Source organism: Deinococcus sp. KSM4-11, assembly GCF_004801415.1.
Classification (GTDB): domain Bacteria; phylum Deinococcota; class Deinococci; order Deinococcales; family Deinococcaceae; genus Deinococcus.
Genome location: NZ_SSNX01000010.1, coordinates 57,672 through 115,342, shown reverse-complemented (window position 1 = coordinate 115,342; position 57,671 = coordinate 57,672). Strand labels below are relative to the sequence as shown.

Below are 57,671 nucleotides of genomic sequence, written 5' to 3'. Positions count from 1 at the left end.
CCAGCGTCATGTAGAGGTCGGGACTGGACGTGATCGCCGCGTCGATCTTGTGCAGGCCGGTCAGGTGCTCGAGTTTGCGCTGCAGGGTGATGTTGAGCTGCTGGATCTGCCGCTCCGCTTCCCGGCGCCCAGAGATGTCGTGCGCGATCTTCGACACGCCCACGACGGTACCCTCACTGTCGAAGATCGGCGCGATGCTCAGCTGCACGGGGATACCACGCCCCTCCCGCGACAGCCGGGTGGTCTCAATCGACGGCGAGTATTCGCCCTGGGCCGCGCGGGCCAGGAGGGCGCGTTGTTCCTCCGCCAGTTCCAGGGGCACGATCGCGGTGATGCGCTGCCCGATCATCTCGGTGGCCGCATAGCCGTACATGCGCTCGGCGCCGCCGTTCCACGACTGGATGATGCTGTCGAGCGAGAGGCCAATGATGGCGTCTGGGCTGGCCTGGACGATGGCCGCCAGGAAGGCTTGGGCCTCATCTGCTGCCCGTCGGGCGGTGATGTCGCGCGCGACGCCGTAGACCACGCCATCGAGCAACTGCACGGAACTCCACTCCAACCACACCAGTGAGCCGTCACGGTGGACGTAGCGGTTCTGAAAGATGCCGTTCTCTCCAAGCGTGTCGGGATGAGTCACGACCTGCACTGTCCGGGGCCGGTCATCAGGGTGAACGAAATCAAGGTATGGCCGACCGGACATGACGTGTGGCGGGTAGCCCAGCAGCCGCTCCGATGCAGCACTGACTCCCAGGAAGCGGCCCTGCGCGTCCACGGAGACGATCATATCGGGGGACTGATCCAGGGTGCGCTGGAGTTCCGCGGCCGCGTGGCGGGCAGCCTGCTCGCTGGCCTCCAGCTGCCGCTGGGCGCGGCGTTCCTGGCTCACGTCGCGCACCATACTGAGCATGCACTCCTCACGCGCCAGCGTGATCGGCAAGATGGTGGTAACAGTGTCGCGCAGCTCCCCAGATTTCACCCGGAACACCATCTCGCGGTCGATCAACGCTCCACGTTGCTGTAGAACACTCACCAGTTCGGTGCGCTCGCCGGGCTCCGGCCACAATTGCAGGTCTGTGGAGGTGCGGCCGATCACCTCCTCCCGCGTGTACCCGCTGAGGTGCGAGAACGCGGGATTGACCTCGATGAACTGCCCGTCGCGGAGGCGGGTGACCGCAATGGCGAGCGGACTGGCCGCGAAGACCTTTGCGAAGCGCTCCTGGCTTTCCCGGGCTTCCTGCAGAGCATGGCGCTCAGCGGTGACGTCGCGCATCAGGACGGCCACGCCGTCATTGATGGCGTACGCCGTGGCCTCCAGATCCAGGTCGAGGAGATCGGAGTGCATGCTGATGTGCTCGGTCACGCCGGTCTCCAGCACCCGCGCCGCGGCCTGGCTGGTCGGGGTGAGGACGGCGTCCGGGCTGAGGACGGCCAACGGCTGACCGATGATCTCACTGGGCGGGTGCCCGAATCTGGCCGCCGCGGCTGCATTGGCATAGGTCACGGTTCGGTTCCGGTCGCACGAGATAAACGGGTCTGGCAGGTTGTTCAGGGTGGCCAGCAACCGCTGGCTCGCCTGTGAGGCCTCCCAGCGCGCCGCCTCCCGCGCCGTGACGTCGTGCTGGAACCCCATGACGTGCGTCACCTGCCCGTCCTCGTCGCGCAGGGCACTCAGGGTGACCTCGCACAGGAAGAGCGACCCGTCCTTGCGGTAGTTCCGCAGGATGGCGGTGACAGGCTGCCCGGTGGCGATGGCGTGGCGCAAGTCATGCCGGGCGGACTGATCACGATCTTCACCCTGCAGGAAGCGGCAGTTACGCCCGATGACCTCGGCGGCACTGTACCCGGTCAGGTGTTCAAAGGTTGGGTTGACGTAGATCAGGGGGACGTCGTCCTGACGGGCATCGGCGAGTACAGCACCACTGACGCTGGCATCCAGGACGCGGCTGAGAAGGGCCGCGTCCACTCCCTGCAGGGGTACGTTCACTATCGGGAGACCATGAAGCGATATTAATGCACCACTTACTATTCGACAATATAAAAAATCACCTTCTTAATACATCGCCCCTATTTTCTAAATGGCTGCCTGTTTGCTTTAGTCAGGGCAGCAGTTGTATCAAGGTGTTGACAATCGATTCGATCGATGTCTTGAAAATGTCTTCAAGCAGCACTCAAAACCGGGAATTTCACCCTAGAAGACCCCAGGCTGACCCAAGCGAAACGCAACGCTTCTCAACCCTGCACACGGCGGTGTCCGTCGCGTTCATCAGGGCCTGTCCGACCGGAGAGGTGGTGACGGCGAGGGTAGCACCCAAGCTCAACAACCATGGATACCGCATGGGGTCGGTGGTTCGGCTGGGGTCGATCATCTGCAGGATTTGCTGCTTCACCCGTCACGGTCAGCCTGCGCGAGTGCAGCACCCTGATCACCTACTGGTTCGACAGCACCGAATGCCACCGCACCTCCTACAGCTTCGAGGAAGCCCTGGTGGACGCCGCACAGTACATCGCCGAGGGCACGCCTATCCGGAAAACAAACCGCACCGGCCCCATGGTCTCCCGACTGGTAGAGGGCATCGGCGCCTGCCACATGACCTTCCAGGTGGACATCGATCCGCACGCCCTGCTGGATCCGGAACCCACCCCGCCCGCCCTGGCCCAGCTGGACACCGCCCGCGCTCGCCTGCAGACCGCCCAGTACGCCGGGAGCCGCGCGTGAACGGCGATGAAGTGCAACTGCACGTCCACCGGGACGAGGAAGGTCGGTATGAGGTGGACGCCGTGTACCGGGGCGAGCAGGTCGGATTGGGCATCAGCTGGTTCCGCGAGGACGCCCAAGCCCAGGCACTGGAAGAGCAGGTGTCCGCATGAGCGTCATCCTCGTGATCAAGCTGGACGGCCAGACCGTCAGCCTGGACAGCGGCGACCCGTTCACCAGTGCGCGGCACTTCGGCGGCGGCAGCATCGACCGCCTGCCGGATGCCTTCCACCTCCTCGAGCACGACGAGGTCTGGCACCTCGACGACTGGCACGGGCAACCGGTGAACCTCTCCGCCTCCCGGCTGATCGGCCTGCGGGACGACTACGAGCCCCTGCGCAGGACGGTCGTGCTCACGCCCCTGCCCGATGGCCAGGACTCCCGCGTGGAGCGTGCCCACCAGCGGCAGTTCTTCGGCATGCTGGACGCGGTCAACTCCGGGTTCTGCACGGCCCCCGAGGCGCAGAGCGGGATGCTGATCCATGTGAAGGACTCAGGCGCCGCCTGAGACTGGGAAGAGCGTTAACGTGCGCCCACACCCCATCAATCCTTGTGCCACAATTACGCCATGAACAAAACACCGGCCTTCCGTTTCGTGCCACTTACACCCATCAAGGTGAAGACCGGCAGGAATACCAGTCGCCTGAGCGAGTGGAACGCCGACAAGCTCGGCACATTCCTCCAGGCTAGGCTCACCAACGCCATGTCCCCGGCCCTTAGTGACGCTGATGTCCGGGTCGTCGTGACGCGGCGCCCAGACGTCCAGTTCGAGGGGTGGACGCCCGACAAGACGAGGTCAAACCCCTGCAGGAAATGATCGGCGAGGCGATGGGCGAGATCCTGGCAGACATCGATCCCGAAGACGACCTGCAGGCTTGACCGCGCTGCCAAGCACTGTTCTGAGCTCCAAGTGGTCGAATTCGTATCAAGGAGAGAACCCGTGAAACTACTGCTCACCTCCGGCGGCATCACCAACCCGAGCATCAAGGGCGCCCTGACCAGCCTGCTCGGCAAACCGATCACGGAGTCCACAGCCCTGTGTATTCCAACCGCGCAGTGGGGCCACCCGATGTGTGGGCCAGCCTCGATCCGGCGCTTCATCACCGACCAGACCCCAGCGACCATGAGCGGCCTGGGCTGGAAGTCGGTGGGCGTGCTCGAACTCACCGCGCTGCCGAGCCTCAGCCGGGAGCGGTGGGTGCCGTGGGTTCAGGACGCCGACGTCCTGCTGGTGGATGGGGGCGACGCCACGTTCCTGTGCCACTGGATGCAGGAATCCGGGCTGGCGGACCTCCTGCCATCGCTGTCCGAGACCGTGTGGGTGGGAGTGAGTGCCGGGAGCATGGTGATGACGCCGCGGATCGGTGAGGACTTTGTCCACTGGCCGTCGGCGCGGGATGACCGCACGCTGGGGGTGATTGACTTTTCGATCTTCCCGCACCTGGATCACGCGATGATGCCGGGGAATACCCTGCCGGCGGCGGAGCGGTGGGCAGCCGGGATGCCAGGGCCCTGCTATGTCATTGACGACCAGACGGCCATCCAGGTGGCGAACGGTACGGTTGAAGTGATCTCCGAAGGCCAGTGGACACAGTTGACCCCCGAGCGCTCAGTGGAGGTCAATGGCTGAAGTGGCGGATCGGGGCATCCCATCATGCTGTTCTCCCCTGAATGGGGTGCGTCCGGTTCACAGCTGAAGCTGGCGGGCTCCAGGTCAATCCGGCAGAGTCCACCCATCCTGGCAGTCCCAGATTCCTGGTATGGACGAAGCGCGCCCAGTGCTGCTGCTGCTGGTGCCCGCAGACTGGGATGTGGTGCCAGCCGCGCTCACTGAGCTGCGCCGGTGCCTGGGAGAGGACTACGGCGCGAGCCTGCTGCTGAGGATGAGCAGCGTCCCGCTCCGGTCTCCCATGCCGATGTACGTCGGATACTGGCCCAGGGATCTCCAGCGCTTCGCCCAACGGGATCTGCGGCCCCAGATCGCCGAAGCGTTCTCCTCGCTGGCCTGGATGGAACTGGACGAAGCGGGATAACCCTCTGGAGCGGTTCATGTCCACCCCATCCGAGAGGTAAACAGTGTAGGTGCGGGCGAGCGCGACGCTCGCCACGGGAGGGGCAATGGCACGCCAGACGGGACTGATGCTGTTGGTTATTGCGATGGTACTGGTCATTGTCGGCATGGATCTGCTGTTCTTTCGCGGTCAGTTCTGGGCGCGCCTGCTGGCCAACATAGGGACTGTGCTGGTCTTCCTCGCGTTCTACCTGCGATTCTGGACATAACGCGGCACGTGGCCTCGGGCGGAAGCAATCTTCCTGCGTCACCATGCGGCCATGAGCAAGACCGGCGTGGAGGTGGGTGGACGTGTGCGGACGCGCGGACGATAACCTCGGCCTGATCGGCTGGGAGACCCTGAACGACGTCTTCGGCCGTCAGGGCTGGGAGCTGGAGACCATGCGGCACGAGATCCGCCCCACCGACCCGCTCCGCATCGTGCGCCGGACTGGTGGACGCTTCGAGGCGGCGTTCGGCCGCTGGGGCCTGGTGCCGCACGGCATGGGGTTGGGCGAGGCCAGAAAGTTCGCGTCCTTCAACGCCCGGATCGAGACCGTGCACGAGAAGCCGATGTTCCGCACCGCGTTTCAGACCCAGCGCTACGTGATCCCGATCGCCAGGTTCTGGGAGTGACCCAGCAGCGCGGGTGTGAAGACCAAGGTTAGGATCGCCCGCCAGGATGCCAAGCCCCTCCTGGTCGCGGGCTTGTGGAACTGCGTCGAGACTCCGGATGGCCCACTGGAGTCCTGCACCATCGTCACGCGGCCGTCCACGCCGGATCTGGTCGACGTGCATGACCGGAGGCCGGCCCTGCAGCTCAGCAAGGATATCGACGTGTGGCTGGACGGTGCACCGCACGAGGCCCGCGGCGCGGCCCTGACCAGCTGGCAGCCGCGCATCCTGCAGGTGACCCCAGCCTGATGGGTCGTGTCTGGATACGGCGAGAGCGCCCAAAGGCGGCGCAACTCGAAACAGCACTCGAACCCTGAGGCGACACCCACCCGCTCTCAAGGGCTGTAACAACGCGGAAATGCAGTTTTGCTACACCAAGACAGGCCAGTCGGAAACGCACTGGTGAAGAACAATGAAGGTACGGTGTCCTATGCAACGACTTCGAATTCTGCTCGTCGATGACAATCCCGTTGAGATCGAGCTGGCTGAAGTTGCCTTCGCTGAGCACCAGGAGGTCGCACGGTTGGTGACGCGTACAAGCGCCCGTGCTGCTCTTGAGACGTTGTGCGACGTGTCAGTCGACATGCCAGACGTGGTGGTGCTGGATGTCAACATGCCCTTGATGTCCGGGCTGGAGCTCCTGCAGGTCATGAAGTCTGACCCGATGCTGCAGGACATTCCCGTCGTCATGCTCTCGACGTCTGCCAGCCCGATGGATGTCAAATTGGCCTATACCCTGCACGCCAGTTCATACCGGGTCAAAGCCCACAGCTTCCCCGAGTTTCTGAAGCAGGTGGATGACTTCCTGCACTACTGGTGCCGCTGCCAGCTCCCGCGTGAACGTCCCAGGGCAGCGGGTGGGCCACGCGCACCCGCCTGACTGAGCCGGCCAGGCCGCCTTCCATCGATGGGGCGCCCAGGCGAGCATCCTGGTCACGCTGCGCCAACGCCTGCGCGCAGGACGTGGCCTCGAAGCGTTCCACGTGGCCGCAAACAAAGGCAGACTCCATGTCCTCGATGATCAACACCTGCGAACGTTCATCCACCATGTCACTCACCAGCCAGATTTCACGGACGACATCACTCGGAAGACCTTCGTATTCCTGGTCACGCACCACATCCGGCCGTGGAGCGAGGCCCCGCCCCGTGAGTTGGTCGGACGCATCCGAGACGGCATCGAGCTGTTGCGGCACGGTTCAGGTTCCTCCTGACAGAACACCGCCCCACCCCGACATCGGCCGGGGCGGTATGGGTTCGAACCAATGAGGAACTCGACGCCTGCTCAGTCCGCGACCTGACGCGCGACTTTACACTGCTCCCAGTACCGCACGAAGGCCTCCACCTGGTTCTGGAAGGCATCGAGGCTGGCTTCCTTCACCAGGTAGGAACTCGCAAACAGTCGGTAGGCCAGTTCCGTATCCAGTGGGTTGGCCGACGTGGACAGCATGACCACAGGGATGGTCTGCAGGGCTGGATCACCTTTGATGGTCTGCAGCACCTCGAAGCCGCTCATCAGGGGCATGTGGATGTCCAGCAGTACGACGTCCGGACGCGCGTGCGCTGGGTCACGGAGGTACGTCAGCGTGGCCGCCCCGCTCCCCAGGGTGGTCAAGTGCGTATGCTCAGACTGTTCACTGAATGCGGCGTGCGCCAGTTCGAGATCAACTGGATTGTCATCGACCAGCAGCACCCGCAGGGAGGTGGGCTTCATTCGCCGATGATAGTGATCCTGATCCCCCCTGGAAACAGGGTTATGACAGCAGGCGATCCTCGATGATCCTGATCTGCTGGCCGAGAACGGTGATGACCTGATGAATGATATCTCCACTGCCGTGCTGGATGGCTGCGAGCAGGGCCGCCTCGGCCTCGATCCAGTCCGCCTGTAACTGTTCGAGAATAAGCTCCAGTTCATCCCGGTCGGTGGGGAGCGCAGATTGCCACTGCTCGAGCTCTGCGGCGTCCATGGCTCAGTGTAGGAAGCGGCCCAGCCGCCCTGACGTTCCATGAAGCAACGCTCCATCGTCCTGAGCAACGGAAATCCAGCTTGTCCCAGCATCAGCCATGGCGGTGATGGGTCAGAGCTGTCCGATAGTCCGGGAGCACGCCCCCACTGGCCTGATAATGACGAACATCCCCGCCCTGGCTGATGCTAGGGCGGGGTAGGTCATACGGTTTGGTTCAGTCGTAGTGGGTTTCGATGTTCAGCGTCTGATCCTGCGTGGGCGTCACCGTGAAGGTGTACTGCCCACTTGGGAAGCCGTAGAAATCCGTGTATCCAGTGTACTGGGTGGCTATGGCAAGGGGAGTGCCACTGGGATCCGTCGCCGTCACCGTCGCGTACCCATACACCTTGAAGTGCAGCATGCCCTGGTTGGCATCCGCATTCACCTTGAAGGTCAGCGGCACCCCGTTCATGACGTCAAATGCCTGGTAGTAGTTCCCGTAATCTTCCGGTGTAATTTCGATGGCGCTCTGCTTCTCCACCGTCACGCTCTGGGACAGCCGGGTTTCATTCCCGCTGCTGTCCTCCCCGATCACTGTCACGTCCGCCGTGCCCACGTTCGTCGCGCCCCACGGAGCCGTCCACGCGCCCGTTCCATCAGTGATGACTGGTGCCACGCCGGGGACCTGTTCCGCAGAATCGGTGCTCGCCACCAGGTTGCCGTCCACGTAGACCCGCAGGTTCTGCACCTGCACGTCGTCCGTCACCCTCCCGGTCAGCAGCGTTGCCTGGTTGGTATAGGCCGTGCCCACGGGTGCGAACGTCACGCTCGGCATCACTGTGTCGATCGTCATCATGTTCGTCTGGATGGTCTTGGCGAACGACAGGCTCACCGGCTGAACACTGGCGGTGTCCGTCGCGCCGTTGTACACCCAGGCGGAGAAGTTCGCCGTGACATTCAGTTCGGCATCGCTGGCGGTACCGCGCGCGGTCACGTTCACGCCGATCTTGCTGCCCGCACCGTTCAGCACGCCATCGGTGCTGTTGCCCAGGCTGTAGGTCACGGGGCCGATGTCGCTGGTGGGCACGGTCGCGCTGAGGCCCTGCACGGGCGCTGTCTTGAGGTTCAGACTCAGGTTGAAGGTGCTGTCCGTGTACAGTTCCGCAAGGTTCATCGCCGGGGCGAGCGCGCTTGAGGCTCCCTGGAAGACGGCGTGGGACTTGAGCCGGATCACGCTGCCGGTCGCGTCCACGGACGCCTGGTTTTCGGTGCTGGGCCCGTAGCCGAGCAGCACAGCACTGGTGGCGTCGTCCTTGACCTTCGTCTCGAAGGAGTAGGTGCCCTTGGGCAGCAGGAGGGTCTGCGTGAACTCGTTGGCCTGGCCCAGGGTGAGCGTGGTGGCGCCGTTCCCGGTGGGATCGAAGGTGGTGCCATTGAAGGCGACGATGTGCCCGGCGTTGTCACGGATGGTGACGTCGTAGTGGGCGTTGGGGACGTCGCTGGTAAAGCCCAGGGCGTGCATGCCCTGGGTTTGACGCAGGGTGGCGGCACTGAGGTTGACCTTGACGAGGGCGGCCTGGGGGTGGGGGGCGGTGGTCTGCTGGCAGGCGGCAAGCAGGGCGGTGAGGGCAGTGAGGGCGGCAACGCGTTTCAGGTGCTTGGGCATGACGGCTCCTTCCAGGCCACGTGGGTGGGCTGGGGGTTCTGACCTGGCATCAGACAGGATCAGCGAAGGGCGTTCACTGGCAGTGGTCTGCGCGGTGGGGGTCAGGGATGAACGGGTCAGTTCACGCTGGGACTATGGGCCGCTGTGCCTTACAGCGACCTCACAGATTTTTCGTGCCACACGTGGTCTGTACCACATCATGACCTGCCGGTCACCTTGAGGGTGGAGCGACGGCGGCAAGTGTAGGCATCAAAAAACCCCCGCTCCCGGCACAGGCCGAGGCAGGGGCAGGTCATTTAGGCCTGCGGCAGCGGCTGTGCACACGCCTGCGCGAGCACCTCCGTCCGCGCGGCCGCCGCCGCAAAGATCGACTCGTTCTGATTCGGATCGATCCCCAGGCCCTCCGCAAAGACCGCCTGCACGTCCATCACGCCCAAAAACCCCAGAAAGGCCCGCAGGTGGCTCACCGAATGCTCCAGTACCTGACCGGAACCCTCACTCCACACGCTGCCCCGCGCCTCGAGAATGACCGCCCGCTTGCCGCTCGTCAGGCCGACCGGCCCCCGCACGGTGTGCTGGAAGGTCTTTCCCGCGATCGCCACCGCGTCCATATACGCCTTGACCATCGGCGGATAGCCGAAGTTCCACATCGGCACCGAGAACGCCACCAGGTCAGCCGCCAGGAACTGATCCACCAGGTCGCTCAGCCGCCCCACCTTGTGGGCCTCGTGGGGATCGAGTGTCTGCTGCTGCGCAAGCTTGCCCCAGCCCACCATGATGTCGGCATCGATCAGCGGGATGTGATCGGCATACAACCTGAGGCTCTCGAAGCGTGCGGTGGCATCGTCACGTTGATAGGCCTCCTGGAAACAGTGCCCGAGGCGCAGGGAGTAGGACTGCTCGAGGGGTTTGGGGTTGCCATTGACCATGAGCACGCGTGTCATAGCGCCTCCCGCAGTCAGGAGGGACAGCGTGCGGCCGCCATCCTGCCCACCACTCACTGCTCGGGGGATGACGGTTTCAACTGGAGTCCCGTGAGTGCTTTACCTTACTCCTGAAACAGACGGGCCGCGTGCACGGTTTGGCGCGCAGGCAGCCCACCACAGACGGCGACCTTGAACCCCTTCCGGCACAGGCCGAGGCGGTGTGCGCCACCCCCTGAAACCAGAGCCCTCGACTCCTGCAGTCGAATCGGGTTGCCGACGGCTGTGGCAAGGTGTTCGCTTTGAGGCTGCGCAGAAGCGTCAGAGAGGCAGGCGGCCTGAAGTTCAGGCCGCTGCCTGTACCACTGTGCGCCAGACTTCGAACGCCTGTTTCTGCTGGTAACGACGATGAAGAGTGGGAACGGTGCAGCGCGCCGGGTGGTGGAGATTTGTGATGCGGGCGTGTAGGTCGAGAAACCCCTGTGCCCGTCGCCGTGACCTGAACCCGCGTTGCTGGCGCTCGTGTCGGCGTGTGGAACGATGGGACTGCTCTACGCTCTGGATCCGGCAGTGCCTGCGATGTGATCACCACGAGTTGCCAAGGCGTCGTTCAAGGCGGCCGGCACCACCGCAGTTCGCTTGCCAGATGCTGGTGTGACAGTCCTGTGTCAGTTCGGGGCTATTTTCGGTATATGCCAGTTCTGTCGCCTATCTGGCTGCCTGTTCATCTGGTCAGCCGTCATCAGGAGCGTTTGCATGATACTTCTCGTTGAAGATGATCCGAACGATGTCTTTATTGCTACCCTGGCCTTCGAGGCGACCGGGCTCGACACGGAACTGGCAGTGACCCAGAATGGACATGACGCTCTGGACTTCCTGCAGCGCTCTGGTTCCTATGCCCAGCGGCCTGCTGGATCTCCCCAGCTGATTCTCCTTGACCTGAATATGCCCCGTATGAACGGCTTCGATCTGCTCAAGGCCGTGAAGCAGGATGAGCTTCTCGCTCCCATTCCCGTCGTGATCTTCACGACCTCAGATGCTAAGCGGGATCGGGCGCTCTGTGCCACGCTGGGTGCGGACGACTATCTCGTCAAACCCAATGATTTCCAGGATCTCATCACGTTGGTCACTGCACTCACCACCCGCTGGGTACAACCAAGTCACCTTGCCATGTAAGACACAATGACGTGTGGTTCATCAACTGTGACAGCGCCTGAATTCAGGTCAGGCCGTGGGCAAGCTTTCGCTTCCAAAAGCACATGACGACGCGTTCATGGGTGTCCTTCGCGGCGTGGTTGTCGCCTTAGTCTGCTGGCAACGTTGAGACAGGCCACGTGAAATGGAAGACGCTGCCCGTTCCGAGTTCCGAGTCCACCCACAGCCGGCCTCCTGCACGTTCCACGATCTTGGTACTGATGGCGAGCCCCAGTCCGCTTCCCTCAAAGTGCAGGGCAGTCTGCAGCCGCTCCAGCATTCCAAACACCTGGTCGGCGTATCTCTGGTCAAATCCCATTCCATTGTCTTCCACCACGAAATGCCAGACCTCGGCGTCGAGGGTGACGCGAACACTGATGACCGGGCGCCCCTCCTCGCGCCGGAACTTCAGCGCATTCCCAATCAGATTGCGCCACAACTGAGTGAATTCGAGTGGGTCGGCGTGAACGGTGGGGAGTGGGGCGACTGTGACGAGCGTCTCGGTGGCACCGATGAGGGCTGCGTATTCGTCGATGACCTCTGCCACGACCACGGCGGCATCAATCTGAACGTGGCGTTGTTCCGCCGCTCCGAGACGCGCGAACTCCAGCAGGTCGTGCACCAGCACGCGTTCACGCTTGAGGGCGTCCTGAATCACGCCGAGATACTGCTGACCCTGAACATCGAGCACATCGGAGTACCGCTGGCTCAGCAGGGACGCGTACATTCCAATGATCCGGAGCGGTTCTTGCAGGTCATGCGACGCCGCACGCGCGAAGCCTTCAAGGTCCCGGTTGGTGCTGAGGCGCTCATCGCGGGAACGGGCCATGAACGCTGCAATGTGGTTCAGGCTGCGGGCCAAGGCGACGCCCTCAGACAGTAATGGCTCGGGTACGGTTTCATCCAGGTGACCTTGGGCCAAGCGGCCTGCGGCCTGGGTCAGGTCGTTGAACATGCTTTCGAGATTTAGTTTCGCGATCTCATCGACAGTTTGCTCGACGACCATGCTCAGCGAGGCGACTGGTTCAGCGATCTGACGATCCTGGATGTCAAGGGCCGTGTGCACCGTCGCGCAAATCTGCTCAAGCTCCGCCTGGTGTTGAACTGACGTTGTGGTGTCCTGAGCCTCAGCAATTAACTGCTCAAGGTTTGCGAGCTGATCCCGGGCCGTGGCACTGATACCCTGCAGAACTTCCACGCTGATGTGCTCAACCGGTGTCACCCTGACTGCGTGGAGCGCTGCCGCCACCACGCCCTCGAGGTGGGCCACGGCGGCCAGTTGTCGGCGTGCCGTGCCCATCAGGGACTGCACCTCGGCTGGTGACCGTGTGGTGTCAGGCGATCGCAACGACGCCGCAACCTGCTGTAGGGCCATGCTGATGTCCCCCTGCCCTCGCCCGATCGTAATGATGCGTTCGAGAGCTGAACTCTGCTCAATACCCGCCTCATTGACATGACGCCGCGCCTCCCTCGCCCCGTCATGGTTGGCGGGCGTGGCTTGTTCAGTGAATACGGAAAGGAACGAGGGGTGGTCGGACATCGGGTGGAGTGTAAAGCGCCAGGGATCAAAGGTATGGTCTGACCTGAAAACAAGCAAAGCTGACTGGAGTGCGGTTGTGGGAAGTTGATGAGGAGGGTGACGCGGTGCTGAACGCTCACAAGCTCCCTGGCTGTCGGGCTCCCCTCGCTGTGATCGGATATGCCGTCTGGCTGGATCACCCCTTCACCCGGAGGTTCCGAGAGGCCGAAGACCTGCTGGAATGGGAACCTGCATCACGCGCAAATCCATCCGGACGTGGTGCATCACCTCTAGTGATCAGTTGACCCAGGGCTTGCGCCACCGGGAACCGGCTCCCCGATAAGATGCACGTGGAGTTGGGCGGCATCATTCACTGGTTGTGGCGGGCTGGCGACGATCACGGAGCCGTGCTGGACGTGTTCCTTTGGACGTACGGGACACCGAGGCGGCTACGTCTATTTCCTCGCGCCATCTTGGAACAGATGACGTTCCAGAGATCATTTATACCGACAACCTGTTGAGCTGTGGTACAGCCCAACGACAACTTGCCGTGCTCTAGAGTGTGGAGCGCGTCTCCACGGATCGAAGCAACAACCTCGTAGAGCAAGCACGCCGTTCAACTCGACAGCAGGAACGGCAGCAACGCGGGTTCAGGCGACGACTGGCCCATGGGTTTTTCGACGTGCCCGCTCGAGTTTCGAACCTTCACCACTACACCCGAACCGCTGTCCCTGCCTCCGTCAGGAGGCGCGGCCAAACCGCAGCGCTGCTGGTCTGGAGCGCGGCGATCCATTCAGGCCGCCTGCTGGGCTGCTGCGCCTCGCTGAGGTTAAGGTGCCAGAACTCAGCTCCCCGCCAGCCGTTCGACCTGTTCGCCGTGAAGTACGCGACTGGCCGATATTCCACAGGTACGTTCTGTCTTTGCGCACCGAGCATGTCGAGACTGACGAAGAAGGCCATTTCATCGCGTATGCACACATGACCCTGGTACTTATATGGATGCGAATCGCTCTCTTGATGCCCTTGCGTCTCAGGAAGCGAAACCACTCCCCGCCGATGAACTCCCGATCGGCGACCAGACCCTTCCAGCGGGTCGCTGGAAGAGCCTTCAGCAGCCTGGCCACCAGCTGAATCCGCTTGACCGTGCCGCTGTTGCCGTCGTGATCTAAGGCGATCCAGACGAGCGGCACCGTGTAGCCGTGCAGCACGACGCCCAGTACCAGGAGGTTCAGCGGTGTAGTCCCGCGCTCCCAGGTGGTGCGATCCATGCTGAGGAGCAATTTCCCTGGGGGCAGCAGGGCCAGCAGGAAGGCCAGAAACACGGATTCAGTCAGCTGTGGATCCCGGCAGCCCCGTTCCACCCGGCGTTTCTTCGCGTCGAGGGAGCTGACTCCGGGCAGGTGGGGGCAGAGCTCACTGTGGTTCACGCTTCGGGCTGTCACCATCGCGAGAATGATGTCCACGACACGCTGCAGCGTGTCGTGGCGCAGGAAGGGCACGCAGGCTTTGAAGTGGCGGGCGAGTTCAGTACGCTGGAGATCGGCGGGTTTTGGGATGGTCACACACCCAAAACACCGCCGTTTGTCCTGCCGGTTCGCGACCCGTCACACGTTCAGGAATGTCCCGTCCAGCACAGCCTCAACTCGAAGATGTCCGGTACTGAGGGCGTGGACGACCATACCGTGGAGTCGCGAACATTGCCGAGTTGCAGGCGGTGAAAGGCACCCCGGACACGCCGCAGGCCTGCGCGAGCCTGTGCTCCTGTGTTGGTGGCTCCAAGCTCACAGTGACCGCGCCGTTGGTCGCAAGCCGGGCCCTCGCCAGGACGGCGATGTGCCCCTGATCGACTGGGACGATGCCGGTCACCTGCGCTTGCGCGACAGCGTAGAGAACTGCCCGAATCTGCCGCAGGTCTTTGAAGTGTTTCGACGCGCCCCGTTGACCGGGCTCCAGGCGCAGGACATCACGCCATCCGAACTGGGTGATGCGCCCTCGCCCGGCTTTCACCTACCCGCGAATGAAACAGGACGAGAAGACTCCTTGGAAATGATCTTTAAATTATGAAGCCCGATAGCCGCGTACAGACGTATTGCAAGCGTAATAGTGCAGAACATTTTAAACGATTATCTGCTCAAGTGATTTGCAAACTGAACTTTCAGGGATATTGCAATGGAATTGAGTCGTATTTAAATAGCGGAAACGCTTTGGCATGTAGCGTACGCGCATAAATGCTTGGAACGTAATTTCGGATTAGGTAAAGAGTTTGGTAACAAAGTTGTTTATACTCTGCTCCGCCATTGAATCGTGCGTGAAGAGTTCATCTCCTGGGCACGGGCGGCCAAACAGGAAGCCCTGGCCCAGAATGCATCCCATTTCCTGGAGCACCCGCTGCTCTTCCGGGGTTTCAATGCCTTCCGCGATGGTTTGTAGTCGCAAGCTATTTGCGAGGCCGAGAATGGCCTCGACGATAGGGTAGCTTGGCAATGCGACCCCCAGTCCCCTGATAAAGGAGTGGTCGATTTTCAGGATGTTGATTGGCAGGCGTGCCAGGTAGCTCAGGCTCGAATAACCCGTGCCGAAATCATCGATCGACAGCGATACTCCCAGCTCACGCAACTGGTGCATCCGCTGCACAGCGTCTTCCGCGTTGCGCATCACCACCCGCTCAGTGAGCTCCAGTTCGAGTCGCTCGGCAGGAAACCCGCTCGCAGCGAGGCAGGCGGCAACCTTCTCCACGAAGTCTGCCCGTTCGAACTGAAGGGCTGAGACGTTCACGGCGATCCGAATAGATGGCCGTCCCTCATGCAGCCAGGCTGCACCCTGCATACACGCGGTCTGCAGCACCCAGTTCCCGATCGGGACGATCAGCCCCGTCTCTTCTGCCAGAGGAATGAAAGCCGCCGGGGAGACCAGACCGAGGTTCGGGTGATGCCAACGGAGCAGGGCTTCTGCGCCGACCAGGGCACCGTCCTCCAGTTGTACCTGCGGCTGATAATGGAGTTTCAGTTCATTCCGCTCGATTGCCTGCCGCAGGTCGGCAGCGAGCTGGAACCGTTCATATTCACGGCGATTCATCGCACTGCGAAAAACGGTAAACCCAGCCTTACTCCTCTTGCTGTCATACATCGCGAGATCAGCGCTGCGCATGAGGGTGGCGGCGTCATACCCCCCTTCGGGCATGATGCTGATGCCAATGGAAACACTGACATACACCTCCCGTTCAGTAATCAGAAAGGGGGCCGCCACCGCATCCAGAATCCGCTGAACGACGACCACGGCTTCGGCTTCACTGGTAAACGGAAGGATGACTGTGAACTCGTCTCCGCTGATGCGTGCGAGGATGTCCCCTCTGCGGGTCGTGTGTCTGAGGCGCTCCGCCAGCGCACGGAGGATCTGGTCTCCTGCGTGATGTCCGAGATGATCGTTGATACTCTTGAAGTCATCGACGTCCATGAACAAAAGCGCGATCTCTGACTGGTGCCCGACGGACATAACCTGGTCAAGTTCTTGCTCGAATGTGCGGCGGTTCATCAGTCCAGTCAACTGGTCGTATCGCGCTTGGTAAGCCAGCTCCTCTGCAAGGCGGTGGTGTTCGATCGCCACCGCTGCAAGGTGCCGGGCCTTCTCCAGTTCTTCGAACGCGTGAGGAGGAAATGGCCCTGGCGTTCTGGCATACAGCGCAAGTGTGCCCAGGGTTTCTCGGTCTCCGTTGATGATCGGGAGGGAGACACAGGCGCGCAGTTCATTCGGAAGCAGCACACTGCGGAGATCCGCACACAGTGGGTTGGTTGCAGTGTCCTCCACCACAACCACCTCACCACGCAGGACAGCGGCGGTGCAGGCACCATTGCCTTCGAGCACCTTGAGGCTGGCAATCGCCTCGTGCAGCGGCGCAGGAAAGCTGGGCGCTGCATACGGAGAGAGATGGTCATAATGCAGGAGAGAGATGGCGCAGACGTGCGCCGGGAGCTGCCGCTCTACCATCAGGGCTGTTTGCTGCAGGATCTCAGGAAGGGAGTGGCCCGCCACTGTCATCTCGAGAATGGTGTTCCGGTCACCCTGTGCCTGTTCTTCAATCTTTGTGGCATTGATGTTCTGAAAGAACACGTCCAAGCCTTTGGGATGGGGAGTAACGTTGACTTTGAACCAACAGTTGAGGGGTGGGTAGAACTCTTCAAATTGACCACTGCGCTGAGTGCCTCGTGCAGTATGGTAATACCTGTAGATATCGGTTTCTACAGCCTCCGGAAACATGTCCCATACGTTTTTACTCAACAATACTGAGGATGGGCACCCAAGGAGTTCCTCGGCTTTTGGATTCAAGTACGTAAAACACCATTGGCTATCCAAACTAAAAAAGGCCTCCTCGATATTGCTTAGAATTCGGGTAGTCTCCGAGGCCTTGTCCAGAATTTCATCCTGGGCAACACGCAAGGCGGTGATGTCACGCGAGGTAGAGAGGAGCTGTACAGGAACACCCTCAGTGTTCCTCACTGGTGTGACCACCACATCCCAGAACTTCTGGATTCCCTTTGTAGTCGGGCTGTAGCCCTGGAAGCGACCCAGGGCGCCCTGCAAAGCCGCGTTGATTGCCTGCCTGACCTGTTCCTGAGTCTCATCAGGCCAGAATCCTACCCAGTCCGCTCCACGCAACTGCTCAAAATCCTCAACTTCCATGAGCCGCTGTCCCCCCTCACTCATCCAGAGGAGCTCGCCCTGGAGGTTGAGGAGCTTAACGCAGTCCGGACTGCTTTCCAGCAAACCCCGAGAAAACTCCATGTTTTCCCGCAATTGTTCTTCAGCCTGCGTACGTTCGGTCACGTCCTCATGGACGACCAGAATGGCTGACCCCTCGTCGATGCGCGCGACTCGCAACTGGAACCAGCGTGCCTTGTGCGGAGCGTGGCAGGAGTACACCTGAACGTATTCCGTGGCCACCCCAGCGAGAACATGGCGAATGCCCTGCGCGGCTGCCTTGGCCTCTGGTGAGTCGGTCAAGTCACAGATGTGGAGGTAGTTGACTCCCACCGCGTATCGAGGCGTGGTGAGCCCGTTGGCATCAGCGAACTGTCGCCACGTAGCATTCACTTCCAGAATTTCCCCATGGCAATCGAGGATTGCAAGGGATGAAGGAAGAGCGTTTAAGGTGTGGAAATAAAAATCAGTAGGTCGGACATGAAGCGTAAATACCCCCAGAGCAGTGTCAAGCCCCTGAAGTGAGGATAGGTTGCTTCACGCAGCTTACTCCTTCTAAGTGACATACGTCTTCATTTAATGGGGGATGGCGAGTTACAGGTCGAATGGTATCGACCAAAAAACCCGGATCAATTCCATTACCGGGTTGCGGTTATGGCAAGTTGTTGGATTCAGGAAGACGGAGGAGCGTCAAAAGCGCATGCGGCCTGACCTCGCGCCAGAGCCTGACTGCCCGTTGCTGATGGTGACGACGGTGGGAAGCGGGAACGGTGCAGCAGTCACCTGCTGGAGTTCCTCAGGCAGCGTCCCAGCATAACGGCTCCACCGTCCCCACGCCCGCGCCCTGCGGCGCCGGCCCACACGCTGGCGCTCGAGGACGTGTCATTCACCTATCCGGGCGCGGGACGGGCGGTCTTCGAGCACCTGACCCTGTGGGCCGGGGAAACCACGGCGCTCGTCGGGGTGAACAGAGCGGGCAAGACCACCCTCGTCAAGGTTCGGCGTACGGGATGGACGGGGGCAGGCAGTTGTCAAACGTCGGTATGCAGGCTTCTACACGCGGTTCACTACAGCAGGGTGGAACTCAAGGGCCAGAGTTGCTTGCCTATGGGAGGAGTCGTGATCCGCACGCCAAGTGTGCCAGACCCTGCATTCTCACGTGGCCAGGTTTTCCGGGTTCAGGTCACCCCAACAGGGGCCGCCAAGCTGACCTGGCTACACTTCCGGGGTCGGCTTAATCCATTGTACTTTTCAGCGCCCCTCGTCTTTATGATTCAGGGAGCAGCTTGCGGGCGGGTATTTTTATTCGTAAGGTAGACCGTATCAGCACGGCCCTTCGGGATCTTGTCTGATAGAGGCTAAGAAACGCGGTCCTGTATACGGGCACCTGGGACGCGTTGAGCCAGTGGTGCGACCGGCTATCCGTCACGCTGCGATTCGTCGCAGTTCCCCTTTCTTCCTGACTGCTTCAAGCAGCGGCATCCAGCAGATGCCGAGGAGGCGCCGTGAATTCCATTGTCCGCAATGTTCAGGCCCTGGGCCTCGATCTGTCTCTTCAGATTCACTTTGACGGCAGCTGCGCCCGCGCGGCCGTCGCCTTTGAAGGCCGCGCTCCTCAAGGATCACAGCTTCACGCACAGAACTCATGTACGGACAGCGCCGTGCATGAGCTGATGTCCGAAGTTAACCACCTGGCCGAGCGGGTTTACCAGGAGTACCGCGCCGCACACCTGCAACACTGGACGGCGCAACTGGTCTCGCCTATTGGCGCCAACCTGCAGTTGAGCGTCTTCGACCACTGGCTGCTCGAGAAACTCATGACCCGTTGCCTCCACTTCCAGCTGGGCTGGACGCCACTGCCCGGCCATCAGGCCAGCTTCCGCTTCCTGTGCGACGACGGCCGGATCTGGGTACAGGTGATGTCCGAAAAGCGCCACCACAACAGTTGCACCAACGTTGTGGAGACCACCGATATTCACAGTCTCATGAACGCAGTGCGCGCCCTGCTCGACCAACTCGACATGGCCGCCCCGTCGGCAGAGGCGGCAGACTGACATGCGGATCCGCTCAATCGTCATATTGATGACATCAGGCAGCCTGCTTCTGTGTGCCTGCAGTAGCCTGCCCTCACACCCCGCCGATCCGCAGTCCACGCTGGTCGCAGCCAGCCTCGCGGCCACGTCTCCCACTGGGGCGCGGTTGGTTGATCATGCGGGCTTTACCACCGAGGGAGCGAAGTGGTGGGCTGACGGCGCCAAGTGGTGGGCTGACGGCGCCAAGTGGTGGGCTGACGGCGCCAAGTGGTGGGCCGACGGCGTCTTTCAGCCGATGCCGGCCAACTCGAAGCTGCTGCAGGCCGTAAAGATCGACGTGGCTCAGGCCCACGCACATCAGATGGGTAAGGGCGTGGTGGTGGCCGTGCTCGACTCCGGCATCGATGTGGAGCACCCGATGCTCAAAGGCGCGCTGTTGCCAGGAAGAGACTTCGTGGACAACGACCTTGATCCTTCGGAACAGGGCACGGACAGCGAACCCGCGTATGGGCACGGCACGGCGGTGGCTGGCGTTCTTCGGCAGGTCGCTCCAGGAGCAAAGATCCTGCCGGTACGGGTGCTGAGCCCCGACGGCTTCGGCGATGCAGATAACGTCGCCAGCGCGATCCGCTTCGCGGTCGATCAGGGCGCACAGATCATTCATCTGAGTATTGCCGCTTCGGTTTCCAATGAAGGCGTGCGGGCGGCGCTGCAACATGCTGTGTCACGGGGCGTGCTGGTGGTGGCCGCCTGCGGCAACGACGGCAGTGACCGACCCGAGTCGCCGGCCAATGCGTTGGACGGAAAGAACCCGCTCGGGCAGTACGGCGTCTCGGTCAGCGCCGTGAACACGGACGGCACCTTTCCCGGCTGGAGCACCCGTGGTGGTGAAGTCCTGGCACCGGGCGTGGCCGTGCAGAGTGCCTATCCGGGTGGCCGGACGGTTAATGCCAGTGGGTCTTCGTTTGCTGCGCCGCTGGTGACCGGTGCGCTGGCCCTGGCCCTCGCAGAAGGCAAGGACGCCCGCCGGCTGTCTGCTGAACTGAGCTCAGGCGCTATGCTGGACGCCTCCCGGCTGCTCCAGTAGGTTTTCTGCGCTGGGCACCTCAGATGGTGCGAAGGACTCCAGCGTGAACGATGCAGTACAACACCTCCAGGTGCTCCTCGAACAAGCGCGTCAGCTCCGGAATAGTGAGGATTCGCGGGCGGTACTGCTCTTTGAACAGGCTGTCGCGGCGGCCCGGAGCCTGGGAGCCTACCCGATCCTGGCTGACGCCCTGAACGCTCTGGCCGGCCTCGAACACGGACGCGGCGAGAGTCAGAGCGCCCTTGCCCACCTGGAGGAAGCCCTCTCGATTCGTCAGGCGCTGGGAGACCAGGGCGGTTGTGCGGGCGTGCTCTGTAATCTCGGCGCGGTACAACTCGATCTGGGCAGTTTCAACCTGGCGCTCGACCATCTGCTGCGCGCTGACCAGGTGGCCCAGCAGGCGGGGCCGGCCCGCGCCGCGGTGGTGGCCGCCAATCTGGCCAAATGTTACGACGCCCTCGAGTTGCCTGTTGAAGCGGATGCCCAGTATACGCGGGCGCTGACATTTGCAGGCCTCGCCGCTCAACCGTTCGGCGAGGCGACGGTGATGATCAACCACGCCGACCTGCAGCGGCGTCAAGGGCAATTCAGCGAAGCGCTGACCCTCTTGGCCGGCGCTCAGGCGCTGGCAGGCGACCATGGTGCTCTCGCGGCCAGCGCCTGGCACGGCCTGGGGCAAGTACAGCGTGATCAAGGTGACCTGGAATCGGCACTCAGGCATTTCCAGACCGCGCTAACGGCGGCGGAGGCGGATATCGATCTGGCGCTCCATGTCCGCTGCGATGCCAGCGAGGTTCTGCTCGACTTGCACCGAAGGGAAGAAGCGTGCGTGCTGCTCTCTGCGGCGCTTCCCGACGCCAGGGCCAGCCGCCGGGTTCGGGTGGAAGCTCGGATCCTGGCGCTTCAGGCGCGCGCCGAAGAGCAGGGCGGCAACCTCTCGCAGGCGCTGGCCACCCTCCGCCGGGCGCACGCGGCCGAATCGGAGGTGCTGCGCGCTGAAGCCGACCAACGTACCCGTGAAGTCGCGGCCAGGAGCGAATTGGAGCGCGACCGTCTATGGCTGAAGAACGAACAGGCCCGCTACGCCGCTGAACGCGAAGCCAAAGAACAACTCGAGCGCGAACAAGCCAGCCGCCTGCAGGAACTCGAACGGCTGGCACTCTACGACGCCCTGACGGGGCTCCCCAACCGCCTGCTGCTCTCTGAACGCGCGCGCATCGCCCTCAGAGAAGCGGCGGCCCACGGCAGCGGGCTGGCCGTGGGCGTGATGGATCTCAACAAATTCAAAGCCGTCAACGACACCTACGGTCATCACATCGGCGACCTGCTGCTCAAAGAGGTTGCCGCCCGGCTGCCGCTGGCCCTGTCGCCACACGATACGGTCGCGCGCACCGGCGGCGACGAATTCGTGCTCCTGCTGCAGGCCGATTCTGACGATTTGTTGAACCTGGCCCAGCAGATCGTGCGGATCTTCGACGAGCCTTTTTTCCTCAATGACGTCGAACTTCAGATGCGTCCCAGCATCGGATTCGCACGTTATCCCGACGACGCATCGAACCTGGACAGCCTCCTCGCCCAGGCAGACGAAGCCATGTACCGGGCCAAGGCGCGTGGCAGTACGCTGGAGGTTGGCGCAAGCAGCGGTGAGGTGGCGCCGGCCACCCTGGAAGCGGCGCTGCATGGTGCTCTCGCGGCTGGTGAGTTTCACCTCGTCTACCAGCCGCTTGAAGATCCCACTGGCCGTCGGCGCAGCGTGGAGGCGCTGGTCCGCTGGCGCAGCCGAACCTACGGCAATGTCACCCCAGATCACTTCATGCCGCTGGCGGAGCGCAGTGGGCTGAGCTTGCCGCTGAGCCACTGGACGCTCACCCAGGTCTGCATGGCGCTGGCCCAACTGCCGAGTCTCAGCGCGGCCATCAACCTGTCAGCCCGGCAACTCGCCGATCCGCAGTTGCCAGAGTTAATTCACCGAACAACAGCCGAGTTCGGTCTTGTCCCTTCCCGTCTGATGCTGGAAGTTCGCGAAGAAGTGGTGGCACGGACTCCAGAACGCGCCCGCAGCGCCCTACAAGCGCTCGGGGCCACTGGCGTGCGCCTGACCCTCGATGATTTTGGTGGAGGTCACGCCCACTTCGCGGGGCTGCAGACACTTCCCATCCACGCCGTCAAACTTGACCGGGCCCTGGTGCAGGGCCTGGAGCAAGGCCCTCGCGGCGCAGCACTGCTGGGGGCGGTGGCCCAACTGGCCCGCGCCCTTGACCTTGAGGTCATCGCCAAGGGCGTTGAAACCGATACCCAGAGAATTCAGTTGGGTGCTCTGGGCGTTGACGGCCTGCAGGGCTTTCTGGTCTCCCCCCCACTTGAACTTCAACACCTGTACAAATGGATTATGGATACTCCATAGGGTAATCGACTGGAACTGTGCATCCCAGCCTTCTCAGAAGGTGCATCGGGAGATAATGGCGCAGATACATCAGGGTCAGCAGCAGGCGGTGGGCAGCATCAAGCTTGGACTGTCGTCCCGCGCCAACCTGATGCCTCCGCCCCTCCTCTGGGAGGGACGTTCGGTGCGCGCACCCAGAGCGGTTCGAGGTGTTCGGCCAACAGGGTGAATTCCGCAGGGTTCAGGCCACAGAGTGACTCGAAGGAACGCGGCCGCTGGATGAGGCGCTGCAGTTGAAGCAGGACATCACTCTGTGCCAATCACCTCAACTGCGCAACGAGTCCTGGAACCAAGACCGCGCATACGGCGACCAAGCGCACGAATAAGACGTCCGGAGCGCGTAATGAAGGTGTCACGCGCTCTCTGGCCCAGCGCGGTCTCAACTGGCGCCGGTTTCCAGGGAAGAGCGGGCTGCAGGTAGGTGCAGGGGGCGACCGTACAGGTAGCCCTGCAGGAAGGTGCACCCAACGTCTCGCAGGGCCTGAGCCTGTTGAGTGGTCTCGACGCCCTCTGCAACCGTGGCCAGACCATAGGCTCTGGCAATAGTCACTACGCCGTGCATGACTGCTAGCGCATTCCGGCCGGCGCGGGTGGGTTCGCCGACCTCGGCGGTGAAGCTCCGGTCGATCTTCAGAATTTTGACGGGCAGATGGGCCAGCGCCGTCAGGCTGCTGTACCCCGTTCCGAAGTCGTCCAGTGCGGTGTGGATCCCCAGGTCGCTGAGCTGCTGAATGATTGAGGCGTAGCGCTCGGGCTCCAGCAGGCAACTCTCGGTCAGTTCCAGACACAGTTGGTGGGGCACAATCCGTGTCTCACGCACGACAGCCTCAATGTGGCTAACAAAATCGGGCTGCTGGAATTCCACGGCGCTGACATTCACCGATACCCGGCTGATCTGGCCGCGGCTGACCGCTTCTGCGGCAGCCCGCAGGACCCAGCGACCAATCGGTACGATGAGGCCCGACGCCTCGGCCAGCGGAATAAACGTCAGCGGACTGACCACCCCGGACGGACGCATCCAGCGCAGCAGCGCTTCGTGCCCCACGACGTGCAGAGTCCGGGCCTCGACCAGCGGCTGAAAGACCAGCCGAAGCTCGTCGCGCTCGATGGCGTGATGCAGCGCCGTCAACTGTTCGATCGCAATCGGGGTACGCTGATCGAGGTCGGTATTGAAGAAAGCGTACCCACCGCCGGCGCGTTTGACCCGGTACATGGCGGCGTCAGCCTGACTCAGCAGGGTGTCCGGTGTCTGGGTATTGTCCGGGTACAGACTCAGCCCAACGCTGCAGCGGATAAAGGTCTCCTGGCCGCCCAGACGGAACGGCGGATCGAACGCAGCCACGATCCGCCGGATCACGCTTTCGGCGTCTTCGGCTGAACGCACATCGGTCAGCAGGAGGGTGAACTCGTCGCCGCACATCCGGGCCGTCACATCGCTGGTGGCCGTCGCGTGTTTGAGCCGCTGCGACACCTGCTGCAGCAACTCGTCTCCCACCGCATGCCCAAGCGTGTCGTTGATCACTTTGAAGCGGTTGAGGTCGAGGAGCCCCACGACCACCTTCTCGCCCGAAGACTCAGCCCGCCGGCAGGCCTGGGTCAGCAGTTGCCGGAAATAGGCGCGGTTGGGCAGCCCCGTCAGCGTGTCATGCAGGGCCATGCTCCCAAGCTCCCGAACTGCCTGACGCAGGTTAAGTGCGTCCATGGTCATGGCGGCGAACGATTGCAGCAGGGCCTCCTGCTCAGCAGTGAACTCGCGCGGACGGTGGTCGAGTACGCAGAACGTTCCGAGCTTGTGTCCGTAGGGAGACAGCAGGGGCGCCCCAGCGTAGAAGCGCAGATGCGGATCCCCCGTGACGTTTGGGTACGCTTGGAGCCGCTGATCCTCGGTGGCGTCCGGAATAACCATCACACCGTCCTGGGCAATGGCCAGCGAGCAGAAGGAGATGGTTCTGGGGGTCTGGGCCTCGTTCATGCCGACCCTGGCCTTGAACCATTGTCGATCCTCATCCACGAAGGTCACCAGGGCCATGGGCATCTCGAAGAACTGTGAGGCCATGGTGACCAAGCGGTCGAATTGAGGCTCAGGCAGGCTGTCGAGGATGCTGTACGTGTACAGGGCCTCCAAGCGCCGCTGCTCCTCGCCAACGTCAACAATGCCGCGTCGACTTTTGATTCCGGAAAGTTCAGAGGAGTCCATAGCGGCACAATGGGCGCTGTCTCGTCACACATCTATGAATTCAAGATCATGGCTGAACATGTGCTCGGATCCACTCGTTTCCGAAGCGGCGACGCCCCTCGCCCTCATGGACAGGAGCAGGATCACCAGGTGATGGATCATGGAACTTACTGTTTCATACGACTTTTCCATCCGGTTACCCCTCTGAACGGAGGCAGACAGTGCTCAGGCGCCCTCGCCAGACTTCACGGATTGGTGATATCGCCTTCACTGCCTGGAACCAGTCAGATTTTTGTAAGAACAGAAACACAAGTATCTCCCCACTTCGTTCAGGGAACCGAACGGAGAGAAGCAATGAACCTCGTCCTGTAAGACCGGGCACCTCGGACGAGGGGAGCAAGTGGTGCGACCGACTTTTCGTCCTGCTGATAACCGTTACACAACGGTTTGCAGCCCTCATCCCCTGGAGCATTTGCTTCCAGACAGGAGTCCCTGATGCGTCACTTTAAGAGCTTTGCCCTGCTGTCCGCCCTGATGCTGTCCGGTGCTGCGTTTGCCGTTGATCCGGCAGACTCGACCGATGTTGCCATTACCAACGGTGCCTCTGACACCATCGTTGCCGCCCCTAGCGCAACGATGGCTGCTGGCGGGAAGACTGGCACGTCTTCTCTGTCCTGGACGACCGCGGCGGCTTCTCCTAATCCTCGCAAGATTGTGGCGAGCGTTGTGGGAAGCGACTTCAAGACGAACGTCATGTCGCTGAGCGTGGTGGCGGGGGCTATTGCTGCCGACGGTAGCTTGACTGGATCTGGCACCGCTGCTGATGCGCTGGTCTTGAGCCCCAGCAATCCGAGTGGCGATCTGATTACCGCCATTGACGCCTATGACGCCGGACACACTACCGTCAGTTACACCGCCTCTACCGCGGCTGCTGGCTTCGAAGACAGCACCATCACTGTTACATTCACCATCACTGCCGACGGCGTCTAAGCCTGATGAAGCATTGGAAGGGCAACCGACGTTGCCCTTCCAACGCTCTTTTTACTTCCGGAGGATCCATGCGCCACCGTACTTTCGTTCTCCTCGCGCTCCTGCCACTTCTGTCGGGCCCTGCTGTGGCCGCGACCGGGGTGGTGGGCCAGCTCCTCTACAGTCTGGGCGTCCGTCCGGGGCAGACCAGTCACCTCTCGATCACCCTCTCAAATACCGGCGCTCAGGCCGAAACCGTCGGGCTTAGCCTGGAAGACCTGCGGGTTACTCCGGCCAACACTGCCTTTCTGCCCGCAGGAACGCTGGACAGCAGCAACAGCAGCTGGATTACGCTCCCTGCCGCCGCGGTGACCGTCCCCGCGGGCAGCACCAAAACGCTCGACCTGAACATCAAGGTTCCAGCCGGAGCCACGGCCGGCAGCCACTGGAGCGCGTTGATTGTCCAGCCGCAGGGGGCCCCATCCGCCCCCAAAGCCGGGGTCAGCGTGAATACACGCTATGCCGTTCAGCTCATTACCACCGTCCCTGGGGGCGCTGCCAAGGTCAACTTTGCCAGGCCGCAACTGTCACGCAGCGGTGCCGATGTGAACCTGGGCGTCGATCTGCTGAATGACGGTACGGCGTCCATCGTTCCCGAGTTCCGTGCCGAGGTCTATGACGCGCAGGGCAAGCTTGTGGCGCAGGCGCAGGCCGGCAAGAAGCGGCTGTACCCGGGCGGCGGCGCGCACGTCGATTTCAAGCTGGGGGCACTGGCCGCCGCCAGGTACACCTTCGTGGTTCTGGCCAACGACGGCGTGAATCCGGTGATGGGTGCCCGCTACACCGTCAACGTCGGGAACTGACATGCGGGCTGCGGTGCTGACCCTGAGCCTGCTGCTCTCCAGCGCCGCGGGCATCCAGGTCGTCACACCCTCCGGGGAGCAGGCGATCCGAGCCGGTCAGCCGCTGACCCTGGTCTTTCAGCTTCACAACGACACCCAGACCGAATGGAGCGGCACGCCTGAGCTGCAGCTGCCGCCGGGCTGGCGCGCCCTGTTTCCGCCGGAAGCTGTACAGCTCCAACCCGGAAGCGACACCACCCTCCTGCTACCGGTCGAGGCTCCTGGCTCCGCCGCCGCAGGACCGTATGCGGTCAGTGTCATCGCTTCAGGCATCCAGGCCACGGCCGCTGTCCGCATTCCGCCGCGCCGGAACGTGACCATCCGCCCGGAGGACGAGGACACCCTGGGCCTGGATGGAAAGGTGACGGCCACCTTCGTGGTTCGCAACGATGGCAACGTTCCCGAAGTCCTCCGTTTCAGCGCAGATGCGCCGGCCCTCCAAGTCGGCACACCAGGGGCGACGCTGGCGCCTGGAGAACAGATGCGGGTCACGGTGGCCGGCACCTTTCCCTACAGCTCCAGCCCAGCGCGCCGCGTGACGCTGAAGGTTCAGGGCCAGGACGGCCTCTCGAAAACGGTCAGCGTCAACCGCCTGCTCCTGCGCACCGGAGTACCCCTGGAGGAACGGTCGCTGACCCTGAAGGGCCAGATCACGTTCGGTGTGCAGTCCAAAACCCCCTCAGACCTGAACCTGAGCGGGCGGCTCAGTGCGGATCTGCCGGGAACGTTCCGGTTCTCAGGATCGAAGTCCAGCTGGGCCGCGGACTACCAGGATCAACGGGTCACCTTCGGGGTGGGCTACCTTTCTACTGGCACCCTCCCGCTGCACCCGGGTACCCGGGTGATCGGTGTTAGCGCGGCGCTCAAGGGCATCAGCTGGTGGAGCAGCGCCAGCGCGGGCCTGCAGGGCAAGACCTTCGCTGGGAACGTCGCGCTGGGCTGGTCGGGTGCCCGGTCGAGTGTCGCTCTAGGCCTGGGCACGTCGGAGGCCGGCCAGACTGTGGCGGCGGACGTGGTAGGGCACGCCGATCACCTCCGCGCGCAGGTCAGTGGTGTGGTCGATCTCACGTCGCTGGCGCCGAAGGTGCAGGCCAGACTCGACTATGCCAACCGTCAGACTGCGGTGAGCCTCGGCGCCCAGTACCGGGCTACCGATTTCACCTCTCAACCGACCGCCGATCTCCGGATCATTGCCTCGGTTCGTGCCCAACTCGCCACCGGAGTGACCGCGTCGCTCTCGGGTGACTATCAGGTTGATCCCGTCACTCCAGGGGCCGCGGCCGCGTTCACCGTCGCTGGTCGGCTGGCATACCGGGGCAACAGCTGGGACACCTATCTGCGGATGACCGGTGGACAGACGACCGGCACAGGTCTCAGCTTCACCTCCTCCCGTTGGCGCTCCAGCCTCGCGTGGACACCCGCTGCCCTGACCTACCAGGGATCGGCTACCATCCCGGTCACCTCACGTCCTGCGGTGTCGCTCAGACTGCAGCCGACCATCACCACTACCCTGGATCTGCGCACCTCACAGCTGTTCACCTCGGCAGGTCTCCAGGCGAACTGCGACTTCCAGGGGGGCACGGCCAGCGTGGGCCTGACCTCACCCGCGTCCCAGGACGGCCCATGGATCGTGGTCGGAAGCACGACCATGAAGGTACACGAGGTGGATCTCAAGTTCTCCGTGCTCTCAGCAGTGGGAGCGGGGAAACCGCAGACCCACCTGAGCGCGGTAATGAGTGTTCCCCTGAACATCGCGACGGCGCCGCGCCCTGACGTGGGCAGAATCGTGGGCCGGATTCGGTATCCGGACGGACGACCGTTCGCGGGCCTCCGCCTGCAGGCCGGCAACCTAATGGCGGTCAGCGACGCCGCCGGCCACTTCGAGTTCCCAGCAGTTCACGAGGGAGACGTCGTCCTGACGCTGGTGAACCAGGATGACGCGGCCGGCTTCCATGCGCGCCCGGCCTTGCCCCTCAAGGTCGCGGTGCGTGGCGAGCAGGTCAGCAATGTGGATGTGCAGTTCTCGCCGGGGGCCACTGTCCAGGGGCAACTGAACCTCCACTGGCCTGCCCCTGAGCAAAGTACAGGAACGCTCATCGTGCCAGCGCCACCCGACATGTCCGAGCTGACCGTCCGTCTGACTGGTCTGGAAGCCAGCTATGAAAGCCGTGTCAATGCAGACGGTACCTTCCTGCTGCGTAATGTAGTGTCCGGCACGTATGACGTCACCCTGCTCACTCCGGAGGGAACAGGGCTTGGGACAGCCTCTCTGACCAACCGGGTAATGGTCGTCCCTGAAGATCAGCTGATGCTGCTTCCCTTGGAGGTGATTCCCACAACCCAGGACGTGCAGATTGAGGATGCGGGCGAACTGAACCTGAAATGAGTCTATATTGCGACCAGAGAACGGAGTGCACCGTGCAGACCAGAGTCGACCTGCTTCACCTCATGGCCCATCTCGACGAGCTCGCCGGGTCGTTTGTGGGGGGCTGGGTGTGTATTGAGCGCAACAACCGGCCCTGGCGAGCGCAGACCCTCCGGGACGTCACATCGGACACCCTCACGACTAGCAGTGGCCATGAATATGCGCGTGAGGATGGAAAATCGCGGTTTGATGGTAGGGACAACGGCAGGGACATATGCCTGCGTCCGTTGACGCGGGAACGGCTCGAGTACCTGATGGTGTCCGATGCCCTCAAGGCCGCAGAGAAGATGAAAATTGGCATGATGAGAAGACGCGAGTGGCAGGAGCTCGTTCCTGCAGCCTACCTTATTCTGAAGACGGCACAAACGCTCCAGGCCGTCGATCGGGTCAGATCCGCACCGGCCGAGGATGGAGCTGATCTGGGCACAGACTGAAACCATACATTCACTGCCGCTGCGCGTCATTCTGGCCATGCTCGTCCACAACCTGTGTCAGCCCTGAACGACGTCTGCGATAAATGTACTGCCCCATTAAATATTTAGCAATGGGTTTGAACAATGTAGTGGAGTGCACCGCAGTAGTCTGGCAGAGGATTTGCCCAGAAGGCTGTATTTGAAACGAAAGCGGCTAGGCTGGCTTGTCATCAAAGCGCAAAAGATGTGATCATTGAGGAGCGCACTATGACGACCAGCCCTATCTCACCAGGAGACCCCCAGCTCCTGCACCAGGCCATCGCGGCGTGCACGGTCGGCGTCATCCTGACCAACGCTCAACACGTCGATCACCCGATCGTTTATGTCAACCCAGCCTTCGAACGCCTCAGCGGTTACGCCGCTGCCGAGGTTCTGCACCGCAACTGCCGCTTCCTGCAGGGTCAGGATCGTGACCAGCCTCACCTGGAAGAAATCAGACAAGCGATGGCCGAGGAACGCAGCGTCACCGTCACCTTGCGTAACTACCGCAAGGACGGCACGCTGTTCTACAACGAGCTGACCGTCAGCCCAGTCCACGACGCTGCCGGCACCTTGACGCACTACCTGGGCTTCCAGAATGACGTCACCGCGCGGGAAGAAGCCACACAGCAGCTCGTGTCGACCCTCGAACGAATCACCGACGGCGTCGCCGCCGTCGACCACAACATGACTTTCCGTTACCTCAATGCGGCCGCCGCCAACATCGCTGGACAGCGTCCTGAAGACCTCATCGGGCACAACATGCTCACGAGCTTCCCTGACCTCGCCGACTCGGCGGTGGTGCAGGCCATCGAGCAGTCCAGCACTACCGGCACGATCCAGACCGCCGTCAGTCACCTGAAGCGGTTGGGCAAGTGGGTTGAGGTCACCGCCTACCCGGCGGCGGACGGCGTCTCGGTGTTTGTCCAGGACATCACTGCGCAGTACCAGGCCAAAGAACAGCAGCGGGGCAGCTACGAGCGCTTCAACACAATCTTTGAGGCTGCTCCGATTGCCATCATCGTTGCCCGAGTCAGCGACCACCGCTACATCGACGTCAACCCTACGTTTCTTCAACAGAGTGGGTACCACCGCGAGGAGGTGATCGGCCGCACGCCATTTGACCTGGACTTCTGGGTCAACCCGCTCCAGTTTGAGGATGTCGGCCGAACGCTTCAGGCAGAGGGGAAGGTGCTCAACCGCGAGGTGCAGTTCCGCCTGAAGTCTGGCGTCGTGGCGGACAGCGTCTTATCGGTCGTCTCGGTGACGATTGGTGCAGAGGCGTGTTTCGTCACACTGATCCGGGACATCACGCAGGAGAAGCAGGCCCGGCTCCTCCTCGTAGAAAGCGAGCAGCGCGCCCATCAGCTCGCGGTTCAGCTGCAGCGCACCCTGGATCTGTCGCTGGACATGATCACCACGATTGGCCCGCGGCCCAAGTGGTCACCGTCAGCGCCGCCTGCGAGCGCATCCTGGGCTATGCGCCCGCGGAACTGATCGGCCGCTCCTTTCTTGAGTTCGTGCATCCCGATGACCGGATCACGACCTCCGACGAAGGCACCCGCATCGCCAGCAAGGGCCGGGCCGGCCAGATCGGCATGACCGTGGTTCACAACCGCTACATCCACAAAGAAGGGCACGAGGTCTGGATCGAGTGGAACGCGGTCGCGGTTCCCAACGACGCTGTGCTGTACTGCGTGGCCCGAGACATCACCGAGCGCCGCGCTGCACAGGAAGACCAGGCGTTCCTGGCTGCTATCGTCCATGCCAGCCATGACGCCATCCTTGGCGTCACGCTGGACGGCTTCATCCGCTCATGGAACGCCGGAGCGGAAGAGTTGTATGGCTACCGCGCCGAGGAAGCTGTCGGCCAGTTGATGAACTTGATCGTCCCAGCGGAGCTCGGTGCTGAGGAGGAGGTGATGCTGCGGCGTATCGGGAAGGGTGAGCGCGTCCCGCCATTCGAGTCAGTGCGAAAGGCCAAAGACGGCCACCTGATCCCAGTCTTCATCACGGCCTCTCCGATTCTGGCCCCCGATGGTCGCGTGGTGGGGGCGTCCAAGATTGCGCAGGACATCAGCGCGCGCCAGGCAGCCGCGCGGCAAATCGAGGCCCTCAACGATGGCCTCGAACGACAGCTCATCCATGTTTCCAACATGCGCAAGATCGACCAGACCATCGCTTCGGGCGGTGATCTCACTGCCACCCTGGGGTTGATCCTCGAGAACATCCTCAAGCAGCTGAGCGCCGACGCTGCCACAGCCCTGATCCTCAACCCATATACCTTGACTCTGGAATATGCCGCCACCCGCGGCCTGCATGCCACCGCGCTGCATGGTTCGGCCGTCAAGCTCGACCAGGGTCCAGCTGGCCAGGTTGCCCTGAGCCGGCACCCCCTGACCGTGCCGGATCTCCGCACGGTGCTGCTTGCGCCAGACTGGCACGACCTGCTCAGGCGCGAGGGCGTGACGTCGTACTACGCCGCTCCGCTCATCGCCCGTGGGCAGGTACTGGGCGTCATTGAAGTGCTGCACCAGCGCACCTTCGTGCCCTCGTCGCAGTGGCTGGAGACCATCGAGGCCCTGATTGGGCAGGCGGCCATCGCCGTCGAGAACGCCCTGCTCTTTCAAGAACTCGAACACCGCAACATGGAACTGCGTCTGGCCTACGACGAGACAATCGAGGGCTGGGCTCGGGCCCTCGATCTCCGGGACAAGGAGACCGAGGGCCATTCCAGACGCGTGACCGAGCTGACTGTGGAGCTCTGTCAGCATCTGGGCCTGCCTCCCGAACAGATCGTCCAGGTGCGCCGCGGGGCACTGCTCCACGACATCGGCAAGATGGGGATCCGCGACGCGATCCTGCTCAAACCTGGCAAGCTTGACGACGACGAATGGGCACAGATGAAACGGCATCCCAGCTTCGCTGTAGAGCTGCTCTCACCCATCACGTTCCTACAGCCCGCCCTGGACATCCCGCGGCACCACCACGAGAAGTGGGATGGCAGCGGCTACCCACACGGCCTGAAGGACACTGCCATTCCCCTGACAGCCAGAGCCTTCGCCGTAGTGGACGTCTACGACGCCTTGACCAGTGACCGGCCCTATCGGCCGGCCTGGACCCGAGAGCAAGCCATACAGCACATACTGAACAGTGCCGGTACCCATTTCGATCCTCAGGTCGTCCAGGTCTTCATTGCCATGCTTGAACAGACCTGACCAGCAGCACTTGGTTACCGGGCAACGTGCATGGACGTCACCTGTTGCAAACTGAACCAACGCGACAGGCTGCTACCACGGCCCGGGAAAGCAACAGTATGCTCCCGAACGGCGCCTGTTCCGCACAGGGGCGCCGCAGGTGGTCAAACGATTGTCTCAGCGGAAATGTCCTAGGTAGGCATCCTTCAGAAAGATTGCCTGGCGTTTGCTGTCAGGCCGACCAGAGCGAAGGCGCACATAGGCTGCCAAGTAACGGCACTGAGCACAGGAAACCTCAAGGGCCGGACTCAGGAGTTGTACCTTGCACAGCGAAGTGAATTCCCATGCTAGCCGAGAAATTCGGCATTTTTGCTGAACGTCCAGAGCGGCCGGTTCAAATACAGCTGCGGCAGCACCAGCACGGCACGCGCCTCCAGAATCATGCCCATCTCCCGATGCAGGATCGCCAGCGTCCACGCCAGGAAACCAGCATTGAGTTGGAAACGCGAGCTGCGCCAAGCCGAACTGGTGCTTGCTCTCCTTCAAGAACGCTGCCTGAGCTCACCGCTTCGCGCCCTCAGCGACGACCATCAGTTCTGACCACACGGCGTGGAATGTCCGGTCGGCACGGTCGCTGCAATCCAACACCAGCGTGTCGGTTGTGCTGCCTTCACCGGGCTTGGGTAGGCTGACCCGCCGTGACCGACCCTTTACTGCCACCGCTTCGCGATGCCCCCATCCAGCACGTCGCCCTGGCTGTACCACCGCTTCCCTTTGGGTTGCCGAGATGTTCAGAACTGCTGCACCAGCGCGGAACCCTATTCAGTCACGAGACGCTGCGCGAATGGTGCCTCAAGTTCAGCCCGCTGTTCGCGGACAATCTGGACCAGCAGAAACCACGACGGGGGTTCCGTTGGCTGATGGACGAGGGCTATACGACGGTCAATAGCGTTCGACACTGGCTGTGGCGAGCGAACGACGAGCCCGATTTCGTGCTCGATAGCCTGCTTCGACGCCACGGCGACGCTGCAACGACGTTCCTAACCCGGCTCCCTTTCAGAAGTCATTCAAACAAATCAGCACTGAAGTTACGGCGCTGCCCTGCGGGAACGTCCGGTGCTTGATGGTATGGAATACGTCCAGGTTGTCTTCACGGCGCGTCGCAACAACGTGACCCTGCAATCACAAGAATCTGTACGGCGTCAGGAACGGCAACAACAGGGGTTCAAGCAAGGGAAACGGGCATAGGAATTCCTCTGCCTGCACGCCAGCAGCGAGAACCTCTGCCACCGGTTGTGGCAAGTAGTTGGGGTAGGGTGACGCCGTGCTGAGCGGTCAGAAGCTCCCCGGCTACCGGTTTCCTCTCGCGATCATTGGCTACGCCGTCTGGATGTACCACCGCTTCACCCTCAGCTACCGAGACCTTGAAGAACTGCTCCTCGAACGGGGCATCGCTGTCACCCACGAGTCCATCCGTACCTGGTGCATCAAGTTCAGCGACCTGTTCGCCCAAGGTGTACGCCACCGCGAACCCCGACGGGGTTCGCGGTGGCACCTTGACGAGATGCACGTAGAGGTCGGTGGGGTACGGCACTGGTTGTGGCGCGCTGTGGATGAGCACGGTGCCGGGTTGGACGTCTTCTTGCAAGAACACCGGGATACCGAGGCCGCTCAATCCTTTCTCCAGCGACTGCTGGGCGAATACAACGTGCCCGAGATCCTTCACACCGATAAGCTCTGGAGTTACGGCGCTGCCCTACGGGAACTTCCCGTGCTCCACAGCGTGGAGCACGTCCAGGTGATCTCCACGGCGCGCTGCAACAATCTGATTGAACAGTCTCATCGGCCGACCCGGCGGCAGGAACGTCAGCAGCGAGGCTTCCGTTCACGAAAACGCGCTCAGGGCTTCCTGGACCTGCACGCCCGGATCACGAACCTCCACCACCCCGCTCGCTCTCCCGTCCCCGCTCGCCATCGCCGTCACCAGCAACACACTGCGTTCAAGTCGTGGCGGGACGTGGTAGAGCAGGTGGCCTGAATCTCAGGCCACCTGCTGTACCAGAGCTTCCCGCTTCCTGAGCGCCAACAACTTGCCACAACCGTGATGAACTGATACCTCAGCGTGTAGTTTCTTTGGCGAAGAAGCGGCCAAGCCCCAGACGGGTGCTGTTCTGGCCAAGACAGGCCGTGGCTTTTTTCAGGATGTCGCGCTCCTGGCGCAGGATTTCGTTCTCTTTGCGGAGCTTGCGGATTTCCTGCTGTTCCGCTGTCAATACCTGGTGTCCGTGACCTGGGAACGCGACATTACCCTCGTCCTGCTCGGCCTTCATCCATGTTCGAAGGAGGGAGACTTGAATGCCCAGATTACGGGCGGTGCTTGAAACGTTGCCGCTGGTACGCGCGAGATGCACGGCCGTAACGCTTGAACTCGGGGCGGTGGACTCTGCGGGTCATCATGATGGTGCCTCCTATCTTCGAGGCTTATCTCCATCTGCGCATTACCGGGTCACCCTCAGTCCAACTCAGAAGCATTTAGCAGATCCGCGGCCTGTACTCCTTATTCGACAGGACGCCCATGCACCAGGCGACCCTCGACCTCGCCGCCCAGCCGCACCACCGGCACAGGAATCTCGATCAGACTGCCCCAGCACCGTGGCCGTCGGTGCCGTCCCATTCAAGAGGCCAGACGAGCTCAGACGGCCCTCGAAGGGCGATCCGACCCCTCACCCTGTCTCTTTCCCTTCATCCACTGCATCAGGTACCCGCTGAGAATGCTTCGCCGTTCCGTAGGTCTGACCTTGCCTGGGTGGCCTCGCTCAATCTCAATCGGTTTTCAGGCACACTGCTCGGGTGCCTTTCCTGGTGGGGAGATGAATCCAGAACGTCTCTGGGAGATCCGGCTCCGTGATCCTCAGGCAATCCGTGCTTCCCTTCCTGCTGGAACGGCCGACGGCCGGGTGGCGGTGTTGGGCGCCTACCTGGATTGGCGAGACGGAGCATACGTTGCGGCGCTCGCGGACCTGGAGCGTGCCGCGCCCCTGTTGATTCCCTTCCACCCCCGTTGGCTGGCACGGATGTTGAATATCCAGGGGGCCGTCATGCTGGGTACGGGGCAGCCTGCGGCCGCGCTGGCGTACCTCGAGCAGCAGCTTCAGGTGGCCCAGGTGGTGGGCGACCTTGAGATGGAGGGGCTGGCACACAACGATATCGGGGTGCTGCTGGTCTGGGACGACGCCGGGCGCGCCGCAGAACGGTATCAGATGGCGTATGACGTCTTCCGGGCGGCGGGATCCGGGCACGAAGCCAACCTCGGACTGAGCGCCTTCAACCTCAGCGTGGCATACCGCGAGCAGGGCGATCGTCTGCGCAGCGACGCGCTGCTTGCTCACGCCGAGGAACTGGTGCGTGGCGCAGAGGCCTGGCCGTACTGGGTTGGCATCGTCAATCAGCGGGCGCTGCGCCTGGCAGAACAGGGGCAGACAGAAGCGGCCCTGGCCCTCTTCCTGGACGCGGCGCATGATCATCCTGACCTGCCGGTGGAAAGCGTCCGCTTCCTGAGGTTTTTTCAGGCCAAGGTGCTGGTGCTCGCGGGTGATCCGGCAGCAGCCCTGGCGATCCTGGACGAGTTGCATGTCTGGTTCCTCACCCGGCGCGACATGCTGGACGATGTTCTGGACGTCCGGGCTCAGGCGGAGGCGGCCCTGGGTGACATGACCCGCGCCTATTCCACCATGCGTGCACTCCTGGACACCGTCCGTGCCCGGTACCGGCAGGAGCAGGAGGTTCAGCTCAAGGCCCTGGAAACCGTCCAGCGGACGGCGGAAACGCAACGGGCCGCGCAGCAGCTGCGGGATCAGGCGGTGGCGCTGAGGGCGTTACACAACGAACTGCAGCACCTCAGCCTGACCGACGAGTTGACGGGCCTGCACAACCGTCGGCACTTTCTGCAGTGGAGTCAGCAGCGCCTGGCTGAACGTCTGCCCCTGGCCCTGGCCTTCGTGGATGTCGATCACTTCAAGGCGGTCAATGATCAAGCAGGGCACGAGGCCGGCGACCGGGTCATGCGTGTGGTGGCAGATCTGCTGCGCGTGCTGATCGAGCCTGGAACGCTGGTGGCCCGCCTGGGTGGGGATGAATTCGTGGTGGCCCGGATCGCGGATACTCCCCATGATCTGGCCGCACATCTGCAGGTGATCCGGCAGCAGTGCAGTGGGGTGGCATGGTCCGCGTGGTTGCCTGGGATCGCCGTGACCCTGAGCATCGGGGTGGTGATGGCCCACACCGATGTGGCCACCTCCTTGCGCCTGGCCGATGAGGCGATGTATCTGGCCAAGCAGGGAGGCCGCAACCAGGTGGTGACCGTCACGTCAGGTGTCCAGTGACAGGGCGAGAGGGACGCGCTCCAGCCATTCGCACAGCCGCATTACCTGCGATGCGGTGCTGGTATCACGCTGGGGGTGCGTCCTCCAGGCCTGTGACGGTCTGCACACGCTGTCAGACGACGGTTATATCCGGCCATCTACCGTGCCCACATGACCTCAGTTCTCCGCAGGGCACCTGCCAGGTCGCAGGGGGATCCGACCCAGGCCATCATTGGACTGACCCAGATGGCACTGTCGGCCACGGACCTCACCGCTGGGGTCACGCCAACCCTGGAATATCTGATTCAGAACACGGCCGCGGTCGGCTCCGCCTTTTTTCAGGTGAGCGGCGCCGCCCTGTCCTACCACGTGCGGGCCGCCACCGGGGAGATGCCGGACTCGCCCCAGATGCAGGCCATCGCCGCGCACGGCCTGCCCGCCGACACGCCCCTGATGCGCGCCCTTGAAGGCAGCGCGCATGCCCTGTTCTTCGACGACACCGCCGCTGCGCCCGAGACGGCCGGCTTTCCTGACATGGGCGTCGCCAGCCTGGCCGCCGCCCCGGTGCACGACGCGAGGGGCCGCCTGCTCGGGGCGTTCTTGATGCACACGTTTGTGCCCCATGCGTGGGAGCGACCGGAGTCCGAATGCTTCACCCTGGTGGCCACCACCGTGGCCGCGCTGGCCGGACGCCTGAGCGCCGAGGAGGCCGCCCTGGCCGCCCGTGAAGAGGCGCTGCGCGCCCTGGGCCTGGCCCTGGAGGCGCGGGACGGGGAGACACAGGGCCACACCGACCGCGTGGCCCAGCTCGCCCTGGCCGTGGGCCGGCATCTGGGCTGGAGCGAGACGCGACTGCGCTCCCTGCGCTGGGGAGCGTATCTGCATGACATCGGCAAGATCGCCATTCCGGACGCCGTGCTGCTCAAGCCGGGCACATTCACGCCTGAGGAGCGCGCCGTGATGGAGACGCATGTGGTGTCTGGCCTGACCTTCGCGCAGGCCCTCACGTTTCTGCCGCCCGACGCGCTGGCCATCATCACGGATCACCATGAGCGGTGGGACGGCCGCGGCTACCCGAACGGGAAGGCCGGCGAGAGGATCAGTGAAGGGGGCCGGCTGTTTGCGCTGTGCGACGTGTTCGATGCCCTGACGAGCGCCCGGCCGTACAAGTCGGCGTGGTCGCGGGAGCAGGCCCTGGCGGAGTTGCAGGCCCAGGCAGGTCATCAATTCGACCCGGCGCTCGTGGCGGCATTCGTGACGGTGGTCGACGGAATGTATTGACATAGCGCCCGCTCGAACGCACCTGCCCGTGCAGATCGCAGCTCGGATCGCTGTCTCGGCCCTCCTGTGGCGCTCCGGCGCTCTCCAGAACGATCGCTGCCCCACAGATCCTCAGCCGGCGCCGCCACCCGTGCCCGACACAGCCCGCGCGATCAGGAAGCAGCGCCGGACGCGGCGGCTCCCACGAACATGGTCTGGAACGCGCTGCGCCAGATGGGTGAGCCAGTGAACCGTCCCTTGAGCGCTCCGAACACAAACGGGGCGATCAGCGTGAGCACCACTGCGATCACCAGCGCCTGGTTCAGGCCGAGCGTCAGGGCGTACGGGGCCAGCGGGATCACGCCCCCGCGATGTACGCCACGCCGATCGTGAACGCAGACTGCAGCGCCCCTTCTGGATCCGGCTCCTCCAGCCCGAGTTCGTCTTTCATCATGAAGTCCACCCACGTACCGGGGCGGCTGATGACCGCCTGCGTGGCCGCCTGCGTGGCCGCCTCCGCTCAGGCCGTACTGCTGGAAGACCTCGCGTACTTCCGCACTCTCGGCGTCGCGTTTCTCGATGATCTCCTGCTGCTCGCGGGCCCGTTCCGCGATATAGGACTGGTGTTCGCTGCGGGCGGCGAGGTGGCCGCCCGGCCCCATGGCGATTCTGCCGGCCCATCTCTGCGAGGCCGGCGATCAGGACGCCGTGGCCAGTGGCCACGGCGCCGGACAGGCCAGCGGCGAGGGCGAACGGCACGGTCAGGCCGTCGCTCAGGCCGATGACGATGTCCCGGACGCGTTCTGAGCCGGTGAAGTGCGCTTCGTTGTGCCTGCTGCCGGCTTGGTACATGGGTGGTCTCCGGGGGCGCGTGCCGTCATGGGTGACGCTCGAGTGCGCTCTGTTCTCCCTCCTGACCATGGAGCGTGGCCCTGTCGCGCGGGTGACTCCGCCACCTTTTATATTAGTCTATTCATATATTATATTTCTCTTATGGAACAGAGCCTGCACCGCTACAAGGCCAGCCTCTTCAAGAGCCTCGCCCATCCCCTGCGCCTCGCCATCCTCGATGCCCTCAGAGACGGCGAGAAAACCGTCACCCAGCTCCAGGAACTCACCGGCGGCGAGCAGGCCACCATCAGCCAGCACCTCACCATCCTGCGCACCCACCACTTCATCACCTTCCGCAAGGAGGGCACGCTGGCCTACTACCGCAACGAAGACCCTGAGGTCTACGTCTTCCTCGACCTCGGCCGCCAGTTGTACGAGCGCCAGCTCAACCGGTACCGGCGCGAGATCGACGCTCAGGTCATACGCCGATGAGCGCCCCAGCCCAGTCCGCGTCGGCCAGCGTCCTGGGCGGACTCAACCCTCTGCCCACCTGGCGCGCCGAATTCCAGGGGTATACCCGCGCCCGCTTTCTGCAGGATCTGCTGGCCGGCGTCACCGTCGGCATCGTCGCCCTGCCCCTCGCGCTGGCCTTCGGTGTCACCAGCGGCGCAGGCGCCGCCGCTGGCCTCATCACCGCCATCGTCGCGGGGCTCGTCGCCAGCGCCTTCGGGGGGAGCCGCTTCCAGATCAGTGGGCCCACAGGCGCGATGACTGTCGTCCTTCTTCCTGTCATCGCCAGGTACGGACTCTCCCAGGTTCTCGTGATTGGCATGATGGCAGGCGCCCTCCTGATCCTCGCCAGCCTGCTTCGCCTGGGCCGCGCCGTCCACCTGATTCCCTGGCCGGTCATCACCGGGTTCACCAACGGCATCGCCATCATCATCGCCCTCCAGCAACTCCCGGCGGCGCTTGGGCTTCGCGCCCCGCGATGTGAGGGCATCCTGCCCGCGTCCTTCGAGGTGCTCCACACGTACCTTGATGCTCCGTCCATCACTCCCCTCGTCCTGACCACGGTGACCGCCGCCATCATGCTGCTGTGGCCCCGCGTCACCACCCGCGTCCCAGGCGGCATCGTCGCGCTGCTGATTGTGACCGGAGTCAGCCTGCAGCTCCACCTTGACGTGCCGCGCATCGGGGTCATTCCTGCGGGCCTGCCCCTGCCGCACCTTCCCGCGTTCGACCTCGCCACCCTCCCGGCGCTGTTCAGCGCAGCTATGGCGGTCGCCATCCTGGCCGGCCTCGAGAGCCTGCTCTCAGCAGTCGTGGCCGACGGGATGACCCGGGGCGTCCGGCACAACCCGGATCGGGAACTGCTCGGCCAGGGCCTGGCGAACCTCGTCGCCCCCCTGTTCGGCGGCATCCCCGCCACGGGGGCGATCGCCCGCACGGCCGTCGGAGTCCGCAGTGGAGCGCAGACCCGCGTCGCCGGCATGATCCACGCCCTGTTCTTGCTGCTGGTGGTACTGCTGCTCGGCCGCGCGGCTGCCCTGGTGCCCCTGAGCGTCCTGGCCGGCATTCTGCTGGTCACCGCCCTGCGCATGTTTGAGACGCACACGTGGCAGGCCTTACGCCGCTCTACGCGCAGCGACTTTGCCACCATGCTCGCCACCCTGACCGTCACGGTCGCCTTCGACCTGATCCTCGCCATCGAAGTCGGTCTGGCCCTGGCAGGCGTGCTGTTCATCCAGCGAATGATCCGCAGCGTGAGCCTGGAAGCGATGGATGTCGCGGAGAATGCTCCTGTTGACGCCGACGTAGCGCTGCTGCAGGCGCGCGTGCTCGCTTACCGCGTGGAAGGCCCCCTGTTCTTCGGGGTGGCGGGCCGCTTCCTCGAGAACCTGACCGCGAACCAGGAGGTCGACGTCGTGATACTTCGACTGCGCCGCGTGCATCACCTCGATGCGAGTGGCGCCCAGGCCCTGGAAGGCATTCACCGGGAACTCCGGTCACACGGCATCACACTGCTGCTCAGCGGCCTGCAGGATCAGCCGTTGGCCCTGCTGACCCGGATGGGCCTGCTGGACGCCCTCACGACGAATCGTCACCACCTGTTCGACGCGACCCCACAGGCCATCGAGCACGCCTGGTCGCACGTGCGCCGACTCCACAAGGCCAGCGCGTGACCGCGCGACCAAGAATGGCGTTGTCCCGGACGGTTCGGAGGCGCCACTGGGAGCGCTACATCGCAGTGGCGGCGCGGCTGCAGGAGACCAGGGGGTCAGCGCCACGCCCCCTGGTATGACGCGAGATGCGGCAGACTTCACGGGCAACGACCTGACCGAACATGGATTCTGCGCGGAACCCAGGCGGCGCGTACAGCCCGGCGCCCACCAGACCCGCCCATGCCACCCGCTGCATTTTTTACCCAGTACGGTGCCGATCTCCGCCGTCACGTCATCGGCACTGCAGCAAGGCAGTGAACGATGCTCAACGAGGGTAGGCGCCAGCTGGAAGCCCTCCTGACCCGTTCCCCAGATCCGCCCCGCATTCAGCCGGACGATCGGCATCCATATCCTGCTGTCAGCACGTGTGGCGGCTGGTCGGGGCCAGGATCTGACATCCACCCTGGCCGGGCATGGTGCGCAAGGGCACCTGACATCGTCATGAGTCCTGTGTCCTCCCGCTCAGTTCGAGTTGCGCCGGGGGGACAGGACGTCCCAACAGGTACCCCTGCACCTCATCACAACCCAGTGTGGCGGCCATCTCCAGCTGCTCCACCGTTTCGATGCCTTCAATCAACACCCGCGTGCCCAGGGAGTGTCCCAGGGCCACCATCGCCTGGACGATGCGCAGATCCCGCCCATTGCTCAACAGATTGCGGGTGAACGACCGATCGATCTTCAGAACGTGCACGTGGAAGTCACGGAGATGGGACAAGCTCGAATATCCCATCCCAAAGTCATCCAGGGCCAGCCGCACGCCGTGCTGTTGCAGGATCTCGAGGTGCTCAATGGCCGTGGTCGCGTCGAGCAGAATGGCACTTTCTGTGAGTTCGAGGTCAAGCTGGCTCGCCGCAATCTCCCCGACTTGAATGGCGTCCAGCACCTCCCGGACAAAGGTGTCCGTGCGGAACTGCTGCGCATCCACATTGACGGAGATGCGCAGTGGACGCTGATGCTGGCGACGCCACAGGCCCGCCTGGAGGCACGCCGTGCGCAGCACCCAACGGCCAAGCGGGATGATCAGACCGGTGCGTTCAGCGACGGGGAGGAAGGCGGCCGGCCCCAGCAGGCCGCGTGTGGGATGCTGCCACCGCACCAGCGCTTCGCAGCCGAGCACTTCCCGCGTCTGCAGGTCAATGAGCGGCTGGTAGTGCAGAACGAGTTCGCCCTCCGTCTCGAGGGCGCGCCGCAGACCCTGCTCGCATTCGAGGGCGGTGAGGCCGCTTTCCGGGGGAGGTTCAAACCACTGGAGGCTCCGGCCCGACTGCTTGGCGTGATACATGGCCTCGTCGGCCTGCTGGATGAGGGTGGCCAGATCCAATGAATCCAGCACCGTGTGGCCGTCGCTGGGACGGAGGGCTGCGACACTGACCCCGATGCTGAACGCCATCTGCAGGTCGTGGCCAGCGATCCGCACTGTCCGGTGCAGGCCGTCCAGCACCCCCCGGATCAGGGCGTCGTCCTGCCCCTTCACCCGGGCGGCAACCGCGAACTCATCGCCGCTCAGGCGGGCGACCACGGCCTGCAGATCCGGAACTGTCGTTGTCGAGTGTCGCAGCTGGCCGGCGACGCTCTTGAGGTAGGCGTCGCCGGCCAGGTGCCCATGGGCATCGTTGATGTGCTTGAGCCGGTCAATATCGATGAACAGCAACAGCAGCCGCTCGCCAGGGTGGGCGGCCCGCACCAGGGCGTCCACGGCAGGTTGGAATGCCACGCGGCTGGTGAGCCCCGTCAAGGTGTCATGCTCCACCTGGTACTGCAGCGCCGCCTGCTGGGTGCGGCGCTGCGCCTCCAGGATGCTGACCAGCAGGCTCACCAGGGAGAGGGTGGCGATCAGGAGCTGGTTGTCCCGCTGCTGCGATGGGCTCAGGTTCAGGTGCGCGAGGGTGACGATGATGCCGGCGTTCATCAGGAAGGTGCCCAGCGCGGAGAGCAGGAAGGTCGGGCGCAGGGACAACCACAGCAGGGGCAGGAAGTACAGGAAAGCGACGCGGAGTCCAGTGGTGGACTCGATGGTATAGACCCCGAGGACAGTCACGGCCACGACGAGCACGATCAGTCGCAACTCCAGCCCGTACCGCTGGAACCAGCCCTGGAACCTCGCCAGGACAGCATTGTCCCGTACTGCGTGATGGACACGCTCCAGACCCAGCAGGAGCACGGGGCCGAGGGTGATGATGCCGACCAGATCGCCGATCCACCAGTCCACGCACGGGGCCACCATGGGCGGCCCCATGAACGTACCGGTGAGATACAGGACGCTGACGTCCCCGAGGGCCGCAGCGGCACTGGAAGCTGCAACCACGAGCGTCAGGGTGGCCAGATCCTGGGGTAGGGCCAGTCCTTGCCGGTTCCGCCGCACGGTGTTAAGAACGGCCGCGCCGCCCGCATACGCCAGGATGCCAGGGACGGCTGCCAGAACGTTCGGCGCGTAGGAGGACGTCAGGACATTGCCGGCCACACTGGCCACCAGGGCCCACGGGGCCCAGCGCCAGCCACAGATGGCCAGGAAGGCAAAGGTCAGTCCAGACGGGAGATACCACAGCGACAGGGACGATGCCACGTTGAACAACGAGGCGACCCACTGCAGGACGAGTATCGCCATGAAGTAGGCCCCAGCCACGACCACGTGATGACGTGCTTCAGCTTGGGGGGCCACAAGGCTCCTGGCTGTCTGAAGTGATCTGAATCGGCATGCAGTGGCCTCGCGGTGGCGACTCCCGACACCAGTGTCGCTCCCGGGCACACACGGCACCATCAGGAATGAGGGGAGGCCCAGAAGGTAGCGTGAGGACGGCCACAGCGCCAACTGTTCAACCTCAAACGACCATCGGATGCTGGCGTACCCCTGATCACGGCCGACGGCTGGCCAGACCGCCATCGGCCCGGCCCTCGTGACCGGCATGGTCACCACCGCGTGGCTGCGCCGCACCGGTCTGCGCAGATATGACGGGCAGGTGATGGCCGGTATGCCCAAGGCGCGCCGTGGCGGCGCGCCGCCCTCGGGGGCTGATTCTCGGGCTCGTCTGAAGGCTTGCCAGCGTGTGGCCGATGCTCGTCGCTGGGGCCGCGGCCTCAGCAGTGACGTTCAGGAGCTCAACCGGGCGGAGCTCCTGAACGTCGCTGCTGGAGATCACCGAGCAGCTGGGGGAGGTCACCCGCCCGTGGCGTCCAGGTGCCGGCGGTCTGCTCGTAGGCGTACGCGATTCCACTCTCGGTCGTGATGGCCTGCGCCAACTGTTCACGGGCGCTTCATCGGTAGGGCCTTGACCAGCGACCTCATCCCGAACCCGAACGCACTTCCGCCGCTGGGCCATCCGGCACGGTCGGCAGGGCCCCGTGTCCGCGAGTCTCTCAGGCGGCCAGGATCGAAGACAGGGCAAGCAGTGTCATGTAGAGCTGTGCTGTCCTCCCTGCTTCACCCCAGCGCACGGGAGGTCATTTGATCCAGGGCGGACTGGCCTCCTCGCCGGTGTCCCGGAAAAACTGCATCCCAGCAGGCGAGATGATCAGCCACTCGGCGTCGACTGTCCCCGTGTTGTCCACCCGGTGCGGCGTCTGGGCCGGCACGATCAGCGTATCCCTGGGGAACAGGTCGATCCGCTCCTCACCGCTGCTGACGGTGACCTGGCCCGAGAGCAGCACCATGACTTCCTCGCGACTGTGGACGTGGGTGGGGTTGGAGCCGCCGGGGGTCTGACGCTGACGCACGACCGTGACCTCGGTGGCCCCGAGCCGGGGGGTGGCGAGGCTGGTGCCGTGGTTTCCGTTGGGTGTTTCGATGGCGTGGGTGGCTGCGGCGTGGATCGCGATCATGTGGGCCTCCGGGTCGTGGCCTGGGCACGACTGACGGTATAGTAACCCTACTTGTCCATTTAGACAAGGAGGATGACTATCTTGCGAGAGACCCCAGACGCCACCACCCTGGAACACGCCCGACAACAGCACATCGGCCGCCTCCTGCACCGTGCCGCCCGCGCCTACAACGTCCTGGCCCTCGAACAGCTCCACGCCCGGGGGCACACCGCCCTGAGCCTGGCCCACACGAACCTGCTCCCCCACCTGGAAACCGAGGGCACGCGGATCGTCACCATCGCCGAGCGCGCGGGCATGACCAAACAGGCCGCCGGACAACTGGTGGCCGAACTGGAATCCCACGGTTACGTCGAACGCCACCCCGACGCCGCAGATGGGCGGGCGACCCGGGTGCACTTTACGGCGGCAGGATGGCGCTACCTGCTGGACGCCCAGGAGGTCAAACGCGCGATTGAAGACCAGTACCGTGCTGCACTGGGACAGCCGCTGTGGGAGCAGGTGAATGCGGCGCTGCAGCAGCTGCTGGGCGATGTCCCCCCGCCCCACTGAGCTCTGCGGCCTGCCCGGCGCATTCGCAGGGTAGCTGGGAGTCACCCTGCCCCAGGATCGATGATCGGCACCCGGCACAGACCAGGACGGAGGATGCTGCAGCCTATAAGACTGAATCGCCAACCCCAAGCCCCCATCCCTTTACCTGCCTTCCCTGTCAGGCCGCACTGACGCAGAGTCCAGCACCCTGTCGGCCTGACTGACAGGCCTGCCCGTGACCCTCGCCCAACTCTCCCACTTCGTGCTCCCAGACAGCGGCGGGAACATCGAACTCCTCGACGACCGCTGTCCGGGCATCACTTGCCTCGTCCCCGGCGCGGGCGGTGACCCTCGCTTCACGCTGGAGGTCGACCTGCGGGGACAGTTGATTCGCACCGCTGGGAAGATGAGCACCCACGCCGCCAGACCCAATTCGGATGGAGTCCGGATCTGCATCCCGACCTCGATCTCACCGGAAAACGTCAGTTGGCGCGGGCAGGGGCACGCTGTGCCTGTGTGGGACACACCTGTGGAAGCGGTGGAGCCGTCCAGGCTCAGCATTGTGCACCGGTCGGATGACCTCCGGCACCAGGGCACGCCCCTTCACCCAACCCCCACCAAACGGCGGGAGGCACCCCCGCACTGCCCTAAGAAACGGCATTTTCCCTCCGCCAGCAGCCCACCCATACTTCGGGCATGTGGCTCCAGAAACAGGTCTTCGACATCACCGCGCCGGGCAGCGTCCTGTGCGCCACCTCGGCCAGCACCGGCGAGGTAGACCTGATCCTGACCCTGGCCGTCCACGCCTTTTTCCACGCGAACGCTGCCCTGTGGCGCTTTCAGGACGAGTACGCCACCGTCCTCGAGGCCGAGGGTGACCGCGTGACCTGGGAAGAACGCCTGGACGACCGGGCCCGCTGGCTCGCATTGCATGCCAGTCTCAGTGCGCAGACAAGCGCGCCCTGGGATCCGGCCTTGCACCGGCAGACCACCCGCCAGATGCGCGACGAGAAGTGGGAGGGCGGCCGCCTGCCACGCGCGTTCGTGCAGGCCTCCCTCCTGATGGCGGCCGAAAGCGTGCTGTCCAGCCTGGCGCAGGTGGGCACGTACCTGCGGATGATCGCGGTTCATCCGGAGGTGCCGCCACTCGCGCAACGCGAAGCGGGACGCTTCGATGCCGAGTGGCCACAGGTGCTGGCCGCCCGCAGCGCCGTGCTGCACCCGCAAGACCGGGTGCAGCACCTGCTGGCCCGGCGAACCTCCATGACCCTGCGGCCGTCCGACGCGATCCAGGCAGCGGTGGGGACGGGCAGCAGTCTGGTGGGTGGGTACCTGGATTTCACGGCCCTGGTGTTCACGGGGGCGGACGGCCGGGTGCACGGGCTGGATCTCACGAACCAGACCATGCAGGGGGTGCAGGGCATCGTGCAGGGGGTGCTCGACCGGTTCGCGTGGCAGGGCCCCGCCCTCGTCGAACCGAACTGAGGGGGCGTTGGCTGCACTGGTGCCACGGCAGGCTGAGGGGTGGGAAGACGGCGTGCAGTGGACAGCCTGGACATCAGGCTGTCCACTGATGGTTTACCCACTGAAGCGATCGCCGGCATCGGCAAAAGCCCCTGCTCGACCACTCCCGCTGGCAGACCCTCTGTTTGAACACATATCCTTCCTCGAGACTGCGTTTTTCCTGGAAGAGGGGCCCGCCGCAATCCGTGGGGCCACACCTCGACGAACCCCTGGGCATCGCTAACCAGGAGGTCGAGTGCGTGAGGAACGCATCACCTGCCCAGCACCTTCTAGATTGCCAGCGCCTTGGGCAGCGTGAAGCCGAACGTGGCGCCCCCCTCCTCATGTGTGTGGGCGAAGACGCGTCCGCCGTGCTTGAGGACGATCCGCCGCACGGTCGCCAGACCCACGCCGGTGCCCTGAAACGTCTGTTGGGAATGCAACCGCTGAAAGATCCCGAACAATTTCCCGGCATACCGGGAATCGAAGCCCACGCCATTGTCCCGCACGGCGATGATCCATTCGATGTCCGTCTCCTGCATGTGAAGGCGCACCACGGACGATTCACGGGTGCTGGAATATTTCACGGCGTTGCTCAGCAGGTTGGTCATGACCTGCTGGAGCAGCACCGGATCGGCCCAGACGACGCTGGTGGCGTCCACGTGCCACTCCACCGGATGCGCGGGAAACTCCAGCGCAGCATCCTCCCGCGCCTGCTTCACAATCGGCCCCAGGTCGACAGAAACAGGCCGGAAGCCCTCCCGGCCTGCGCGGGACAGGGTGAGCATGCCCTCGATCAAGCTCTCCATGCGCTGCGCCCCCTGCTGGATGATGTCCAGATGCCGCTCCACCTGCTCGTTCTGCTGGCGCCTAAGAGACCGCCGGGCCAGGTCGGCGAAGCCCGTGACGTGCCGGATGGGCGTGCGCAGGTCGTGGGACGCCGAGTACGTGAAGGCCTCCAGCTCCTCGTTCGCCGCAGTCAGGGACGCCGTGCGGGCGTCCAGGGTGTCGCGCTGCAGCTGCAGCTGCCGGGTCTGTGAAGCGCGTTCGAGGGCCAGCGCCAGGCTGCGGCCGACCGCCCGAATGACTGCCCGGTCACGGTCTGTCCAGTCATGTGCTTCCTGGGTGCCCGTGACCAGGAGACTGCAGGCCTCCCCAGAGACGAACAGTGGAAAAAAGGCCACCGCACCATATTTCTCCGTGGTGTCGACTCGATTCGCCTGGGCATCCCAGCCGTTCACGAACAGCCCATCCGGGGTGAGCAGCGCCCGCCGAAAATCGGGGGCCTCCTGGGATATCCCCGCGCTGATCTCGGCGGCCACGTCCGGGGTGATGTCCTTCGACCAGACCCGCGCCTTCCACAGGTCATCCTCGAGTTCGTAGTAGGCGACACTGACGGTTCCCAGTTGGGTTCTGACCACCTCAGTGGCCTGACGCGCCAGCGCCAGCACGTCGGTCTGAACCCCCACGGCGTCTGTAAACGCGGCAAAGGCCAGCAGGCCCTCACGCTCGTCTGCCAGTTCTCGGGTCTGGACGGCGCGTTCCAGGGCCAGACTCAGGCTCGTGACGATGGTGTCGAGCAGCGTTCGGTCGACCGTCGTCCAGGTGTACGCGTCATGCCGGCCCACCACCAGCACGCCCGTGACCCGTCCGCTCACCTCGACAGGAAAGGCCGCGCTGGCACGGATGATCCGCGCCGCCTGGACGGCCGCCGTGGTGCTCGGATCGTAGACGTTTTGGTAGAACCCCTGCCGCTGGTCAAAGGGCCGGTCGAGGTTGATCGTCGCGCCACGCGGCAGCCCACTGGCCAGACCGCGCAGCAGGGCGGGATCGCGAAAGGTGCCGCGATGGGAACGCAGCCACCATGTCCCACGGGACACTTCGTAGTAGGTGCAGATGGCGTCCGGCATCAGGTCGACCAGGATGTCCTGCGCGCGGCCGATCAATGGCAGCGGGGCCTGTTCCAGCGTGAGGTCGCGGGCCAGGGTGGCGAAGGCCTCCAGGGCGCGGCTGCGGATTTCCGCTTCCTGCTGCTGCACCAGGAGCCGTTCGTGGTCGGCGAGGGCGCGGTTGAGACGTTCGGTGAGATCCTGCACCTGCTGGGCCAGAGCAGGAGGAACCGGACGTTCAGGCATGGCCCGCAGACTATCGGAATCAGAGGACAAATTCAGTGCTGCGGGAGGGGTCAGGCTTCACCAAGAGGGCCCGCTGGGCCGAGGATGAACCAGGGAGGAATGGTCTTCGCGGTGCGATCAACCTGCCTGGTTCAGGAGCTGGTCGTAGCGCTGTTTGGCCACGCCGAGCACCCGCAGCCGTGCTGGCAGGGCTGCGGTGCCAGAGCTCACGCAGCACTGCTGAATATGGAGCAGGGCAAGGTAGACCGCCTCTCCTGGGTCAGGAAATGGAGAGCGATGGGCCAGGCAGAAGAGCATCCGGTGAAATACCTGGAGGCATGACCTCATGTCACGCGACAGCAGGAGGGCGGACAGGGCGGCTGCATCGGCATCCTGCTCTGTCCTGGGCCCGTACAGCTGGCTCACCGTTTCAGCGTCTCATGTGGGTGAGATGACACGTGTAAGGACTAGTGGTCGCATCCCCATCCTCTATATGGCATCTGCGCCGACGTTCAGGCGAGCTGACGGCGACACGCTCTCCCCATGGGGACTCGCACCCGCGGCCCGAATCCAGGACCCTGCTTGCCGCTCTGCCCCCGATACTGCATACTGTCCCGGCCGCGGGTGCGGCGTCCCGACCGAGTGACGCCCCCGACGATAACCCGACCACCGTCCTCCACAGGACGCGAGCCTGCCGCCCACCGCGGCAGACCCACCGGGTTGTCCCGGCACCCCACGAGGTGCACATGACCGCTATTCCCACTCCACCCCCCCGCTTCGATCTTGCCCAGTACCGCCGGGAATGGTTCGCCAACCCCCGCAAGGACGTCCTGGCCGGCATCGTCGTCGCGCTGGCGCTGATCCCCGAAGCCATCGCCTTCTCCATCATCGCCGGCGTCGACCCGCAGGTCGGCCTCTACGCGTCATTCATCATCGCCCTCGTGACTGCCTTCATCGGCGGGCGACCCGGCATGATCAGCGCCGCGACCGGCGCCATGGCCCTGCTGATGGTCGGGCTGGTCAAGGACCACGGTCTGGCCTACCTGTTCGCGGCCACCGTGCTGACCGGGCTGCTCCAGATCGTCTTCGGCTGGGCGAAGCTGGCCCGCTACCTCAAATTCGTGCCCCGCAGCGTGATGACCGGCTTCGTCAATGCCCTGGCCATCCTGATCTTCATGGCGCAGCTCCCGCAGTTCATCGGGGCGAACTGGCAGATGTACGCCATGGTCGCGGCCGGACTGGCCATCATCTACCTGCTGCCCCGCGTCTACAAGGCCATTCCCAGCGCCCTGGTCGCCATCGTCGCCTTGACGGTCGTGTCCGTGGTCACCGGCGCCGACGTGAAGACCGTCGGGGACATGGGGGCCCTTCCCACGGCCCTGCCGCCCTTCACCCTTCCGCAGGTGCCCTTCACGCTGGAGACCCTGGCGATCATCTTCCCGGTGGCGCTCACGCTGTCCATCGTCGGCCTGCTCGAAAGCCTGCTCACCGCGCAGCTGATCGATGAGCGCACCGATACCACCAGCGACAAGAACACCGAGTCCCGTGGCCAGGGCATCGCCAACGTCATCACCGGCTTCTTCGGCGGGATGGCAGGCTGCGCCATGATCGGGCAGAGCATGATCAACGTCACCAACGGCGGGCGGGGACGGCTGTCGACCTTCGTGGCCGGCCTGGGCCTGCTGATCCTGATCCTGGTGCTGCAACCGCTGCTGGTGCAGATTCCGATGGCGGCGCTGGTCGCGGTCATGATCGTCGTGAGTGTGAGCACCTTCGACTGGAGCAGCCTGCGGACGCTGACCGTGTTCCAGAGAGGCGAGAGCATCGTGATGCTGGCGACGGTCGGCGTCACAGTGCTGACCCACAACCTGAGCTTCGGGGTGCTGGTCGGCGTGGTGCTGAGCGCCCTGATGTTCGCGCGGAAGGTCTCCCAGCTCTCGCAGGTGAGTCATGCGGACGGCGCCGACGGCACCCGCACCTACCACGTGCGGGGCCAGCTGTTCTTCGTCAGCACGCACGACTTCCTGCACCAGTTCGAGTTCGGGCATCCCGCCCCACGGGTGGTCATCGACCTGCAAGACGCACATTTCTGGGATGGCTCGGCGGTCGGGGCGCTGGACAAGGTGATGCTCAAGTTCATGCGGCAGGGCGTCACCCCGGAGCTCGTCGGTCTGAATGAAGCCTCGGCCACCCTGATCGACCGGCTGGGAGTGCACGACAAACCTGGCGCCCTGGACCGCGCCGCCGGGCCTTGAGCTGAACCCGTGCCGGTGCGGTGGGATGTGGTCTGGAGCCCTGAACCGCTACACTGCATCCACAATCCTGCCCACGGGCGGGTACCGGCGACCATACGCCGACCTGGAGGAGCCTGCATGCAGGCTCCTCCGCTGCCTTGTCGGTGGCACCCTCCCGACCGCCCCTCACAGAAGGACGTTCCACATGTCACTGCTCGACCTTTCCGCCCTCCTGATTGTCGTCACCGGGGCATTGGCCTTTCTCAACAACCGCTTCCTGAAGCTGCCTCCATCGATCGGTGTGACGGCATTGGGCCTCGCCCTCAGCGTGCTGCTGCTGCTCCTGGTCGCCCTGAAGGTTCCCTTCGCCCAGACTGCCGTCGCCCTCGTGAAGGACATCCAGTTCGAGGACTTCGTCTTCCAGGGCGTCCTGTCCTTCCTGCTCTTCGCCGGTGCCCTCGGCGTCAACTCACGCGCCCTGTGGGCCTTACGGGGCCCTGTGCTCACCTTCGCCCTGCTGTCCACTGCCCTCTCGACCGCCCTGGTCGGTCTGGTGACCTTCGGTCTGGTGCGCCTGTTCGGCCTCGACATCCCCGTGGTGTACTGCCTGCTGTTCGGCGCCCTGATCTCCCCCACCGATCCGGTCTCGGTGCTGGGGGTGCTCAAGCGGGCCCAGGTGCCCCGGCGCATCGAGACCCTGGTCGCCGGCGAGTCCCTCTTCAACGACGGCGTCGGCGTCGTCGCCTTCGCCGTCATCGCCAGCGTGGCCACAGCGGCGGGCGCCCACGGCGCCGCCAGTGCCCCTGGCGTCGCGCTGTTCTTCGCGCAGGAGGCCCTGGGCGGCCTGCTGCTCGGCAGCGTCCTGGGCGTGGTCGGCTGGTGGGCCTTGCGGCACCTGGACGACTTCGTGGTGGAGGTGCTGATCACCCTGGGCGTCGTCGTCTCGTGCACCGCTGTCGCGGCGCACCTGCACACGTCGGCGCCGCTTGCGGCGGTGGCCGCCGGCCTGGTGATCGGCCTGCTCAATGACCGCGTGCCGGCCACCCTGACCTCGCACGAGAAGTTCGAGGGCTTCTGGGAGCTCACGGATGAATTGCTCAACATCGTGCTGTTCGTCCTGCTGGCCCTGAAGGTGGTGGCCTTGACCTTCAACGGCACAGCGCTGATCCTGGGGGTGCTGGCCGTGCCGCTCCTGCTGGCAGTCCGAGCGGTGAGCGTGGCGGTGCCGGTGTGGCTGCTCGGGGCGGGGCGGTTTCCACCCTTCACGCGGCGGCTGATGGTGTGGGGGGGCCTGCGCGGGGCGATCAGCGTGGCGCTGGCGTTCAGTGTGCCGGCGGGGCCGGAGCGGGAACTGTTCCTGGTGATGACCTACGTGATCGTGGTGTTCTCGGTACTGGTACAGGGCCTGACCATGGGCGGACTGGCGCGTCGGGCAGCGGGCGCCGAGACGTCCGACGCAGGCACAGCGGGGAGGACGCCGTGAACCGGAGCGGTCGTGCCGTCATCAGACCGCGGGCCACACCACACCCTGGTTCCCCACGGCGTCGAGGGGGTTATCGACGTCGGTGGGTGGGTCGACATGGAGGAAAGGATGATGTTGTGGGAGCCGATCACCTTGGCGGAGGTAAAGGAGGGGGATGTGGTGCGCGTGAACCAGATCGAGCTGATCACCGTGCAGCGCGTGGTGACGCGGGATGCCCTGCAGGTCACGGTGCTGGATCAACACGGACGCGAGCGGATCCTGCATCACAGCCACCACCTCACGCGTCAGGCATGGGCCCCCTGAGCACGCCTGCTGTGCTGGCGTGGCGCCAGAGGGTAAGCCCCACGCCAGCACAGCATTCGAAACGGCCCTCCATAAGCCGGAATGCGTTATTTCACTGCAGCGCTGTTGGGCACGGGTAAGGGCCGTGCAGTCACCTCTACCTCCCGGAAAGTAAGCACCCCCGCAGAAGCGGGGGTGCTGTCAACGGGCAAGAACACGATCACTGTGGGACTTCAACTACCGTGCGTTCCTGCAGTCAATCTGCTTTCACTCCCCCTTAGTGGCGTGTTGGATTCACGCTTGCAGCGGGCCGGTCAGCCCCCATCCCGCCGCCGAAGGTTGCGAAGCCCAGGATCAGCCCCAACGCCAGCAGGAACCCCCAGGCCGCCGTCGACGCCGCCTGACGGGCAATCCGTTCTGTCGCGGCCGCGGTATCCAGCGCCTGCTGCTTGAGATCCGCTGCCCGCTTGCTGATGGCCTGCGCCGTCTGCTGCGCCTGCGCCTGGCTCAGTCCCTGACGCTGCAATCGGCTCACCAGATCCTTCCCGGAGAGCGCCGACGTAATCGCATCCACGCGCTTGGTCACCAGTTGCCCGAGGTTGGTCAGATCCCCCAGGTTATTGCCGATGTCGGTGCTGGCCCGGCGGATGATCCCGCTGACAACCTTGGTGGCCGCCGTCGCCTGCTGGTCGGTGAGTTCCGGAGCACCGTCCGAGATCAACTGACCGATCTCCTGATCATCCAGACCCCCCAGGATGTTCTGCACCGGGTCGCTCTGCAACGCGCCGCTGTTGGCGGCGGCGGTACCAGCCACGGCCGCGCCGGACGCCGCCGTGCCAACCACTCCACCAACAACGTTGCTGGCCGTGCGGAAGCCCGCGGTCAAGGCGTTGCTCAGGACGAGGGTGGTGAGGAGCGCAAGCAGGCTACCGGTGACCAGGCCATTGAACCGGCCCTGGGCAGGCGTGAGGTATCCCGCCGCCCGGGCGGCCGTCAGTCCGGCCAGCCAACTTGACACGGCCACACTGATGGCCAACCAGATCACCGTAGCGATGGCCAGACTGCCGAACGAGTTGGCTCCTGCCCCGAAGACGACGCCCAGGGCGCTCAAGGCGAGTTGGGTGACAACGCCAACGGCGAGGCCAGCAACAACACCTGTCCAGTTGATGCGGGTGAGGATCGTACCGTTGTCGACAAGCGTCATGAGGATGCTCCCCATTTGGACAATGGGGAGGCAGGGTAATAAAGAAGAGTAAGCATGGTCATGGGACACTCCTGAGGGCGATTCGGTTTACTGAGAAGAAGCGGCGCTGGAATAACTCTGTGTTCAAACAGCACTGAATGAAAATGCTCCAGGCAGTCTGACGGGGGCTGGCTTGGGTCGTACATGCCAGGGTTTACCCGATCCTTTACAAATGAACTGAAGCTGAAGGTCATTGAATAAGGCAGGGGATGGTTGTGTTGCCTGGTACCACGCCCTGACCATGACCGACGTGGCAGCGCGGGCAGGGGTATCGAAAGCGACGCTGTATCGGCGGTGGACGGCGAAAGCAGATGTGGTGGCCGATGCCGTGGCCACGCTGAACCCCATGACCGCTCCTCGCTACCCCGGCACCTCGCTGCGGGACGATCTGCTCGCGTTGATGGTGCAGGTCGGCAACTGCGAGGGCCAGCCCGAGACCGTCACCGCGACGATGGAGATGGCGCGGTCGCACCCGGATCTGTACCGCACCCTGAGTGAGCGCTCCAGCACGTTCGTTCGGGCGGAGCTGAGCAGACTCGCGGGCCAGGCGGCGGCGGCGGGCCACGCGCCGCTGTCGGTGGTGGAGCTGGACGTCCTCAGTGAAACGGTCATCGCACTCCTGGCGCACGAGGGCGGACCGGCTGGGGGCTCGATCCCGCGCGAGCGGCTGATCCGGCTCGTTGACCATGTGCTGCTGGTCGTGCTGACGGGGACACGGGCCGCGCAGTAGAAGGCCCCCCGCCCGAGATCCGGCAGCTGGTCAGGCGCACCAGGCAGGCGCTGGGGCCCAAGCGCAGCGACCTCCGCCCAGCCCACACGTGGTGGTTGGAGGCGCGGGCGCGCCGGTAACCCTGGCCTGAAACGCAAGAAGGCGACCCGGAGGTCGCCTTTGATTTCTTCAAGATAGCGCGGTATGCAGGGAGCGTCAACTCATGCAGTCCGATGCTGAGCGGCGCTGCCCAGCGCTCAGTGCAGCTGGCAGTAGCGGGCCTTGACCTCTTTGACCACCATGCCCACAAACGCAATCAGGGTCGGGGCGCTGAACACGAAGCCCGCCTGCTGCTGAGCGAGAGTCAGGATGACCTGCCGGCTATCAACGTCCACGACGTCAAGGCGCGCATTGCCCACGCGGGTGCTTGACGTGCCGCTCAGGCCCTTCGAGTCGTCCACCGTGCCCTCCAGACGGATGGTAGCTTCCTCCACCTGGGATAAGACGCGTCGGTATAGGTGCGGAAGCCCTCACGCACCAGGGCGTCGTCCAGCGCTTCGGTGAAGTCCCAGCCATGGGCTGCACCGTGGTGGTACTGGATGGCGATGGCGACCACAGGTGTGGTGTTCGCGCCACACGGGGCGGGCTGAACCACCTGGTGCTGGGCATGGGCGGAAGCAGTGATGGTCAGCAGGGCAAGGGAAAGCAGTCGGCGCACTGGCCCAGGCTACGGCGTCGCAGCGCTGAAGTGACGGCCTAACCTTTCCCCCGACGGGGGCAGCAGCGGCCCTCAGGTCACGGCTTCGATTTGGTCCAGGTGCACCTGGATCAGCCGGTGCTGGGGCAGCAGGGCCACCACTCGGGGCCACTGCGCCTCCAGGAACAGCCGCATCTCTCTGGCGCGCAGGTTGCCGCAGTGCGGCTGCACCACCCACGGCGGCGGGCCGTCCTGCAGCAGCACCCGGTCGGTGAAGTCCGCGTCCTTGGTGACGATCACCAGGGCATGCTCGGCCGCATCCGTCCACAGCTCCAGGTCGGTGGGGTTCTCGCCCAGGTCACGGGCGTGCACCACCAGCACGTCTGCACCGAAGCCCGCCTTGAGGCGGGGCGACAGATTCTCGTCCAGCAGGAACCCGCGGGAGGTCAAGCAATCCGTTCCAGCGTGAACTGGTGCGCGAGGAGCCGCGACGAGTACGCCAGGCACGCCAGGATGTCCTCGCGGGTGAGGGTGGGGTACTCGTCCAGCACGTCGTCAACGGAGTTCCCAGCGGCGAGGAATTCCACGATGGTCTGGGCGGTGATGCGCGTGACGCGCACGGTGGGCCGCCCGTTGCAGATGTTGGAGTCGATCACAATGCGATCCAGCATGCCCCCAGGGTACGGCCTCACGCCCTGGCGCACCATGCCGGGAATACCCAATCGTCAAGCTGGACAGTTGGCCAACCATGGGCGCGCTACCCTGACCATCCAGCATCCACCCCCATGCAGGCCAGCTCCGCGCTGGTGTCGAGGAGAACCATGACCATCATGCCGGCCCCTGACCTTGAAGCCCTGGTCACCACGTGGACTGCCGCCGTCGAGGCCTCCCACGGCCTCCTGGCGGGTATCACCACCGAAACGCAGAATGAGCAGGCCCTCGCGTTGATCAACGTCCTGCTTGATCACGTGCACGAGCACCCCGAACTCGATCCCCTGCTCGACGTGGTCAGCTCCCTGGTCGAGGAGTACGAGACGGTGGCCTACCCACTGGACGGCGTGCCCACGCAGGATCTGCTGGCCTTCCTGATGGAGAACCGTGACCTGACGAGCGCCGCCCTCGCGGAGGCCACCCGTCTGGAGGTCAGCGAGATCGAGCGCCTGCTGGCGGGCGAGGACACGTGGACGCTCACCCACATGCGGACACTCGGGGTGTACTTCCACCTCCGTCCCAGTGTCTTCGTCCCCGAAGTGCACTGAGGGCCCACCCTTATTCGCAGGCCCG

General features: G+C 63.9%; 47 protein-coding genes, 5 pseudogenes and 2 riboswitches (1 of these 54 only partly in view). Of the genes and pseudogenes, 32 read left to right on the top strand and 20 right to left on the bottom strand.

Annotated elements, in window-relative coordinates:
* Positions 1-1,984, bottom strand: the 5' portion of a protein-coding gene (locus E7T09_RS20445; RefSeq protein ID WP_136391053.1) for a PAS domain S-box protein. 1,010 nt of this gene lie to the left of the window's left edge; 1,984 of the gene's 2,994 nt are visible here — the first part of the coding sequence; the start codon lies at positions 1,982-1,984; the stop codon falls past the left edge of the window.
* Between the two features lie 339 nt (positions 1,985-2,323).
* Here E7T09_RS20445 and E7T09_RS20440 point away from each other — a divergent pair, with 339 nt between their 5' ends.
* From E7T09_RS20440 to E7T09_RS20410, 8 genes and pseudogenes are all read left to right on the top strand, one after another.
* Positions 2,324-2,716, top strand: a complete 393-nt coding sequence (locus E7T09_RS20440; protein ID WP_136391052.1) for a hypothetical protein — start codon at positions 2,324-2,326, stop codon at positions 2,714-2,716.
* Positions 2,713-2,868, top strand: coding sequence for a hypothetical protein (locus E7T09_RS22035; protein ID WP_168734964.1), 156 nt, complete (start codon positions 2,713-2,715; stop codon positions 2,866-2,868). Before E7T09_RS20440 ends, E7T09_RS22035 begins: the two co-directional genes overlap by 4 nt.
* The gene (locus E7T09_RS20435; protein ID WP_136391051.1) at positions 2,865-3,263 is read left to right on the top strand and encodes a hypothetical protein; all 399 of its coding nucleotides are present in this window, start codon (positions 2,865-2,867) and stop codon (positions 3,261-3,263) included. The genes E7T09_RS22035 and E7T09_RS20435 overlap by 4 nt, the downstream gene beginning before the upstream one ends.
* 432 nt (positions 3,264-3,695) lie before the next feature.
* On the top strand, positions 3,696-4,385 hold the full coding sequence (locus E7T09_RS20430; protein ID WP_136391050.1) for a Type 1 glutamine amidotransferase-like domain-containing protein: 690 nt from the start codon (positions 3,696-3,698) through the stop codon (positions 4,383-4,385).
* Positions 4,386-4,515: 130 nt separating this feature from the next.
* Positions 4,516-4,788 carry a hypothetical protein gene (locus E7T09_RS20425; RefSeq protein ID WP_136391049.1) on the top strand — a complete coding sequence of 91 codons (273 nt, stop codon included), beginning with the start codon at positions 4,516-4,518 and terminating at the stop codon, positions 4,786-4,788.
* A gap of 85 nt (positions 4,789-4,873) precedes the next feature.
* Positions 4,874-5,035, top strand: a complete 162-nt coding sequence (locus tag E7T09_RS22030; protein ID WP_168734963.1) for a hypothetical protein — start codon at positions 4,874-4,876, stop codon at positions 5,033-5,035.
* Between the two features lie 76 nt (positions 5,036-5,111).
* Positions 5,112-5,729 (top strand): annotated as a pseudogene (locus E7T09_RS22385) (SOS response-associated peptidase).
* A 181-nt stretch (positions 5,730-5,910) separates the two neighbouring features.
* Positions 5,911-6,360: a response regulator gene (locus E7T09_RS20410; protein WP_136391046.1), complete on the top strand. Its 450-nt coding sequence runs from the start codon at positions 5,911-5,913 to the stop codon at positions 6,358-6,360.
* 402 nt (positions 6,361-6,762) lie between these two features.
* Here the strand turns inward: E7T09_RS20410 and E7T09_RS20405 are convergent, their stop codons facing one another.
* From E7T09_RS20405 to E7T09_RS20390, 4 genes are all read right to left on the bottom strand, one after another.
* Positions 6,763-7,191, bottom strand: a complete 429-nt coding sequence (locus tag E7T09_RS20405; protein ID WP_136391045.1) for a response regulator — start codon at positions 7,189-7,191, stop codon at positions 6,763-6,765.
* Between the two features lie 40 nt (positions 7,192-7,231).
* The gene (locus E7T09_RS20400; RefSeq protein ID WP_136391044.1) at positions 7,232-7,444 is read right to left on the bottom strand and encodes a hypothetical protein; all 213 of its coding nucleotides are present in this window, start codon (positions 7,442-7,444) and stop codon (positions 7,232-7,234) included.
* Positions 7,445-7,658: 214 nt separating this feature from the next.
* Positions 7,659-9,089, bottom strand: coding sequence for a hypothetical protein (locus E7T09_RS20395; protein ID WP_136391043.1), 1,431 nt, complete (start codon positions 9,087-9,089; stop codon positions 7,659-7,661).
* A gap of 296 nt (positions 9,090-9,385) precedes the next feature.
* Positions 9,386-10,033 carry an NAD(P)H-dependent oxidoreductase gene (locus E7T09_RS20390; protein ID WP_136391042.1) on the bottom strand — a complete coding sequence of 216 codons (648 nt, stop codon included), beginning with the start codon at positions 10,031-10,033 and terminating at the stop codon, positions 9,386-9,388.
* A 735-nt stretch (positions 10,034-10,768) separates the two neighbouring features.
* Between E7T09_RS20390 and E7T09_RS20380 the strand changes: the two genes are divergently transcribed.
* Positions 10,769-11,188, top strand: coding sequence for a response regulator (locus E7T09_RS20380; protein WP_240741915.1), 420 nt, complete (start codon positions 10,769-10,771; stop codon positions 11,186-11,188).
* Between the two features lie 127 nt (positions 11,189-11,315).
* Here the strand turns inward: E7T09_RS20380 and E7T09_RS20375 are convergent, their stop codons facing one another.
* The gene (locus E7T09_RS20375; protein WP_136391041.1) at positions 11,316-12,746 is read right to left on the bottom strand and encodes an ATP-binding protein; all 1,431 of its coding nucleotides are present in this window, start codon (positions 12,744-12,746) and stop codon (positions 11,316-11,318) included.
* A 977-nt stretch (positions 12,747-13,723) separates the two neighbouring features.
* Positions 13,724-14,170, bottom strand: a pseudogene (locus tag E7T09_RS20365) (transposase); the annotation flags it as partial.
* Between the two features lie 388 nt (positions 14,171-14,558).
* On the opposite strand from E7T09_RS20365, the gene E7T09_RS20360 reads away from it, so the two are divergent.
* Entirely contained in the window at positions 14,559-14,789 is a 231-nt protein-coding gene (locus E7T09_RS20360) for a hypothetical protein (RefSeq protein WP_136391040.1), read from the top strand.
* Positions 14,790-14,975: 186 nt separating this feature from the next.
* On the opposite strand, the gene E7T09_RS20355 is transcribed toward E7T09_RS20360, so the two are convergent.
* Entirely contained in the window at positions 14,976-17,921 is a 2,946-nt protein-coding gene (locus tag E7T09_RS20355) for an EAL domain-containing protein (RefSeq protein ID WP_136391039.1), read from the bottom strand.
* An 843-nt stretch (positions 17,922-18,764) separates the two neighbouring features.
* A riboswitch (cyclic di-GMP riboswitch) is annotated at positions 18,765-18,849 on the top strand.
* Positions 18,850-18,925: 76 nt separating this feature from the next.
* Here E7T09_RS20355 and E7T09_RS20350 point away from each other — a divergent pair.
* The 3 genes from E7T09_RS20350 to E7T09_RS20340 are packed head-to-tail and all read left to right on the top strand — an operon-like array spanning position 18,926 to position 22,944.
* On the top strand, positions 18,926-19,474 hold the full coding sequence (locus tag E7T09_RS20350) for a hypothetical protein (protein WP_136391038.1): 549 nt from the start codon (positions 18,926-18,928) through the stop codon (positions 19,472-19,474).
* Between the two features lies 1 nt (position 19,475).
* Positions 19,476-20,540 carry a S8 family serine peptidase gene (locus E7T09_RS20345; protein ID WP_136391037.1) on the top strand — a complete coding sequence of 355 codons (1,065 nt, stop codon included), beginning with the start codon at positions 19,476-19,478 and terminating at the stop codon, positions 20,538-20,540.
* Positions 20,541-20,583: 43 nt separating this feature from the next.
* Positions 20,584-22,944 (top strand): EAL domain-containing protein, encoded by a 2,361-nt coding sequence (locus E7T09_RS20340; RefSeq protein WP_136391036.1) that lies wholly within the window; start codon positions 20,584-20,586, stop codon positions 22,942-22,944.
* Positions 22,945-23,362: 418 nt separating this feature from the next.
* Here E7T09_RS20340 and E7T09_RS20335 read toward each other — a convergent pair whose 3' ends face one another.
* Complete coding sequence (locus E7T09_RS20335; protein ID WP_136391035.1) at positions 23,363-25,180, bottom strand: bifunctional diguanylate cyclase/phosphodiesterase; 1,818 nt, start codon at positions 25,178-25,180, stop codon at positions 23,363-23,365.
* Positions 25,181-25,497: 317 nt separating this feature from the next.
* A riboswitch (cyclic di-GMP riboswitch) is annotated at positions 25,498-25,583 on the top strand.
* 71 nt (positions 25,584-25,654) lie between these two features.
* Here E7T09_RS20335 and E7T09_RS20330 point away from each other — a divergent pair.
* From E7T09_RS20330 to E7T09_RS20295, 8 genes are all read left to right on the top strand, one after another.
* Complete coding sequence (locus E7T09_RS20330; protein WP_136391034.1) at positions 25,655-26,149, top strand: hypothetical protein; 495 nt, start codon at positions 25,655-25,657, stop codon at positions 26,147-26,149.
* A gap of 143 nt (positions 26,150-26,292) precedes the next feature.
* The gene (locus E7T09_RS20325) at positions 26,293-26,991 is read left to right on the top strand and encodes a hypothetical protein (protein WP_136391033.1); all 699 of its coding nucleotides are present in this window, start codon (positions 26,293-26,295) and stop codon (positions 26,989-26,991) included.
* 1 nt (position 26,992) lies between these two features.
* Complete coding sequence (locus E7T09_RS20320; RefSeq protein WP_136391032.1) at positions 26,993-29,416, top strand: NEW3 domain-containing protein; 2,424 nt, start codon at positions 26,993-26,995, stop codon at positions 29,414-29,416.
* A gap of 32 nt (positions 29,417-29,448) precedes the next feature.
* On the top strand, positions 29,449-29,889 hold the full coding sequence (locus tag E7T09_RS20315; RefSeq protein ID WP_136391031.1) for a hypothetical protein: 441 nt from the start codon (positions 29,449-29,451) through the stop codon (positions 29,887-29,889).
* A 246-nt stretch (positions 29,890-30,135) separates the two neighbouring features.
* A complete protein-coding gene (locus E7T09_RS20310) occupies positions 30,136-31,404 on the top strand; it encodes a PAS domain-containing protein (protein ID WP_136391030.1) in 1,269 nt (422 codons plus the stop codon).
* Entirely contained in the window at positions 31,347-33,125 is a 1,779-nt protein-coding gene (locus tag E7T09_RS20305) for an HD domain-containing phosphohydrolase (protein WP_136391029.1), read from the top strand. The genes E7T09_RS20310 and E7T09_RS20305 overlap by 58 nt, the downstream gene beginning before the upstream one ends.
* A gap of 677 nt (positions 33,126-33,802) precedes the next feature.
* On the top strand, positions 33,803-34,228 hold the full coding sequence (locus E7T09_RS20300; RefSeq protein ID WP_136391028.1) for an IS6 family transposase: 426 nt from the start codon (positions 33,803-33,805) through the stop codon (positions 34,226-34,228).
* A gap of 203 nt (positions 34,229-34,431) precedes the next feature.
* Positions 34,432-35,142 (top strand): IS6 family transposase, encoded by a 711-nt coding sequence (locus E7T09_RS20295; RefSeq protein ID WP_136391082.1) that lies wholly within the window; start codon positions 34,432-34,434, stop codon positions 35,140-35,142.
* 65 nt (positions 35,143-35,207) lie between these two features.
* Here the strand turns inward: E7T09_RS20295 and E7T09_RS20290 are convergent.
* A pseudogene (locus E7T09_RS20290) lies at positions 35,208-35,561 on the bottom strand (transposase); the annotation flags it as partial.
* Positions 35,562-36,178: 617 nt separating this feature from the next.
* Here E7T09_RS20290 and E7T09_RS20285 point away from each other — a divergent pair.
* Together E7T09_RS20285 and E7T09_RS20280 are read left to right on the top strand one after the other, a co-directional pair.
* On the top strand, positions 36,179-37,486 hold the full coding sequence (locus tag E7T09_RS20285) for a diguanylate cyclase (protein WP_168734962.1): 1,308 nt from the start codon (positions 36,179-36,181) through the stop codon (positions 37,484-37,486).
* A gap of 150 nt (positions 37,487-37,636) precedes the next feature.
* Complete coding sequence (locus tag E7T09_RS20280; RefSeq protein ID WP_168734961.1) at positions 37,637-38,746, top strand: HD-GYP domain-containing protein; 1,110 nt, start codon at positions 37,637-37,639, stop codon at positions 38,744-38,746.
* Positions 38,747-38,898: 152 nt separating this feature from the next.
* On the opposite strand, the pseudogene E7T09_RS22140 reads toward E7T09_RS20280, so the two are convergent.
* Positions 38,899-39,176 (bottom strand): annotated as a pseudogene (locus E7T09_RS22140) (VIT1/CCC1 transporter family protein).
* Between the two features lie 127 nt (positions 39,177-39,303).
* Positions 39,304-39,577: pseudogene (locus E7T09_RS22615) on the bottom strand (VIT1/CCC1 transporter family protein); the annotation flags it as partial.
* A 141-nt stretch (positions 39,578-39,718) separates the two neighbouring features.
* Here E7T09_RS22615 and E7T09_RS20270 point away from each other — a divergent pair.
* Together E7T09_RS20270 and E7T09_RS20265 are read left to right on the top strand one after the other, a co-directional pair.
* Positions 39,719-40,048 (top strand): metalloregulator ArsR/SmtB family transcription factor, encoded by a 330-nt coding sequence (locus tag E7T09_RS20270; protein WP_136391026.1) that lies wholly within the window; start codon positions 39,719-39,721, stop codon positions 40,046-40,048.
* Positions 40,045-41,739, top strand: coding sequence for a SulP family inorganic anion transporter (locus E7T09_RS20265; RefSeq protein WP_136391025.1), 1,695 nt, complete (start codon positions 40,045-40,047; stop codon positions 41,737-41,739). The genes E7T09_RS20270 and E7T09_RS20265 overlap by 4 nt, the downstream gene beginning before the upstream one ends.
* Positions 41,740-42,217: 478 nt before the next feature.
* On the opposite strand, the gene E7T09_RS20260 is transcribed toward E7T09_RS20265, so the two are convergent.
* Both E7T09_RS20260 and E7T09_RS20255 read right to left on the bottom strand, forming a co-directional pair.
* A complete protein-coding gene (locus tag E7T09_RS20260) occupies positions 42,218-44,536 on the bottom strand; it encodes a bifunctional diguanylate cyclase/phosphodiesterase (protein ID WP_255578461.1) in 2,319 nt (772 codons plus the stop codon).
* Positions 44,537-45,216: 680 nt separating this feature from the next.
* The gene (locus E7T09_RS20255; RefSeq protein ID WP_136391023.1) at positions 45,217-45,594 is read right to left on the bottom strand and encodes a cupin domain-containing protein; all 378 of its coding nucleotides are present in this window, start codon (positions 45,592-45,594) and stop codon (positions 45,217-45,219) included.
* A gap of 72 nt (positions 45,595-45,666) precedes the next feature.
* On the opposite strand from E7T09_RS20255, the gene E7T09_RS20250 reads away from it, so the two are divergent.
* Both E7T09_RS20250 and E7T09_RS20245 read left to right on the top strand, forming a co-directional pair.
* Positions 45,667-46,143: a MarR family winged helix-turn-helix transcriptional regulator gene (locus E7T09_RS20250; RefSeq protein WP_240741913.1), complete on the top strand. Its 477-nt coding sequence runs from the start codon at positions 45,667-45,669 to the stop codon at positions 46,141-46,143.
* A gap of 675 nt (positions 46,144-46,818) precedes the next feature.
* Positions 46,819-47,607 carry a hypothetical protein gene (locus E7T09_RS20245; protein WP_136391022.1) on the top strand — a complete coding sequence of 263 codons (789 nt, stop codon included), beginning with the start codon at positions 46,819-46,821 and terminating at the stop codon, positions 47,605-47,607.
* A gap of 308 nt (positions 47,608-47,915) precedes the next feature.
* On the opposite strand, the gene E7T09_RS20240 is transcribed toward E7T09_RS20245, so the two are convergent.
* Positions 47,916-49,760 (bottom strand): ATP-binding protein, encoded by a 1,845-nt coding sequence (locus tag E7T09_RS20240; RefSeq protein WP_136391021.1) that lies wholly within the window; start codon positions 49,758-49,760, stop codon positions 47,916-47,918.
* A 117-nt stretch (positions 49,761-49,877) separates the two neighbouring features.
* The gene (locus E7T09_RS20235; protein WP_136391020.1) at positions 49,878-50,165 is read right to left on the bottom strand and encodes a hypothetical protein; all 288 of its coding nucleotides are present in this window, start codon (positions 50,163-50,165) and stop codon (positions 49,878-49,880) included.
* 320 nt (positions 50,166-50,485) lie between these two features.
* Between E7T09_RS20235 and E7T09_RS20230 the strand changes: the two genes are divergently transcribed.
* From E7T09_RS20230 to E7T09_RS20220, 3 genes are all read left to right on the top strand, one after another.
* Positions 50,486-51,994 (top strand): SulP family inorganic anion transporter, encoded by a 1,509-nt coding sequence (locus tag E7T09_RS20230; protein ID WP_136391019.1) that lies wholly within the window; start codon positions 50,486-50,488, stop codon positions 51,992-51,994.
* 184 nt (positions 51,995-52,178) lie between these two features.
* Positions 52,179-53,456 (top strand): sodium:proton antiporter, encoded by a 1,278-nt coding sequence (locus E7T09_RS20225; RefSeq protein WP_136391018.1) that lies wholly within the window; start codon positions 52,179-52,181, stop codon positions 53,454-53,456.
* Between the two features lie 108 nt (positions 53,457-53,564).
* Positions 53,565-53,759, top strand: a complete 195-nt coding sequence (locus E7T09_RS20220) for a hypothetical protein (protein ID WP_136391017.1) — start codon at positions 53,565-53,567, stop codon at positions 53,757-53,759.
* 256 nt (positions 53,760-54,015) lie between these two features.
* Here the strand turns inward: E7T09_RS20220 and E7T09_RS20215 are convergent, their stop codons facing one another.
* On the bottom strand, positions 54,016-54,942 hold the full coding sequence (locus tag E7T09_RS20215) for a hypothetical protein (protein WP_136391016.1): 927 nt from the start codon (positions 54,940-54,942) through the stop codon (positions 54,016-54,018).
* 232 nt (positions 54,943-55,174) lie between these two features.
* On the opposite strand from E7T09_RS20215, the gene E7T09_RS22130 reads away from it, so the two are divergent.
* A complete protein-coding gene (locus E7T09_RS22130) occupies positions 55,175-55,711 on the top strand; it encodes a TetR/AcrR family transcriptional regulator (protein WP_255578459.1) in 537 nt (178 codons plus the stop codon).
* A gap of 236 nt (positions 55,712-55,947) precedes the next feature.
* Here the strand turns inward: E7T09_RS22130 and E7T09_RS20205 are convergent, their stop codons facing one another.
* From E7T09_RS20205 to E7T09_RS20195, 3 genes are all read right to left on the bottom strand, one after another.
* Positions 55,948-56,151, bottom strand: coding sequence for a hypothetical protein (locus E7T09_RS20205; RefSeq protein WP_136391015.1), 204 nt, complete (start codon positions 56,149-56,151; stop codon positions 55,948-55,950).
* Positions 56,152-56,480: 329 nt separating this feature from the next.
* Positions 56,481-56,837: a DUF5615 family PIN-like protein gene (locus tag E7T09_RS20200; RefSeq protein WP_205747059.1), complete on the bottom strand. Its 357-nt coding sequence runs from the start codon at positions 56,835-56,837 to the stop codon at positions 56,481-56,483.
* Positions 56,834-57,058: a DUF433 domain-containing protein gene (locus E7T09_RS20195; RefSeq protein ID WP_136391014.1), complete on the bottom strand. Its 225-nt coding sequence runs from the start codon at positions 57,056-57,058 to the stop codon at positions 56,834-56,836. Before E7T09_RS20195 ends, E7T09_RS20200 begins: the two co-directional genes overlap by 4 nt.
* 150 nt (positions 57,059-57,208) lie before the next feature.
* Between E7T09_RS20195 and E7T09_RS20190 the strand changes: the two genes are divergently transcribed.
* The gene (locus E7T09_RS20190; protein WP_136391013.1) at positions 57,209-57,646 is read left to right on the top strand and encodes a type II toxin-antitoxin system HigA family antitoxin; all 438 of its coding nucleotides are present in this window, start codon (positions 57,209-57,211) and stop codon (positions 57,644-57,646) included.
* Positions 57,647-57,671 lie beyond the last annotated feature (25 nt).

Excerpts from the sequence above, each read along its gene's own strand:
- E7T09_RS20440 (WP_136391052.1), top strand. The coding sequence starts at position 2,324 with ATGGATACCGCATGGGGTCGGTGGTTCGGCTGGGGTCGATCATCTGCA.
- E7T09_RS20435 (WP_136391051.1), top strand. The coding sequence starts at position 2,865 with ATGAGCGTCATCCTCGTGATCAAGCTGGACGGCCAGACCGTCAGCCTG.
- E7T09_RS20425 (WP_136391049.1), top strand. The coding sequence starts at position 4,516 with ATGGACGAAGCGCGCCCAGTGCTGCTGCTGCTGGTGCCCGCAGACTGG.
- E7T09_RS22030 (WP_168734963.1), top strand. The coding sequence starts at position 4,874 with ATGGCACGCCAGACGGGACTGATGCTGTTGGTTATTGCGATGGTACTG.
- E7T09_RS20410 (WP_136391046.1), top strand. The coding sequence starts at position 5,911 with ATGCAACGACTTCGAATTCTGCTCGTCGATGACAATCCCGTTGAGATC.
- E7T09_RS20405 (WP_136391045.1), bottom strand. The coding sequence starts at position 7,191 with ATGAAGCCCACCTCCCTGCGGGTGCTGCTGGTCGATGACAATCCAGTT.
- E7T09_RS20400 (WP_136391044.1), bottom strand. The coding sequence starts at position 7,444 with ATGGACGCCGCAGAGCTCGAGCAGTGGCAATCTGCGCTCCCCACCGAC.
- E7T09_RS20395 (WP_136391043.1), bottom strand. The coding sequence starts at position 9,089 with ATGCCCAAGCACCTGAAACGCGTTGCCGCCCTCACTGCCCTCACCGCC.
- E7T09_RS20390 (WP_136391042.1), bottom strand. The coding sequence starts at position 10,033 with ATGACACGCGTGCTCATGGTCAATGGCAACCCCAAACCCCTCGAGCAG.
- E7T09_RS20380 (WP_240741915.1), top strand. The coding sequence starts at position 10,769 with ATGATACTTCTCGTTGAAGATGATCCGAACGATGTCTTTATTGCTACC.
- E7T09_RS20375 (WP_136391041.1), bottom strand. The coding sequence starts at position 12,746 with ATGTCCGACCACCCCTCGTTCCTTTCCGTATTCACTGAACAAGCCACG.
- E7T09_RS20345 (WP_136391037.1), top strand. The coding sequence starts at position 19,476 with ATGCGGATCCGCTCAATCGTCATATTGATGACATCAGGCAGCCTGCTT.
- E7T09_RS20335 (WP_136391035.1), bottom strand. The coding sequence starts at position 25,180 with ATGGACTCCTCTGAACTTTCCGGAATCAAAAGTCGACGCGGCATTGTT.
- E7T09_RS20330 (WP_136391034.1), top strand. The coding sequence starts at position 25,655 with ATGCGTCACTTTAAGAGCTTTGCCCTGCTGTCCGCCCTGATGCTGTCC.
- E7T09_RS20320 (WP_136391032.1), top strand. The coding sequence starts at position 26,993 with ATGCGGGCTGCGGTGCTGACCCTGAGCCTGCTGCTCTCCAGCGCCGCG.
- E7T09_RS20310 (WP_136391030.1), top strand. The coding sequence starts at position 30,136 with ATGACGACCAGCCCTATCTCACCAGGAGACCCCCAGCTCCTGCACCAG.
- E7T09_RS20285 (WP_168734962.1), top strand. The coding sequence starts at position 36,179 with ATGTTGAATATCCAGGGGGCCGTCATGCTGGGTACGGGGCAGCCTGCG.
- E7T09_RS20280 (WP_168734961.1), top strand. The coding sequence starts at position 37,637 with ATGACCTCAGTTCTCCGCAGGGCACCTGCCAGGTCGCAGGGGGATCCG.
- E7T09_RS20270 (WP_136391026.1), top strand. The coding sequence starts at position 39,719 with ATGGAACAGAGCCTGCACCGCTACAAGGCCAGCCTCTTCAAGAGCCTC.
- E7T09_RS20265 (WP_136391025.1), top strand. The coding sequence starts at position 40,045 with ATGAGCGCCCCAGCCCAGTCCGCGTCGGCCAGCGTCCTGGGCGGACTC.
- E7T09_RS20260 (WP_255578461.1), bottom strand. The coding sequence starts at position 44,536 with ATGGTGCCGTGTGTGCCCGGGAGCGACACTGGTGTCGGGAGTCGCCAC.
- E7T09_RS20255 (WP_136391023.1), bottom strand. The coding sequence starts at position 45,594 with ATGATCGCGATCCACGCCGCAGCCACCCACGCCATCGAAACACCCAAC.
- E7T09_RS20250 (WP_240741913.1), top strand. The coding sequence starts at position 45,667 with ATGACTATCTTGCGAGAGACCCCAGACGCCACCACCCTGGAACACGCC.
- E7T09_RS20245 (WP_136391022.1), top strand. The coding sequence starts at position 46,819 with ATGTGGCTCCAGAAACAGGTCTTCGACATCACCGCGCCGGGCAGCGTC.
- E7T09_RS20240 (WP_136391021.1), bottom strand. The coding sequence starts at position 49,760 with ATGCCTGAACGTCCGGTTCCTCCTGCTCTGGCCCAGCAGGTGCAGGAT.
- E7T09_RS20230 (WP_136391019.1), top strand. The coding sequence starts at position 50,486 with ATGACCGCTATTCCCACTCCACCCCCCCGCTTCGATCTTGCCCAGTAC.
- E7T09_RS20225 (WP_136391018.1), top strand. The coding sequence starts at position 52,179 with ATGTCACTGCTCGACCTTTCCGCCCTCCTGATTGTCGTCACCGGGGCA.
- E7T09_RS20220 (WP_136391017.1), top strand. The coding sequence starts at position 53,565 with ATGATGTTGTGGGAGCCGATCACCTTGGCGGAGGTAAAGGAGGGGGAT.
- E7T09_RS20215 (WP_136391016.1), bottom strand. The coding sequence starts at position 54,942 with ATGACGCTTGTCGACAACGGTACGATCCTCACCCGCATCAACTGGACA.
- E7T09_RS20195 (WP_136391014.1), bottom strand. The coding sequence starts at position 57,058 with ATGCTGGATCGCATTGTGATCGACTCCAACATCTGCAACGGGCGGCCC.
- E7T09_RS20190 (WP_136391013.1), top strand. The coding sequence starts at position 57,209 with ATGACCATCATGCCGGCCCCTGACCTTGAAGCCCTGGTCACCACGTGG.